Origin of the sequence: Sphaerisporangium dianthi (genome assembly GCF_042654065.1) — a bacterium.
Taxonomy (GTDB): Bacteria; Actinomycetota; Actinomycetes; order Streptosporangiales; family Streptosporangiaceae; genus Sphaerisporangium; species Sphaerisporangium dianthi.
In genome coordinates, this window is the sequence record NZ_JBHSFP010000021.1 from 56,643 (window position 1) to 113,358 (window position 56,716).

The window sequence follows — 56,716 nt, forward strand, 5'->3', positions numbered from 1 at the left end:
GCGCACCCGGCCGGCCCGGGCGCTGCTCTCGGCGCTGGGCATCGCGATCGGCATCGCCGCCATGGTCGCGGTGGTGGGCATCTCGTCCTCCTCGCGCGAACAGCTCGGACGTCAGCTCGCCGCGCTCGGCACGAACCTGCTCACGGTCGCCCCCGGGCAGACCCTCGACGGTCAGGAGGCGACGCTCCCGGCCGAGGCCGAGGCGATGATCGCGCGGATCGGCCCGGTCACCGCCGTCTCGGCCACCGGGGCGATCCGCAACGTCAAGGTGTACCGCTCGGACAAGATCCCCAAGGTGGAGACCGGCGGGCTGACCGTGTCAGCCGCCCGGACGAGCCTGCCGCGGACCGTCGGCGCGACCTTGCGCGGCGGCGCGTGGCTGAACGGCGCCACCGGCCGGTACCCCGCCGCGGTGCTCGGCGCCGGCGCGGCCGGGCGGCTCGGCGTCGGCCGGGCCGGACCGGAGATGGTGATCATGGTCGGTGGCGAACGGTTCACCGTGATCGGCGTGCTCGACGAGGTCACGCTCGCGCCCGAGCTCGACACGGCCGTCCTGATCGGCTGGGAGGCCGCCACCGGCCTGTTCCGCTTCGACGGGCGGGCGACCACCGTCTACACCCGGTCGCGGGACGATCAGGTCGAGGCGGTACGCGCCGTCCTGGCGGCCACCGCCGACCCGCGGACGCCCGGCGACGTCAGCGTGTCCCGGCCCTCGGACGCCCTGGCCGCGAGCCGGGCGGCCGACGTCACCCTGAACGGGCTGCTGCTCGGCCTGGGCGCGGTGGCACTGCTGGTGGGGGGCGTCGGGGTCGCCAACACGATGGTGATCTCGGTGCTGGAGCGCCGGGCCGAGATCGGCCTGCGTCGTTCGCTCGGCGCCACCCGAGGGCAGATCAGGGTGCAGTTCCTCACCGAATCGCTCCTGCTGTCCGCGCTCGGCGGCGTCGGCGGGGTACTGGCGGGCATCGCCGTCACCACCGGCTACGCCGCCTACCAGACCTGGCCGGCCGTCGTGCCGGCGTGGGCGACGATGGGCGCGCTCGCCGCCACCGTGCTCATCGGCGGCGTGGCCGGGCTCTACCCCGCGATCCGCGCGGCCCGGCTGTCTCCAACCGAAGCGCTGGTGATGATCTAGGTCTGGACGACCATGGCGAGTGAGCAGGTCGCCGGTGTCCGGTGCGGTCAGGCGCCGGGCTCGCGCCGGAGAAGGCCGGTGATCTCGTCGATGCGGGTGAGGTCCTGAGCGGTGAGGCCGGTGGGGGGACGGGTGGCGGCGGCGGCCGAGTCCATGGGGCGGTACGCGGTGTGCGAGAGGCCGGTCCAGGCGAACCCGCCCGTCCGGGAGGTGCTGCCACATGTCTGGATATTCGCCGAAGTGGCCGCAGTGGCCGGCGTCGACCGGTCACCGCCCTCGCCGGCGGGCATGGGCCCGGGGTGGGGCGGGGCGGTGCAGGCGCGCTCGACATGCCGGGCCGCGACCGCGGTCCAGGGCAGGCCGCACCAGGCGTACAGGTCGCGGTAGCCGGCGAGCGGGTCGGCGGCCAGGCGTTCGTACGACACCACGCGGATGGCGGGGTGAGCGGCGCACAGCTCTTCCGCGACCTCGCGCGCCACGGCCCACAGGGCGGCGATCTTGGCGATGTGGTCCCCCGAGCCCGCCAGCGGGCGTAGCCGTTCCACCACCGGGTGGTCACGCAGCAGAAGCGGCTGTTCCAGCAGCTCATGAGGGTGGATGGTCCAGCCGAGCCGCCGCCAGCTCGCCACCAGGGACGCCGGATCACGCACCAGCAGGACCACCCGGCAGCCGAGGCGCTCGGCGAACCAGCCCGCCGAGAAGAGCGCGAACGGGTCGTCCAGCAGGGCGCGGCGGCGGAGGAGCCTGCCGAGCGTGAAGGCGGAGGCGTTCTTCGCAAGGCGTGCCAGGTCGCCGGGGGATCGGTTGCGCCGCAGCTCGGCGGCGTATCGGTAGCGCAGGGCGACGGTGTCGGCGAAGGCACGCCGCCATGGGTCCTCGTTGGCGCGGCAGATGTACTGGAACCGGTGATCGACGGTGGCGTTCAGCACGCCGGGCGAGCGTCCGGGCGGGCGCTGGGGGTTGAGCGGCTCGTTGACGTACACCGCGCCGCCGCCGGCGGTGAGCATCTTGCCGGCCCAGCTCGTGCCGCTTCTCGGCAACCCGGTGACCAGAATCGGACCGGTGGCACCGGTCATGTCGCCTCCTCGGGACGCCAGACGCGGAGGGAGGGCAGGCTGTCCGCGCCGAAGGGACGTAGCCCGTACCTGCGGACGATCTTGAGCAGGGGAGCCAGGTTCTTGACGAGCATTCCGCCGGACCAGCCGAGGGCGGCGCCCAGCGCGCCGTGGGAGGGGACGAGCACGACGTCGAGCGCGACGGTGACCGCGATCGCGCTCAGGATGCCGGCCATGCTGGCGGCGGTGTGCCCGGCGGCGATCAGCACGACATCGGCCATGCCGCACGCCGTCGCCAGCATCATGGTGGCGGCCAGGACCACCGCGACGGCGGCCCCGTCCGGGTAGCCGTCGCCGAACGCCCGCAGCAGCCAGGGGGCCAGCACGGCATAGCCCAGCCATATCGGCCACGTCAGCAGGACCAGCCACATCGTGGTCATCTGGTACAGCCTGCGAGCGAGCGGAAGATCGCCCTCGGCCAGGGCGCGGACGAGCCGCGGCTGCACCGCCTGGGCGAACCCCTGGTTCACCAACTGGCCGATCACCTTGAACCGGGTGGCGGCGGTGTACACGGCCGCCTGCGCGGGCCCGGCCAGGACGGCCACGATGACGATGTCCAGCCGCTGGAACACCGCCTGCGCCGCGCCACCGAGAGCGCGCGGAGCCGTGTAACGCCAGAACGCGCGTGCCGTCCCGGGAACGTGCGGGCCCGAAGGCGACCGCCGGCGCAACCAGAGCGCGCTCAGCACCAGGACGGGCAGCGCCGGAGCCGCCCAGGCCGCGGCGAGGACCGAGCCGGTCCAGGAAGCGGAGACGAGCGGCCGGGCGATCGCGCCGGCGGTGGCGGCCGGGGCCCCGGTGGCGTTGATGAGGACGACGGGGTCTACGGCGGCCGGGGCCCCGGTGGCGTTGATGAGGACGACGGCGCCCACGCAGAGGAGTTGCAGGCCGGGCTGGAGCACCCCGCTCAGCAGGGCGGTCGGGCGCATGGCGCCGAAGCCCCGGGTCGCCGACACCAGGATGTCCGCGACGACGATCACGGGAAGGGCGAGAGCCAGCGTACGCAGCGCCGAGGCGAGCAGAGGGACGGTGGGATCGGCCCCGGTGCCGCCTGCGGCCGGGGCGGCGGCCCCGTAGAGGGTGGCAGCGCCAGGGCCGGCGGCCGGCGGGGTGGAGGCGATGGTAGCCGAGGCGCTGTGCGTCAGGACGGCGGCGAGCGGATCCGCGTAGAGCGTGACGAGGGCCGCTGTGACGAGGGACAGGACGACCACCGGCGGCAGGGCCACTTTGAGGTGACCGAACGGCGTGCCGCGCGTGGCGCGGATCCCGCCGGCGACCTCGATGTACCCGCTGGTCGTGTCGTGGTCGGTGTGTCGGCCGGTTGTGCCTGGTGCGGCGGGGATCGCGCCGACCTTGGTGTGCGGGCTGGTCGTGTGGTGGTCGGTGTGCCGGGCGGTTGTGTCGGGTTCGGTGGGGATTTCGCTGGTGACCTTGGTGTTCGGGGTGGGGGTGGTGGGCTGGTCGGGGGTCGGGTGGCGGTCGGGGGTGGTGGAGCCGGCGAGGAAGTAGATCAGTCCGTTGCCGCAGTCGAGCCGCAGTATCCCGGCCACCATCAGGCACAGCGTGGTCGCCGTGAAGAAGGCGCCCGCCGTGCGCGCGTCGAAGCCGCGGGTGACGGCCACCACGATCAGGAACTGCGAGCCCGCGCTGACCGCCGCTCCCGCCAGCCCTGCGGCGCCACCTTTGAGCAGCGAACGCCTGCCTCCGGCCGCGCCCGTGCACGTGGGGGACGGGAACGGCTCCGGGGTCAGCGGCGCCATGAGGGGCGGTCGCCGAGCCAGGGCTCGAGGCGGGCGTCCCAGGGGGCGAAATGCTCCGACAGCCGCTGCCGGAGGGCCGCCGGCATGCCGGACGGGCGAGGACGGGCGTTGTGCCGCTCGAACACGGGGTCGCCGAGGCGGGGGAGCCCGAGGAACTCCAAGATCCGGTCGTACACGCTCTCGGGCGTGGCGAAGAAGCATCCGCTGTCGATCACCAGAATGCGGTCACGGCCGACCAGCGGCGCGAGCCGCGCCAGTTGCTCGGTGTACTGCCCGCGCGCGACGTAGGCGTGGTGCCGGTGGGCGCGGCTGTGCGCGAACGGGTCGGCGCACAGCCGTTCGGCCTCGCCGTCGAGCCGGTAGGGCTCCAGCTCGATCGCCCGCTCGAACGACGACTCGGTCTCGAACCCGCGCGCGACCTCGTGCGCGTGCGCGGAACGCGCCCGCTCGACCGGGTCGCGCACCAAGGCGATGAGCTTCACCCCGGCCAGGTCGGCGGCGATGCGCGAGGCGGACAGCGGGTGGAACAGGTAGTACGGCGAGGACTCGAAGGTGAGCGGCCGGATGCCGAACCTGCGTTCCAGGCGGTGCGCGGTGACCTTCAGCGGGAAGTGCGCGCGGTACCACGAGGGGCCCTTGCCGTACGCCATGTCGAAGTAGTGCACACCCTTGCGCAGCACCGGCTTCAGCACCAGGGGATGCTGGGCCAGGGCGCGGTACAGCGAGGTGGTGCCGCAACGCTGCGCCCCGATGATCAGGAAGGACGGCAGCAGCCGTCCGCTCACGGTGAGCCGGCCCGCCGTATGCGAGAAGGCGTGCGCGGATCTTTTCACCGCGTGGTTCACTGCAGGGCCTCCTGATGGTCGAGGACGGGGTTGAGCCACTCGGCGGGCGCGCCGAGCGGCTGGTGGCCGTCGCGCTCGTACCGGTCGGCCAGGGTGATCAGGTAGTGGGCGGCCGTCCGCCGCGCCTCGCCCGCCGACGGGCCGAACGCCGCGAGCGTGCGCACGGCGCTCGCCAGGCACGCCTCGGCGGCGAGCCGGGGAGGCATGCGGCGGCGCAGTGCCCGCTGGAAGAAGTGGTGCAGCGCGTCGAAGCCCAGCGGCACGCCGGTCGCGAAACGCTCCCAGTCCCACACCGCCAGACGGCCGTCCGGGGCGGGGGCCATGTTCCACGGCGCGAAGTCTCCGTGCCAGGCGTGACCGCCCATCGCGCCGACCGGCAGGAGGAGGACATCGCCGGCCGCGCTGAAATCGGCCGCGCCGTCGCCGGGGGTGACCGGGCGGTGGACGCCGCCGAGGGCGCCGGGGCCTGTGTGCTCGCCGGCGTCGCCCGGGGTGAGCGGGGGGCGGTGGTCCTCGCTGGCGCGCTGGGAGGGGACGAACGGGGAACGGCGGCCTTCGCCCGGGGCGGAGCGGGGCGTGGCGAGTGCGGCGATCTCGTGGGCGGCGTCCTCGAGCAGGGACGAGCGGACGCGGCGCCGGCGGGTGGGAAGCGGAGACAGGGCGAGCACGTCCAGGCCGTTCCAGACCCCGTGGTGCAGGACGGTGGGCGCGGCGACGACCCGCAGCGGCCGGCCGGCCAGCGCTTCGAGCACGGCGCCCTCGTGCCTGACCAGCGCTCGGGAACGGTCGGTGTCGCCGATCTTGACGAACGCGAGGAGCTTCCCGGCGACGCCGCGGATCTCGAGGATGGGCTTGCGGTTGGCGCGCCTGGCCGGTCGCACGTGGACGGTGGCTCTGACGCGCTCGCCGAACACCTCGCTGAGGTAGGTCTCGATCGTGCCCGGCCCCTGCGGCAGGCGCCGCCGTCCGGGCAGCCAGCGCGAGCGCGGGACGAGCCGCCGGGGCAGATATCTGCTCGGCAGCAGGGCGTAGGTGGTGGAGGAGGCCGTTCCCGTGGGCGCGGACGTGGCTTCGGAGGGGGAGGTGGCGGGATACAGGAGCGTGGTCACTTCGTCGAGATAGCCCAGACGGGCGCGATAGTCCCTCACCGGAACGCCTCCATGGGTGCGGTGGTCGTCGTGCCGGTGGTCCGGGTCGGACTGCCGGCCAACGTACTGACTGCCCGGATACGCTCGTCGGTCACGCCGCCGGGCACTCGCGTCGAGGCGGTGATCGCCGCGGCGGTGCGGCCGTTGCGCCAGAGCAGGGCGAAAGAGATCATGTAGAGGATCAGCGCGGTGACCAGGCCGTCGTACACGATCATGTAAAGCAGGACGAGGATCATGACCAGCGTCCCCGCCTGGCCGATGGGAGTGCGGTCGCGCCAGAAGCGGCGGACGGCCCCGGCGAAGAACGCGATGTAGAGCGCGGCCCCGGTGAAGCCCTGTGTGATCAGCAGCAGCCAGAGCTGCCCGTCGCTGCCGAGCGGGGGATGGCCGCACTCGGCGCACCAGCCGGTCTTGCCCGTGGTGATCGTCTGGTAGTTGCCGAAGGCGTTGCGGGTGTTGCCGTATCCGATGATCGGCGAGTGCGTGGCGGCCGCGAGCGTGCTCGCGACGGTGAACGCCCTGATGCGGTTGCTGTGCGGGCTGTCCAGGCGCTGGGCGACGATGGACCCGAGCGGCCCGGCGCAGAACGCCAGCGCGGCCGCCGCGAGGGCCACGCCCACCATGGGCGCCGTGCGCGAGCGGGACCGCACGAGGACGTACGCGACGGCGACGGCGAGGCCGATCCACAGGCCGCGGTTGAGCGAGTAGACGATCGGGACGGTGGCCAGCGCCGCCACCGCCGCGCACAGCAGGCGGCGCGCCGGGCCGCCGTAGACCCACCAGCCGACGACGAACCAGACGAGCAGCACCGAGATGTTGCTTCCCCAGGCGTTGGCCCACTCGAAGGGCGCCTCGGGGCGCGGGGAGGCGTGCCCGAGGACGTGCTGCATCTGCGCCGCCGTCGGGTGGATCAGGTTGCGGACGTAGGAGTTCTCGCTGATCCACTGAGGCAGGATCATCTCGACCGGCGAGGTGAACTCGAAGCCGGGGGCGAGCACGCCGAGCAGCCCGCCGGCCACGGTGGTCACGCAGAGCGCGCCGAGCATGCGCACCAGCGTGCGCTGCGGCAGCTCGGCGAGGGTGAGATTCCCCAGGTAGAGCACCATGATCACGAGTGAGAGGTAGAGCACGAGCCGCATCGTGTACCCGAGGACGCGACCGGTGCCGAGGTCGCCGTAGGTGCCGGGCGGCATGTCGCCCAGTGTGAGGGCGCTGAGGAGGTATCCGGCGACGAGCAGCGCCCACAGGCCCATGCCCTTGGGCACCTCGATCGGCCGGCGGCGCCACAGCACGACGGCCATGGGAACGGCGAGCACGATCAGTGACAGGCCGCCGAAGCCGAGCGCCCACCACACGGGGTAGCCGACGAGCAGCGCGGTGATCGGCCAGCGTGCCGGGGGCGGCAGCCTCATGAGGCGCGGGAGGCGGAGGCGCCGGGGTGACGGTGGTGGCCGTTGGGCGAGGATTCGCCGCGGGGCAGCGGCACGGGCGTGGGCAGCAGGATCACGCCGAGAGCCGCGGTGTCGGTGCGCCTGAGCTGGCGGACGGCCTGGGCGAGCTGCTTGGACCGGGCGGCGCGGCTCTCGACGACCAGCAGCGCGGCGTCGGCGCGGGCCGCCTGGTCGGTGCGCACCCAGATGGGGGCGAGGCCGGTGAGCGCGACGCGCAGGTCGTCGGCGATCGGCTCGGGGTCGGTGTCGGGGGAGACGCTGCGGACCAGCAGCTCGCCGCCGTCGCGCAGGTGGCGGGCCACCGCCATGGCCAGCTCGCGCAGCTCGCGCGCGTTCTCGCCCTCGCAGAGGACGGGCAGGCCGGTGAGCCGTTCGACGTCGGCGGCCGTTCTGAGGCGCGTGTCGAAGCGGTCGCGGACCATGGCGGCGCCGACCCCGGCGAGCAGCCCGAGGAACAGGCCGCTGCCGAGGTAGAGCGGCGGGCTCGGCTCGGAGGGCGAGGTGGGCGGGCGGGCGTCGCTGATGACGGTGCCCGGGGTGATCGCCACGGTCTTGAGCGCGTCGTACTTCACGGTGAGGTTGTAGACCTGCCTGCTCAGGACGTTCTGCCGTTGACCGGCGATGGTGCGCGCCGCCGAGCCCGGCGCGACGCGGGGCAGGCCGGCGACGGTGGCGGCGAGCCGGGAGTCGACCTCGCGCAGCTTGGCGGCGAGCACCTTGAGCTGGGCGTCGAGCGCGTGCGTGGCCGTCGCCCCGCGGTTGGCGAGGTAGGCCTTGGCGAACGCTTGCGCTCCGGCGGCGGCGCTCACCGGGTCGCCCGCGGTGTAGGAGACGGCGAGGACGGCCGAGTTCGGGGGCACGGCCACCGAGACGCGCTCTCTGAGCGGGTCGGGGTCGTTGACCTTGAGCGTGCGCGCGGCGCGGGCGGCGACCACGGCCGAGCGGGCGACCTGCGCCTCGGTGTCGAGGTTCAAGGGCTCGCGCTGGCGCGGCGTGGTCGGGTTCGTCTGCTCTTGCACCCCGGTGGGGGCGACCAGCACCTCGGCGGTGGCCGTGTACGACGGCGGGGTGGTCGCGAGCACGACGCCGCCGCCGCACGCGCCGGCGAGCAGGAACACGGCCAGCGCGACGCGGCGCCGGACCAGCATCGAGCCGAAGTCGGCGAGCTCGCGCCCGGTGGCCGGGCCGGAAACTGAGGACGCCGGGTGGCTCATGGGATCGGCATGCCTCTCGGTGCGGGGTTTTCTCCTGCGATGTCTGCCCATCGCCTTTTCGTGTGGGCCGCCGAACGGAAGCGGCATTCGAAGAGGCGGATCCAGAGAACTATAGGCACAACGCGGGATGCGGCGATCGCATACAGGAGTTTTTGTCGACAGGGAATCATCCCAGCTCACCCCTATATTCGGATATTTCGGGGGTTGCGATCGGCGCCCGTCCGATGGGACGCCGAGTTACCGGCGGCCCGGCGTCGATTAGTGGGAAGGTGAATACCATCCTTCGGGGAAAACCGGTGAGAAGGGGGTTTGAGTGCCTTGAGAAAAGTGACGGGAATATGGTTTTTCGGCACAGGGCTCGCCGTCGGCTGCGGTCTGATCGTCTATGCCGTGGCCTCGGCGAAGCCCCCTCAGCGGGCCGTGGTGGAAGACCGCGTCCCCGGCTCGGTCGTCGACGGCGGCACCGACGGCGCCCCCGGCTGCGTGGCCACCGCGAAGCTGATCCCGAGCTGCGGCGCGTGGTGGGGGGTGGCCCCCGAGGTCTTCGCCGGCCGCCCGCCCGCGCAGGCCATCGCCGCCGCCGAGGAACGCATGGGCCGCAGGGCCGACATCCTGCACGTCTACCACCGGGGCGGCGAGCCGTTCCCCACGCCGGAGGAACGCCGGCTGGCCAGGAAGCGCATCCTGCTGATCAACTGGAAGCCTTCGCTCGACCACACCTGGGCCGAGATCGCCGACGGCGCGATCGACGACCGCATCGACCGCGTGGCCCGGCGGATCAAACGCACGCTGCCCGAGCGCTTCTTCCTCACCGTCCACCACGAACCCGAGAACGACGTGCGCCCGCGCCCGGGGTCGGGCATGACCGCCGAGGACTACGCCGCCATGTACCGCCACGTCATGCTGCGCCTGCGCGAACGCGGGGTCAGGAACGCCGTCACGGTCATGACCTACATGGGGGCGCCGAACTGGGCCTCGAAGCCGTGGTTCGAGCGGCTCTACCCCGGTGACGACGTGGTCGACTGGATCGGCCTGGACCCCTACGCCGACCGCCGGGTGAACGACTTCGCCAACCTGGTCGACAAGACCCGCGAGGACCACGCCGGCTGGCCGGGCTTCTACCGCTGGACGCAGGCGCGCTTCCCCGGCAAGCCGATCATGGTGGCCGAGTGGGGGGCCTTCGAGCGGCAGGACGAGCCGGCGTTCAAGGTGGCGTTCTTCAACTCGGTGCGCCGCCAGATCAAGGGATATCCGCAGATCAAGGCCCTGGTGTACTTCGACTCGCCGAAGGCGCCGCGCGGCGACACGCGCTTCGACTCCACGGTGGCCGCCCGGCGCGCCTTCACCGAGCTGGCCCGCGCGCCGTACTTCAGCTCCACCCCGGTCCCCGACCACTGAGCCGCGCGAAGCCTGCGGAGCCGGCCGCCTGAGCCGCCTGAGCCTGAGCCGCGCGAGCCGCCTGAGCCGCGCGAGCCGCCTGAGCCGCGCGAGCCGGCGTCAGCGGAGCCGGCCGCCGGCGATGAGCAGGTCGAGCACCCGCTCGACCCCGTGCTCGACCGTGATGCCGGTCGTGTCGAGCGTCAGGTCGGCGTCGTCCGGCTCTTCGTAGGGGGAGGAGATGCCGGTGAACTCGGGGATGAGCCCGGCGCGCGCCTTGGCGTAGAGCCCCTTGCGGTCGCGGCGCTCGCACTCGGCGAGAGGCGTGGCGACGTGCACCAGCAGGAAGTCGGCGCCGACCTCCTCGGCCATGTGGCGCACCTCGTCGCGCGTGGCCGCGAACGGGGCGATGGGCGCGCAGATGGCGAGGCCCCCGTGCCGGGCCACCTCGGCCGCGACGAAGCCGATGCGCCGGATGTTGAGGTCGCGGTCCTGCCGGGAGAAGGTGAGCCCCGCCGACAGCAGCCGCCGCACGACGTCGCCGTCCAGGTAGGTCACCGTGCGGGTGCCGCGTTCGAGCAGCGCGTCGTGCAGGCCGCGCGCGATCGTCGACTTGCCCGACCCGGACAGGCCGGTGAAGAACACCACCAGGCCGCGACGGTGCGGCGGCCCGGGGAGCGTGACCGGCTCGGGGCCGGCCAGGTGCTCGGCGGCCCCGTACGCCGCGGCGACGTGCTCGCGCAGCTCAAGGTCGATCTCGGGCTCGCGCGGGGCCAGCGGCGCCACGACGACGACGGTGCCCGAGGGGAGGCGGTCGCGTGCCTTGAGCGCGGCCCGGACGACGGCGGGACCGCCCTCGCCGAAGGCCAGGGGGAGCAGCAGGATCGCCGCGTCCAGCTCGCGGGCGGTGGCGGTGATCTCGTCCAGGTCGTCCAGCGGCCCGCGCATGGTGACGGCGAGGACGGGACGCTCGCCGAGCTCGGCCCGCACCTGCGCGGGAGGGCGCCGGAGGCGGGCGAAGGGGCCGTGCTCGGGCGCGCCGAGCGAGGTGACCGGGCCGGCGACCAGGCCGTCGGCCGTGCGCTCGGTCACGTTCATGACGGCGACCGCGGCGCCCTCGGGATCGCGCAGGGTGAGCTCGTCGCCGGGCGAGACGGGATGGTCGTGCGGCAGCATGAGCGTGACCGGGTCGGGCCAGGGCGTGCCGTCGGCCAGGCGCCCGTTCTCGATGACCGAGGCGGCGTCGGCCGAGCCGAGGAACCCCGTCAGCGGGGCGAACGCGCCCGAGAGCAGCAGCTCGAGGTCGGCCAGCTCGCGCGCGTCGGGCACCCATTCGAGGGCCGGTCCCGGGGTCGCCGTCGTCTGCTCCACATTTCCCACCGGGACAGGATAGTGACCGCCGGGCCGAGCAGGGGAGCCGGCGGCCGATACGGCAGGGCGCCGGGGCGGGACGAGCCGGGTATGGCCGAGCCGGGAAGGCGGGAACCGGGACGAGGGAGACATAGCAGGGGAGGGCGGGCCGCGTCGTAAGGGCTGACGACGACTTCTTGGAGGTGATCGTGGACGTTGCCGAGGAGCGACGTTTCCGCGAGTTCGTGTCGGCGCGGTCTCCCGCGCTGATGAGGCTGGGCTTCCTGCTGACCGGCGGCGACCAGCACGCCGCCGAGGACCTGCTGCAGACGGTCCTGACCAAGGCCGCCGCCCGATGGTCCCGCATCGAGGAGCCCGAGGCGTACGTGCGGCAGGCGATGTACCGCCAGCAGGTGAGCTGGTGGCGGCTCGCCTCCACGCGGCGCGAGACGGTGGTGGCCGACGCGCCCGACGTGCCCGCCCGCGACGACACGCACGCGGCCGATCTGAAGCTCGTGCTGCGTCACGCGCTGGCCCGTCTGACCTCGCGCCAGCGCGCCGTGCTCGTGCTCCGGTACTTCGAGGACCGGCCGGAGGCCGAGGTGGCCCAGATCATGGGCTGCTCGGTCGGGACGGTGCGCAGCACCGCGCACCGCTCGCTCGCCCGCCTGCGCGCCGTCGCGCCCGAGCTCGCCGACCTCCGTACACCGCACCGCTCCTTCGAGGAGGTCAACTCATGAACTCGCCTAGTCTGCTGCCGGAGACCCTCCGAGACTGGTCCGGAGAGGCCGTGGTGCCTCACGACCTCGCCGACCGGGCCATGCGGGGGCGTGCCCGGTACCGGTTTCGGGTGGCGGCGCTGGCGGCGGGGCTGACGGCGGCGGCCGTCGCCGCCGTCGTCGCGGTGCCGCAGCTCGTGCTTGACGACCGCGCCCCGGCGACCGCGGTGCCGGCCGGCCCGCCGGGCGATATCCGGATCAGCGTGGCCCCCGCCGAACCGGCGGACACCGACGTGCGGACGGACACCGGGAACTCTCCGCCCCTGAAGCTCATCGCGGCGGGACGGATGGCCGTGTCCGCGTACCACATCTACCGCCCGGAGAAGCTCCCCGACGGCGCGGTGCGCTACCGCTCGACCTGGTACCTGTACAACCCGTCCACCGAGAACTACGAGAAGACCCCGTGGGCGGCGCTGGACGTCGCGCCGGGACTGAAGTACGCCGCCGTGCTGGAGGACGAACTCCCCACCCGGCGGGTCGGCATACTCGACACGGCCACCCGCGAGGTCGTGAGGTGGATCGACCTGGACCACCCGGTCGCCGAGGTCGCCTGGTCCCCGGACGGCACCAGGCTCCTCACCACCGCCTATGACAAGGATCCCCGGGTCCGCATCGAGCGGTCGTCCACGCCGGTGCCCATCGCGGAGATGAGCAACAACCGCACCGGGTTCCACGTCGTGGACGTGAACGCCGGCACGGCGCGGTTCCACGCCATGGAGAACCCGTCCCCGATGAAGCGGACCGGTATTCAGTGCCTCATGGGTGGCGGTCCCTTCGGGTGGACCCATGACGGCGCGCTGATCTGGGAATCGACGTGCACGACCCCGTCGAAGGTGTTCTACGACCTCGAAGGCAGGCCGCACGACCCGCCCAACGGGTGGACCCATCCGTGGATGAGCTCGGAGGACGCGGGGATCTCCCCCGACGGCCGGCTGTACGCCGACAGCGGGAGACCGCCCGGTCCTCAGACGACGGTGCGGGAGGTCGAGACCGGCACGCTCTTCGGCACCCAGACGATGCTGCAGCTGCTCGCCTGGGCGGACGACGGGCACCTGATCGGCCTCGGATGCGCGGGCGGCTGCGAGAACGAGTTCCACAACGGGCTGGTGCTGGTCAGCGTCGACGGCAAGCAGGTCACCCAGCTCTCGGCCGACCGTAAGAACGCCGAGGCGCCGGGAACCTGGCGGCCGCTGTTCACCCGCCGCTGACGGTTCGCGCCCCCGGGGGCCGGGCGGTCCCCCGGGCGCTCAGATCAGGCGGGCGAAGTGGTTCTGCGGCTTGCGGATGACCAGGGTGATCTCGTCGCGCCCCGCGGGCAGGCGCTGGCCCGACAGGTGTTCGACCACGCGGAGCGCGGCCCGCGCCAGCCTGGGATGACGGCCGCGCAGCGCCGGGCCGGAGGACCCCGAGTAGTCCTCGGCGATCATCAGCCCGCGCATCAGGCAGTAGGAGTGGATGCCCTCGCGGGAGGCCACCTGCTCGTAGATCGCCGGGAGAGGACCGACGGCCTCGGGCGGGGCGAAGCGCTTCCACAGCAGGCGGCGCAGCCACCACGGCGTCACGCGGTCGCAGAACCCGTACGCCGAGGTGCGGTCGCGCATGCGGATCAGCAGCAGCCCGCCGGGGCGCAGGGCGTTGACCAGGCGGTCGAGGACGAGCTCGGCGTTGCGCAGCCGTTCGAGCAGGAAGGCGGCGTGCACGACGTCGAAGGTGCGCGGCAGCAGCGGGGCGTCGCGCAGGTCGCCGACGAACCGCGCGTCCAGGTCGACACGGCGGCCGACGGCGGCGCGCAGCACGGGGATGTCCTCGTCGATGCCGGTGACCCTGATGTCGACGCGCTCGATGGCGACCCGGTCGCCGCGGCCACAGCCGGCGATCAGGATGTCGAGCCGCCGGCCGAGCTGCTCGGTCCACAGCTCGCGGATGCGGTGGCCGAACACGTCGCCCTGGGTCTCCGGCCACCATCGAACCTCTGACATGTGACTCAGAGTAGTCATCCTGACTCCTTCTGTATTGGATTCACCTTACGAAAGCCCCGGTCACGATCGCCGGAGGCCCGCCGTGGCCGCCGTCCGTCCCGGTTCTGGCCTGCTGTGGACACCGCGTTTCCTGACAAGCAGGCTTGTATCGGGTGGACGGGCGGTTCCAGGCATGGCCGGGCCCGGGGGGAAGTAGCCTTGAGATAACCCCGGACTCCGACGAGCCGGGGTCGCGCGTGTCGCCGTGTACAGCCGTGTCCCGGCGCGTGCCGTCATGTAGCGATTTGTGGCCGTGCGGGGTGGTACGCGCGGCGGTGGGACGCCACGTGGGATGTTCAGCCGATCAGGCCGTCCCCGAGGCGCCGAAGAAGGCGGGGATGACCATGTGGGGGCACTTCTGATGAGTCTTTCCGGACTACTCGACCTTGTCGTCGCCGATCCGCAGCTCGCCGGTGCCCTGGAACGCGCGGGCGAGGACGTCGACCTCGTCGCGCCGCCCGCGCTGCGGCCGTTCGCCGTGGCCGCCCTCGCGCGCCGGCGTCCGGTCCTCGCCGTCACCGCGACCGCCCGCGAGGCCGAAGACCTGGCCGCCGCGCTCACCGGCCTGGTCGGCGAGCACGCCGTCGCCGTCTTCCCCGCCTGGGAGACCCTCCCGCACGAACGGCTGTCGCCGCGCAGCGACACGGTGGGCCAGCGCCTGGCCGTGCTGCGCAGGCTGGCCCACCCCGTCAAGGGCGACGCCGCGGCCGGGCCGCTGGAGGTCGTGGTCGCGCCGGTTCGCGCCGTGCTGCAGCCGCTCGTCGCCGGGCTCGGCGACCTCGAACCCGTACGGCTGCGCTCCGGGGACGACGCCGACCTCGAGGACATCGTCGGGCGCCTGGTCGGCAACGGCTACCACCGGGTCGACATGGTGGAGAAGCGCGGCGAGGTCGCCGTGCGCGGCGGGCTGCTGGACGTCTTCCCGCCCACCGAGGAGCACCCGCTGCGCCTGGAGTTCTGGGGCGACACCATCGAGGAGATCCGCTGGTTCAAGGTCGCCGACCAGCGCTCGCTGGAGGTGGCCGAGGGCGGGCTGTTCGCCGCGCCGTGCCGCGAGCTGCTCCTCACCGACGAGGTCAGGGGACGGGCCGCCGAGCTGGCCGACCTGCATCCGGCGCTGAAGGACATCCTCGACCAGCTCGCCGACGGCATCCCGGTCGAGGGCATGGAGGCGTTCGCGCCCGTGCTCGTCGACGGCATGGACCTGCTGCTGGACCACCTGCCGGCCCGCGCCTCGGTGTTCGTCTGCGACCCCGAGCGCATCCGCGGCCGCGCCGTCGAGCTGGTGCGCACCAGCCAGGAGTTCCTGGAGGCGTCCTGGATCAACGCCGCCGCCGGCGGCGAGGCGCCGATCGACCTGGGCGCCGCGGCCTTCCGCGACCTTCCCGAGGTGCGCCGGCACGCACGCGAGCTGGGCCAGTCGTGGTGGACCATCGCGCCGTTCGCCACCACCGGCGGGGCCGAGGACGGCCAGGCCCCCGCGGCGCGCCCGGCCGAGACCGACGACGTGTACGGCGAGAGCGAGATCGTCGAGCTGTCGGCCAGGGAGGCCGAGTCCTACCGCGGCGACACCCAGCGGGCGCTCGGCGACATCAAGGGCTGGCTCGGCGAGGGCCGCGCGGTCGTGCTGCTCAGCGAGGGCCACGGCCCGGCCGAGCGCATCGTCGAGCTGCTCAAGGGCGTCGACGTCGCCGCCCGGCTGGTGCCCGCGCTGGAGACCGCCCCCGGCAAGGACGTCGTGCACGTCACCACCGGCCGGGTCGAGCACGGCTTCGTCAGCGGCACGGTGGCCGTCCTGACCCATCTCGACCTCGTCGGGCAGAAGGCCTCCACCAAGGACATGCGCCGCCTGCCGTCCCGGCGCAGGAACATGGTCGACCCGCTCCAGCTCAAGGTCGGCGACTACGTGGTGCACGGCCAGCACGGCGTCGGGCGCTACGTCGAGATGGTCCAGCGGTCGGTGCAGGGCGCCACCCGCGAGTACCTGGTGATCGAGTACGCGAAGGGCGACCGGCTGTACGTGCCGACCGACCAGCTCGACGAGGTCACCCGCTATGTCGGCGGCGAGTCGCCCACGCTCAACCGCATGGGCGGCGCCGACTGGGCCAAGGCCAAGTCCCGCGCGAAGAAGGCCGTCAAGGAGATCGCCGGCGAGCTGATCCGCCTGTACAGCGCCCGCATGGCCTCGCCCGGGTACGCCTTCGCCGGCGACACCCCCTGGCAGCGCGAGATGGAGGACGCCTTCCCCTACGCCGAGACCGGCGACCAGCTCGAGGCGATCGACGAGGTCAAGCGCGACATGGAGCGCGCGGTGCCGATGGACCGCCTGATCTGCGGCGACGTCGGCTACGGCAAGACCGAGATCGCCGTGCGCGCCGCGTTCAAGGCCGTGCAGGACGGCAAGCAGGTGGCGGTCCTCGTGCCCACCACGCTGCTCGTCCAGCAGCACCTGTCGACCTTCGGCGAGCGGTTCGCGAGCTTCCCCGTGGTGGTCAAGCCGGTGTCGCGGTTCCAAAGCGACGGCGAGGTCAAGGCCACGCTGGACGGACTGAGGGAGGGCGGCGTCGACATCGTGATCGGCACCCACCGCCTGCTCAACCCCGACATCCGGTTCAAGGAGCTCGGCCTCATCATCGTCGACGAGGAGCAGCGGTTCGGCGTCGAGCACAAAGAGGCCATGAAGCACATGCGCACGCAGGTGGACGTGCTCGCCATGTCGGCGACGCCCATCCCGCGCACGCTGGAGATGGGCCTCACCGGCATCCGCGAGATGTCCACCATCCTCACCCCGCCCGAGGAGCGGCACCCGATCCTCACCTTCGTCGGCCCCTACGACGAGAAGCAGATCGCCGCCGCCGTCCGGCGCGAGCTGATGCGCGACGGCCAGGTCTTCTTCGTGCACAACCGGGTGTCCTCGATCAACAAGGTGGCGGCGCGGCTGCGCGAGCTGGTCCCCGAGGCGCGGGTCGCGGTCGCCCACGGCCAGATGAACGAGCAGCAGCTCGAAAAGATCATGGTGGGGTTCTGGGAGCGCGACTTCGACCTGCTGGTCAGCACGACGATCGTCGAGTCCGGCCTGGACATCCCGAACGCCAACACGCTGATCGTCGACCGCGCCGACAACTACGGCCTGTCGCAGCTCCACCAGCTGCGCGGCCGGGTCGGCCGGGGGCGCGAGCGCGGCTACGCCTACTTCCTGTACCCGCCGGAGGCCCCGCTCACCGAGACCGCCCACGAGCGCCTGGCCACCATCGCCCAGCACACCGAGATGGGCGCCGGCATGTACGTCGCGATGAAGGACCTGGAGATCCGCGGCGCGGGCAACATCCTCGGCGCCGAGCAGTCCGGCCACATCGCCGGCGTCGGGTTCGACCTGTACGTCCGGATGATGGCCGAGGCCGTTCAGGAGCAGAAGGCCAAGCTGTCGGGCGAGGACGTCGTCGAGGGGCGCGCGGACGTCAAGGTCGAACTGCCGGTCAACGCGCACATCCCCCACGACTACGTCACCTCCGAGCGGCTGCGCCTTGAGGCGTACAAGCGCATCGCCGCCGTGGGCGACGGGGCCGACATCGTGGCCGTCCGCGAAGAGCTCGTCGACCGGTACGGGCGCCCGCCCCAGCAGGTCGACAACCTGCTGGAGGTCGCCAGGTTCCGCGTCCACGCGCGCAAGGCCGGGCTGACCGACGTCGCCCTGCAGGGGCAGCACATCAGGTTCGCCCCGGTGACGCTCAAGGAGTCCCAGCAGGTCCGCCTGGACCGGCTGTACCCCAAGGCGATCCACAAGGTGGCCGCCGAGACGCTGCTGGTGCCGGTGCCCAAGACCCGGCCGCTCGGCGGGCAGCCCCTGCGCGATCTCGACCTGCTGAAATGGTGCACCGATCTGGTCGAGGCCATGTTCCTCGAGCCGGCGCGGGCGGCGGGCGCCCGATGAGCGAAGTCCCGGCCCCCACTTCGCCGGGCCGGCCGGCGTTCGCCGGCCGTGTGCTCGAACAGCACGTCGAACAGCACGTCGAGCAGCACGTCGAGCAGCGGAGACGGCCGGCCTGATCGCGGGGGGCGCCGGTCCGCCCGGCGGCGAATCGGCCGTTCATGCCCCGCTGGGCGGGACGGTCCGCTTCACCCCGCCCGAAGGCCGGAGCACTACGGACGAACCCGGTAGAGTAACCCGCGTCTGTTGAAGGGACCGCTAGTGAAGTCGAATCGTGTGCGCGTGCTCCTGGCCGCCGCGGCCGCCGGCGTCGCGCTGACCGCCTGTTCCTCGCCCGTGCAGGTCGGCTCGGTGGCCACCGTCGGCGGCGAGCGCATCAGCTCGGGCCGGCTGGACTCCGAGGTCCGCGAGTTCCAGGCGGCGCTGAAGCAGGCCAAGATCACCGAGGCGCAGCTGCAGCTGCCGTCGATCCCGCGCGCCGTGCTGCTCCAGCTGATCTACTTCCGCCAGTTCGAGCAGTTCGCCCAGCGCAACGGCGTCACCGTCTCCGAGGGCGACATCGACAAGTTCATCACCGAGCAGGGCGGCATCGAGAAGATCGGCCCCGCCTCGCTCAGCAAGGGCGTGCCGCCGTCGGAGACCCGCCAGTGGATCCGCACCGCGCTGATCTACCAGAAGAGCCTCGAGCGGTTCGGCGCCAACCTCACCGACCAGAACTCCGTCCAGGTCGCCCAGCAGAAGCTCTTCGCGCAGCTCGACGCCATCCCGGTCAAGGTCTCCCACCGCTACGGCGCCTGGGACACCCAGCAGGGCCTCGTCGACGAGGCGCGCTTCGGCAAGCCCGCGGAGAAGCCGGCCGGCGCCGACCAGCTCGGCGACCCGGCGGCCGACCCGGCGGCCGATCCGGCCGCCGGCCAGTGACGTGCCCCTCCTCGTCGTCACGTCCTCGCCCAGGGTGGCCCCCGGCCTGCTGAGCGGGCGCGCGTGGGCGGCCCTCGGGTCGGGGCGGGTGCTCACCGGCTCCGGCGAGCACCCGCTGCTGCCGTACCTGGCGCAGGAGGACATCCCGGTCGAGGTGGTGACGCCCGACCCCGCGGCCCTGGCCCGCGAAGGCCGCGAGGGCACCGTGGTCTGGCTCGCCGCCCAGGACGGCGACGAGGCGCTCATGCGCGCAGTCGGGCACGCCGCGCTCGACATGGACGACCCGCCGGTCATCGAGCTCGTCCCCGGCTCCTACGACCTGCCGGGGGCGCGGCTGCTCGACCTGGTCGCCGTCATGGACCGGCTCCGGCGCGAGTGCCCGTGGGACGCCAAGCAGACCCACGAGTCGCTCGTCCCCTACCTCCTGGAAGAGTCCTACGAGGTGCTCGAGACCATTGAGGACGGCGACCACGCCGCCCTGCGCGAGGAGCTCGGCGACCTGCTGCTCCAGGTGGTCTTCCACGCCCGGCTGGCGCAGGAGCGCGCGGCCGAGGACGGTGGCTTCGACGTGGACGACGTCGCGGGCGGCATCCTCGACAAGCTGGTCCGGCGCCATCCCCACGTGTTCGCGGGCACGGTGGTGAGCGGCGCCGACGAGGTCAACGCCAACTGGGACACGATCAAGGCCGCCGAGCGGGCCGCCAAGGGCCGGCGGTCGGTGCTGGACGGCGTGCCGATGGGCCAGCCCGCGCTGTCGCTCGCGAGCGGGCTGCAGAGCCGCGCCGAACGCGCCGGGGCCCCAGATTCGCTGTCGCGCGCCATCGGCCAGGGCATCGGCCGCGAGCTGTTCGACCTCGTACGACGTGCCCGCGCCGCCGGCCTCGACCCCGAGGCCGAGCTTCGCGCCGCCGCCCGCGACTACCGCGACCGGGTCCACACCTGGGAACGCGCGCACGAACGCGCCGAAGGCCCCTCCGACGGCTGACGCGCCGATCCGCCTCGCGGGCGGTTTCGGGGAGGGCGCGTCCGAGCGGGCGGACCCGGGTGCGCGAGGTCGCGGCCCGCTGGACGGCCGGGGTTCACGAGAGTGTGGTCAACCAGACAGCCGGCCGGCGACCGCGGCATCCGTACCGACCGGTAGACCCCGATAGGCTCGTGAGGCAAACCGTCCGCAACCGCATCGCGTACGACGGTGCGGTGATGGGTTCCGGGGGCCCTTCCCCGGGCTACTGACTCATAGGAGCGCTTCGTGGCTGCCATCGAGGCCGTTACCGCACGCGAGATTCTCGACTCCCGGGGCAACCCCACGGTCGAGGTGGAGATCTTGCTCGACGACTACAGCACCGGCCGCGCGGCCGTCCCGAGCGGTGCGTCCACCGGCCAGTTCGAGGCCGTGGAGCTGCGTGACGGCGACGAGCGTTACCTGGGCAAGGGCGTGCAGAAGGCCGTCCTCAACGTCACCGACGAGATCGCCGACGAGATCATCGGCTTCGACGCCGAAGAGCAGCGGCTCGTCGACCAGACCATGATCGACCTTGACGGCACGCCCAACAAGGGCCGGCTCGGCGCCAACGCCATCCTCGGCATCTCCCTGGCCCTGGCCAAGGCGGCCGCCGACAGCGCCGACCTGCCGCTGTTCCGCTACGTGGGCGGGCCGAACGCGCACATCCTGCCCGTTCCGATGATGAACATCCTGAACGGCGGCGCGCACGCCGACAGCAACGTCGACATCCAGGAGTTCATGATCGCGCCGATCGGCGCCGAGACGTTCTCCGACGCCGTCCGCATGGGCGCCGAGACCTACCACGTGCTCAAGAAGGTCCTCAAAGAGAAGGGCTACGCCACCGGCCTCGGCGACGAGGGCGGGTTCGCGCCCAACCTGCCGAGCAACCGCGACGCGCTCGACCTGATCCTCGTCGCCATCGAGAAGGCCGGCTACACCCCCGGCGAGGACATCGCGCTGGCCCTGGACGTGGCCGCGACCGAGTTCCACTCCAAGGGCGTCTACACCCTCGACGGCAAGGGTCACGGCTCCGACGAGCTGATCTCCTTCTACGAGGACCTGGTCCGCTCCTACCCGCTGGTCTCCATCGAGGACCCGCTGGACGAGGAGGACTGGGAGGGCTGGAAGGCCATCACCGGCGCGCTCGGCTCCAAGGTGCAGATCGTCGGCGACGACCTGTTCGTCACCAACCCCGAGCGTCTCGAGCGTGGCATCGCCACGAGCACGGCCAACGCCCTGCTGGTCAAGGTGAACCAGATCGGCACCCTGTCGGAGACCCTCGACGCCGTCGACCTCGCCCACCGCAACGGCTACCGCTGCATGATGAGCCACCGCTCCGGCGAGACCGAGGACACCACGATCGCCGACCTCGCCGTGGCCACCAACTGCGGCCAGATCAAGACCGGCGCCCCGGCGCGGTCCGACCGCGTCGCCAAGTACAACCAGCTCCTCCGCATCGAGGAACTGCTCGACGATGTCGCCCGTTACGCGGGTCGCGGAGCTTTTCCGCGCTTCCAGGGCTAGTTTTTCCCGTACGGCTTGCGCGGTTATGGGCGCAAGCCGTACGGACCCGGGAGGATCATGAAGAAGCGACCGCAATTGACGGGGCGGGCCGCGATCCTGGCGGTCGTCGTCTGCGCGATCGCCATGAGCCTTGCCTATCCCGTGCGCGAGTACGTCGCGCAGCGACGCCAGATCGCCCAGCTGGAGAGGCAGCAGGCCCAGGCGCTCAAGGACCTCCAGGAGCTGGCAGAGCGCAGCAGGCGCCTGGACGACCCCGCCTACATCAAGCAACTCGCCAGGGGCCGGCTGCACTACTGCGGCGACGGCCACCAGACCTGCTACGTGCTGCTCGACAAGACCAAGAAGACCGGCCGGCCCGCGGCGGGGGCCACGTCCCAGGCCAAGCCCCCGTGGTACCAGACCCTGTGGGAGTCCATCGAGGCCGCCGACCGCGGCACCGGCCAACGAGTAGAACTGGGCGCCCGCACCCCCGCTCCCTGACGCCCCCGGCCGCCCGCCCCGCGGGCCGACGTGGTGCGGGGCCGGCCGTCGCGGACCGCGCGGTGCTGGATACTTACGTGTCCGAATTTTCGGTCCGGGGCGCCGGTCAGGCGGCCCGGTCCTTGGTCAGGGGAGTGCACGATGGTCGATCCGGCCGACACGGCCGCGGCGGGCCGAGGCGAGGACGCGGCGATGAGTCCCGCGGACGCGGCCGTGGTCGAACGCCAGCTCGGCCGGCCGCCCCGGGGCCTGCGGGCGGTGGCCCACAGGTGCCCGTGCGGGCTGCCGGACGTCGTCGAGACCGCCCCGCGGCTGCCCGACGGCTCGCCGTTCCCCACGCTGTTCTACCTGACCTGCCCCAAGGCCGCCTCGGCCATCGGCACCCTCGAGTCCTCGGGGCTGATGAAGCGCATGCAGGCCAGGCTGGCGGACGACCCCGCCCTGGCCGAGGCGTACGCGCGGGCGCACGCCGCGTACGTCGAGCGGCGCGACCGCGCGGCGGCCGAGGCCGGTCTTGAGCCGCTGCCCCGCGACATGCAGAGCGCCGGCGGCATGCCCGACCGCGTGAAGTGCCTGCACGCCCTGGTGGGCCACGAGCTGGCCACGCCGGGCGTCAACCCCTTCGGCCGCGAGGCCCTCGACGCCCTGCCCCAGTGGTGGAGCGACGGCCCCTGCGTCCCCACCGGCGCCGACGATCCCGAGGAGGACGCATGACCCGCGTGGCGGCCATCGACTGCGGCACCAACTCCGTCCGCCTGCTCATCGCCGACCTCGCCGACGGCACCCCGTCCGGCCGGGGGGCGGCGGGCGCGCTGTCCGACGTCGAGAGGCGCATGGAGATCGTCCGCCTCGGCGAGGGGGTCGACCGCACCGGGCGGCTCGCCCCGGAGGCGCTTGAGCGCACCTTCACGGCGATGCGCGGCTACGCCAAGCTGATCAGGGAGCACGGCGCCGAACGCGTGCGTGTCGTCGCCACGAGCGCCACCCGGGACGCCGCCAACCGCGCCGACTTCGTCGCCGGCGTACGCGAGATCTTCGGCGTCGACCCTGAGGTGGTCACCGGCTCGGAGGAGGCGCACCTGTCGTTCCTGGGCGCCACCGCCGGGCTCAGCGGGGTGGAGTCCCCGGTCCTGGTGGTGGACATCGGCGGCGGGTCCACCGAGTTCGTCCTCGGCTCCACCGACGTGGAAAGCGCGATCTCCGTCGACATCGGCTGCGTCCGCCTCACCGAACGCCACCTCGCGGCGCCCACACGGGCGCAGACGCGGGCCGAGACGCCGCAGAGCGAGACGCCGCAGAGCGAGACGCCGCAGGCCGGGAAGCCGGAGACCGGGACACCACAGGCCGGGGCGGCGCAGACCGGGGCGGCGCGGGCCGAGATGGCTGATGCGGAGGCTGTGGAGGCGGCGACGGCCGATATCGAGGCGGCCCTCGACCGGGTGGCCGAGGCCGTGTCCGTGACCAGGGCGCGCACTCTGATCGGCCTGGCCGGGTCGGTGACGACCGTCGCGGGCATCGCCCTCGATCTGCCGGCCTACGACCCGGCGCGCATCCACGGTTCCCGCGTCCCGGCGGCCACGGTGCACGAGATCTCCCGGCGCCTGCTCGTGATGTCCCACGACGAGCGGGCGGCGATCCCGGTCATGCACCCCGGCAGGGTGGACGTGATCGGCGCCGGCGCGCTCATCCTCGACCGCATCGTCGCCCGGTTCGGCTTCGGCGAGGTCGTCGTCAGCGAGCACGACATCCTCGACGGCATCGCCCGCGGCCTGGCCTCCTGACGTGCCGGTGCGTCGTTCGACGCCGTCCACCGCACGCGGCGGGCCGGCGACCGGGCGACGATTCCGGTGACTCCCGGCGGACGCGATCGGCCGTCGTGGCCGAAGCCGCGATCGGCGCCGCGGTCGGTGCCGTGATCGCGCCGCGGTCGGCGGAAGACCCGTGGCAGGGCGGAGGCCGGGGTCAGCGGGCGGTGTCCAGTGCGGACACCAGCCGGTCGGTCAGCGCCACGAAGGTGGCCAGTTCGTCGTCGGACAGCGCGGCGAACCAGCCCGCGACCGCGGCGTGGTCGCCGTCGTCGCGGCCCGCCCAGTAGGCCCGGCTGGCGTCGGTGACCGACAGCAGCCTGCGCCGGCCGTCGGCGGGGTCGTCGTGCACGTCGAGCATGCCTTTGCGCCGCAGCGCCTGGACGAGCTGGGCGATGTTCTGGTGCGTGGTGCCAAGGGCGGCGGCGGCCTGCTTGAGCGACGGTGTGCCGAGCGCGGAGACGACCGTCAGCAGCGCGGCCTGCTGGGTGGTCAGGCCGTCGGCGCGCAGCCGCTCGTCCATCAGGTAGCGCAGGCGCTGAGCCAGATAGAGGGTGGCACGGAAGGCCTGGACCGGGGGAGTGAGACCCTCGCCGAACAGGGCGGTATTGTCACGTGGAGACATAGTCAATATATTACCTATCTATGGGCGTAGAACACCGGATCGTGGTGATGCCGCACTGCGGCTACCTGTCCGAGACCTCCCGCATGGTGGAGATCTACCGAGCGCTCGCGCAGCGGGGCGCGAGCGTGCGAATGGCCACCCATGGAGGCACCTACGAGTCACTGCTGAGCGCCGCCGGGGTCGAGTACGACATCGTCGGGCCGCACATGAGCCCGCGGCGTTCGGCCGAGGTCGTCGCCAACGCCACCGGTCTCGGCGACGTGCGGCAGAGCATCTACCCCGACGACGAGATGGAGACCTACGTCCGCGCCGAGGCGGAGTACTTCCGCGCCCACGGCACGCGCACCGTCGTCACCGGATACACGCTGACCACCATGCTCTCGACCCGTCTGGCCGGCGCGGCGCTGGTCACCGAGCACGCCTGCTGCTGGGTGCCGGCCGCGTTCGAACGCGGCCTGGTGCCGGCGCCCACCTTCCGCGCGGCCCGGTTCCTGCCCGGGCCGGTCGGGCGGTCGCTGGCCAACCGGGTGCTGCCGCGGACGCGGTTCTACTGCTCCGGGTTCAACCGCGTCGCCGCGAAGCTGGGCGCGGAGGGCGTGCCGAGCCTGGGCGCGCTGGTGCTCGGCGACCTGGCGCTGGTGCCCGAGATCCCCGAGGTGTTCGGCGTGCCCGCCGCCGAGCTGGCGGCCTGGCGCCCGTCCGGACGGCACTACCGGCCCACGACCCGGCTTCGGTACAGCGGGCCGCTCTACGCCCACCTCGACGTGCCCATGCCCGAGCACGTGCGGGCGTTCCTCGACCGGCCGGGCCCGATCGCGTACGTCGCCGTCACCTCGACCTCGCCGCGCTTCGTCCGCCGGCTCGTGGCCGCCCTGCGGCCGCTGGGCGTGCGCATCCTGATCGCGGGCACCGTGCACGATCTCGGCGACCTCGCCGACGAGCGCGTGTGCGTCGGCGGGGTGCTGCCCAGTCATCTGGTCATGCCGCGAGTGGACCTCGCCGTCACCGCGGGCGGGCAGGGCAGCGTGCAGAGCGCCCTGGCCGCGGGCACACCGCTGGTGGGCCTGCCGCTGCACGCCGAGCAAGATCTCAACGTGGCGCTCGCGCAGCGGTGCGGCGCCGCACTGCTGGTCGAGCCGTGGCGCGCGGGAACCGATCGGCTCACCCGGGCGGCCGGCCGGGTGCTGGCCGAACCGTCGTTCCGCGCCGCGGCCGAGCACGTCCGCGACCTGTACGCCGCCGTGGACGGCCCCGGCAACGCCGCCGACGCCGTACTGGAGCTGACCGCGCACCACTCGCCGGCCCGGGCCCCGGGAACCTGAGCCTGCGCCCTGACCGGCAGGCCCTCGAAGGCGGAGGTGGTTCCGCGCGCCTCGGACGCCGTACCGGTCGATCGTCAGGGACGGAGTGACGGTCAGGCCCCCGTGCGAACGGACCGGCCCGGGCGCCGCGGCCACCGTGTCGAGCGCGTACCCGGCTGTGACGCGCGCGACCTGGGCGAACACCTCGTAGGGCCCGGTCAGGTCGAGGATCTGGAAGCCGGGGAAGACGACGAACACGGTGCGCGGACTGTCACTCCTTCATGTTCACCGAACCGCCGGCATGGCGGCGATGACGGGAACACGACGGATCCTGCCATCCGAGCAGACCCCCTCTCGGCAGAAGGCGTGCGGTCCCGGAGGTGGGCGGGCGCTCGGTCCGTGCGGTCCGAGAGGTGGGCGGGCGCTCGCTCGGGGCGCGTGCACTCTGGCGCTGCTGGCACGATCGGGGGATGAGCTTCGTTCCGCCTGGCAGCGGCTGGCCGGGGGATCCGGCCGGGCCGGACACTCCTGTCGCGGGCACGCCCGAGGAGGTCGCCGCGCTCGCCGCGCGGAGCGGCACGCTCGCCGAGCTGACCGCCCGGCAGTCGGTGTGCCGGGCGTGCCCCCGTCTGGTCGAGTGGCGGGAGGAGGTCGCGGACGTCAAGCGGCGGGCGTTTGTGGGCGAGACCTATTGGGGCAGGCCCATCGCCGGCTGGGGGGAGGACGAGCCGCGCGTCCTGCTCGTCGGGCTCGCCCCGGCGGCGCACGGCGGCAACCGCACGGGACGGATCTTCACGGGCGACCGCAGCGGCGACTGGCTGTTCGCCTCGCTGTACCGCACCGGCCTGGCGGCCCAGCCCACGAGCACGCACGCGGGGGACGGGCAGCGGCTGATCGGCGCGCGCATGGTCGCGGCCGTCCGCTGCGCCCCGCCGGCCAACAAGCCCACAGTCGAAGAGCGGGCGACGTGCTTCCCGTGGCTGGCCAAGGAGCTTGAGCTGGTCGCCGGCTCCGCGCGCGTCGTCGTGGCCCTCGGCGGGTTCGCCTGGCAGGCCGTCTGGCCGGCGCTGCGGCAGAGCGGGTACACGCTGCCGCGCAGCAGGCCGCCGTTCGGCCACGGCGCCGAGGTCGAGATCTTCCACGGCGCCGCGCCGGTGCGCCTTCTCGGCTGCTACCACCCGAGCCAGCAGAACACCTTCACCGGCCGGGTCACCGAGGAGATGCTCGACGCCGTCTTCGCCCGCGCGGTGACGCTGGCGGGCTGAACGCGTACGAGCAGGGGGCGGCCGAGGGACGGGGGCGGCGGCGAAAGCCCTGCTCCTGGAACGGCCTGAGAGTGAAGTTCGTCACTAGAGGAAAGTTTTACTGATCTTCACTGGAGAAACCGCTGCTCAAACGGCTATTTTCGGAAAAAACGTCAAAGTTTGATGCCTGGGAGGATTGGCGTCGATAGCCGGTCGTGACGTAACCTTGTGAATGGTTTCACAAGCGACCATGCCGCGAAGGGGCACTCACGTGGACCAGAAGGCGAAGCACATCCTGATCGTCGGCGGAGGTTACGTCGGCCTCTACACGGGCCTGCGGCTGCAGCGCCTGCTCCGCAACGAGCTGCGATCCGGCCGCGTCCGCATCACGATCGTCAGCCCCCAGTCCTACATGACCTACCAGCCGTTCCTGCCGGAGGCCGCGGCCGGCAACCTGTCGCCGCGCCACGTCGTCGCGCCTCTGCGGCGGGTGCTGTCCAAGGTCCGCATCCTCAACGGCAAGGTCACCAAGGTCCACCACGCCAACAAGTCGGTGACGTTCGAGCCCGGCACCGGCCCGAGCAAGGAGATCGATTACGACATCCTTGTCATGGCGGCCGGCTCCATCTCCCGCACCCTCCCCATCCCGGGCCTCACGGACGCCGCGATCGGCTTCAAGTCGGTCGGGGAGGCCGTCGCGCTGCGCAACCGGGTGCTCGCCCTGTTCGACCGCGCCGACTCCACCGATGACGAGCAGGTGCGGCGCAGGGCGCTGACGTTCGTCGTGGTCGGCGCCGGCTTCGCGGGCGTCGAGGCACTGGCCGAGCTGGAGGACATGGCCCGCGACGCCGTGCGCTACTACGACACCCTCAGCGAGGACGACCTGCGCTGGGTGCTCGTCGAGGCCAGCGACCGCATCCTGCCGGAGGTGGGGCCCGAGATGGGCAAGTGGACGCTCGAGGAACTGCGCGCGCGGGGCATCGACATCAAGATGCGCACGCTGCTCGAGTCCTGCGAGGGCGGCCACGTGGCGCTCTCCGACGGCGACCGCTTCGAGTCGGCGACGATCGTGTGGACCGCGGGCGTCAAGGCGAGCCCGGTCGTCAACGCCGGTGACCTGCCGCTGGACGAGCGGGGGCGCGTCAAGACCACGACCAGGCTCACGGTCGCCGGCACCCGGGACGCCTTCGCCGCCGGCGACGTCGCGGGCGTGCCCGACGTGACCAACCCCGGGCAGTACTGCGCGCCCAACGCCCAGCACGCCGTGCGGCAGGCCAAGGTGCTCGCCGGCAACATCGTCCGCCACCTCCAGGGCCGCCCGCTGGTGGAATACCGGCACAAGTACGTGGGCTCGGTGGCCGGACTGGGGCTGCACAAGGGCGTCGCGAACGTCTATGGCGTCAAGCTTCACGGATTCCCTGCGTGGTTCATGCACCGCACCTACCATCTGTCCCGGGTGCCTACGTTGAACCGCAAGGTCCGCGTGGTGGCCGACTGGACGCTCGCCCTCTTCTTCAAGCGGGAGACCCTCTCACTCGGTGAGATCGAGTCGCCGCGGGAGGAGTTCAAGGCGGCCGCCGCCACTGGCTGACGGGTTCAGGTACGGCTCGCACCCGAAGACCTCGGGTGCGAGCCGTACCGTTGTCTGTAGGCATAACAAGGACGCGTGGTGGAATTGGGCGACTTGAGCGGTCTGTTGTTCATTGCCCGAGTCACGGGGGCATGCGACGTATACGGTTATCTTGCGGACTACGGAAGGAAGAGCAGAGACGTGGGCTCTGACCCGTTACGCAAGTGTGGTCCGTTACGTATGATTACGGCGCCCCCGTAGCCCAATGGCAGAGGCAAACCCCTTAAAAGGGTTCCAGTGTGGGTTCGAGTCCCACCGGGGGCACTCTGCCGGGTATATGAAACGCCCCCGTGTCGGCGACAACGGCCCTCTGGCCATATCCTTGTCCGTTTGCCGCACGAGGCCGGGTGTTTATCGCCGCCCCGCCAAGCGGGCGCGAGGCGGCCGAACCCTCCATCGAGGGCAATCGTTACCATTTTGTGTCATTCGGCCGCCACGCCTGGTCGGCATCCCCGGCGAGCCGGGTCATTCGACGTCCGGGCGGGCGATGATCTACGCACTGTAATTGCTTATAAGCACTAAAGGCACCCATAAACGGGTTACGACGAACAATGACGGAAAAATCCCTCCGCGCCAGAGGTTAAGGGGGGGCCTGAAACTTTCATTCAGCGGCGGCCTGTCCGTATCGTGGACACCCGACGGCGATCGGCGCACCGGCCCGCGCCGCCGGAAGTCGGAAGGACGGCGCGGCCGGGCGCGCCCGGCACGGTGATCCAATCGCAACATGCGGGGACGGAACTCCAGTGCCGGGCCCCTCGTTGTACTCGTTGCCGCCGGAGGCCCGCATGCGGGCTCCCGGCGGCGCAATACGGCAGGGTCATCCTGACCGCCATGACCGATGACAGTTATTGCTACAGGCGGCAGTTCCCTGTGAGGCTCGACGAGCAGGGTGAGCGCAGGTCGCAGTGGAGGCAGTGATGCAGAGCAGGAACCCGGTTCTCAGCAGACTGGGGAAGAACAACCGTCAGTCGTGGGCCGGCCCCACCGCCAGCCCCCAGTACCTGCAGGACATGTACAACGCCCCGGCGTACGCCCCGCCGACGGCGGCGCGGCCCATGACGGTCGACGATGTCGTGGTCCGGGGTTTCATCACGCTCGGCACCCTCGTGGCGTCCGCGGCGGTCGCCTGGTACTTCGACTTCCCCCCTGCGGTGATCGCTCCGGCGGTGATCGTGGGTCTGGTGCTCGGGCTGATCGTCTCGTTCAAGCAGAGCACGAACCCGGCGCTGATCCTCGGCTACTCGGTGTCCTACGGCATCGCCATCGGCGTGATCAGCAACGCCTTCAACTATCTCTACGAGGGCATCGTCTTCCAGGCCGTGCTCGGCACGATGGTCGCCTTCGGCGGCGTGCTGGCGGTGTACGCGCTCAAGATCTTCCGGCCGACGCCCAAGTTCACCAAGTTCGTCGTGGCGGCCGGCTTCGCGGCCGTCGGCCTGATGCTGGTCAACTGGATCGCGAGCATCTTCACCCAGGGCGGCCTCGGGCTGCGCACCGACAGCCCGATCGGCTGGATCTTCAGCGTCGCGATGATCCTGCTCGGCTGCTTCTTCCTGCTGCTCGACTTCGCCGCCGTCGAAGAGGGCGTGCGTGCGGGCGTCCCCGAGAAGTACTCCTGGCTGATGGCCTTCGGTCTCACGGTGAGCCTGGTGTGGCTCTACCTGGAGATCCTGCGCTTCATCAGCTACTTCTTCAACAACGACTAGATCCTCGCGCCAGACGCCCCGTCCGCTTGTGGGCGGGGCGTCCGCCTTTGTGGGTTCATGACCGAAAACCGGCATGGCAAGCGGAGGTCTGGGTACCTCAACGCACGGCGACTAATGATCTACCTCGTGTGAGGGAAGACTGGCCTTTGGGCCCTTGCCATCACGGGGCTGGTGATGCAGTGTCAAGCAAAAGAGGCTTCACTCATGGAGGTGCCCATGTCGTTGAACCACTCACCGGAGACGCAGAACAAGCTGATCGCGAGAGTTCCGGACATCACCGGACGCGCACTCCCAGAGTGGTTCCAAGCCATCGACAACGGCCCGTCGTTCCTGCGCTGTGATGAGCGGGCCAACTGGCTCGCCGACGAGCACGGGCTGACCCACGGCTACGCCGCCGCGATCGTCATCGAGCACGAGCGGCAACGTCGTTCCCGCATGGGCTTCATGTAAGCCCCTGCAGTTCAACGCGCCCACGTCATCGCCTGGCGTGGGCGCAGTCCTGTGCCGGGCACCTCCCGCCGTGACGTTTCCCGGCGGACATGGATCATCATGGAGACATGGATCTCGACAAGGCCCGTGAATTCCTCAGGAACAACCACCGCGCGGTGATGCTGACCTTCCATCCCGACGGCCGCCCGCAGATGTCCCCGGTGACGGTCGGCGTGGACGCCGCCGGTCACGCGGTCGTCAGCACCAGAGAGACCGCAGCCAAGATCCGCAACCTCCGCCGTGACCCGAAGGTCACCTTGTGCGTGATGACCGACGGCTTCTACGGCGACTGGATCCAGATCGAGGGCACCGCCGAGATCGTGTCCCTGCCCGAGGCGATGGAGCACCTGGTCGACTACTACCGCGACATCTCCGGCGAGCACCCCGACTGGGACGACTACCGCGCGGCCATGACGCGGGAGCGGCGGGTGATCGTCCGCATCGACCTCACCCGCGCGGGCCCCGACGTCCACGGCTGAGCCCACGACCGGGCGCCCGCGGACGGCTAACGGACACAAGCCCGGGGACGCGCTCATGGACACATCCGGGGACGCACTGGGCCCGGGGACGCGCTCACGGCCCGCCGTGGGCGCGTCCGGTCGCGGCGGCTAGTTGAGGCGCTCCAGCAGCATGGCCATGCCCTGGCCGCCGCCGACGCACATCGTCTCCAGGCCGATCGACTTGTCGTGGAAGCGCAGGCCGTTGAGCAGCGTGGAGGTGATGCGGGCGCCCGTCATGCCGAACGGGTGCCCGACGGCGATGGCGCCGCCGTTGACGTTCAGCCGGTCGATGTCGATGCCGAGCTCGGTGTAGGACGGGATCACCTGCGCGGCGAACGCCTCGTTGATCTCCACGAGGTCGACGTCGGAGATCGACATGCCCGCCCGGCGCAGTGCCTGCCGGGACGCCTCCACCGGCCCGAGGCCCATGATCTCGGGGGACAGGCCGGTGACGCCGGTCGAGACGATGCGGGCCAGCGGCGTGATGCCCAGCTCGGCGGCCTTCACGTCGCTCATCACGACCACCGCGGCGGCACCGTCGTTCAGCGGGCAGCAGTTGCCGGCCGTGACCGTGCCGTCGGGCCGGAACACCGGCTTGAGCTGGGAGACCGCCTCGTAGGTGGTGCCGGGCCTCGGGCCGTCGTCCTTGCTGACGACGGTGCCGTCGGGCAGCGTGACGGGGGTGATGTCCTGCTCCCAGAACCCGTTGGCGAGGGCCTTCTCGGCGAGGTTCTGCGAGCGGACGCCGAACTCGTCCTGCTCCTTTCGGCTCACGCCCCGCAGGCCCGCGACGTTCTCGGCGGTCTGGCCCATGGCGACGTAGACGTCGGGCATCCGCGCGTCCTGGCGAGGGTCGTGCCACGTGGGCGCGCCGCCCTCGGCGCGGGCGTCGGTGCGCTCCTTCGCGTCCAGGAAAAGCGGGTTGGTGGTGTCGGGCAGCGAGTCGGAGCTGCCCTTGACGAACCGGGAGACGCACTCGACGCCGGCCGAGATGAACACGTCCCCCTCGCCCGCCTTGATGGCGTGGAAGGCCATGCGCGTCGTCTGGAGCGAGGAGGAGCAGTAGCGGGTGACCGTGGTGCCGGGAACGCCGTCCAGGCCGAGCAGAACGGACACCACCCGGGCCATGTTGAAGCCCTGCTCGCCGCCCGGCAGGCCACAGCCCAGCATCAGGTCGTCGACCTCGTTGGGATCGAGCTGCGGGACCTTGTCCAGCGCGGCCTTGATCATCTGGACGGTGAGGTCGTCGGGACGGATGTCCTTGAGCGACCCCTTGAAGGCGCGGCCGATCGGCGAACGCGCCGTCGCGACGATGACTGCCTCGGGCATATGGCTCTCCTGGGTTCGTGGCAGGGCTCCCTCCAGCGGAGGTTACCGCGCGGTAGGGCCGTTGCCACCCGCCGGGGCGCCAAGAAACAGAACTATGTACGGCGAACACGTACCCGGTTCCGCCGGCCTGTGCTCCGGCCCACGTGTCAGCCGTACATGCCCGGAGCCGAGCCGGTGGCGTCCTGGACGGCGTGCACGGCGCCCTTCTCGTCGCGCCACAGGCGCCAGCCGTTCTGGCTGCCGGTGAACCACGGCGGCGGGGCAGACGTCCCCGGCAGGCGCTTGCCGGTGGCCAGGTCGAACTCGCACAGGGCGGCCGTGGAGTAGAAACCCCGCCCCGCCCCGCGCAGCGGCAGCGGCTTGGGGTCGGTGACGCAGAACGACCATCCGCGCTGCCCCTGGACCGGCGCCGGCCGTCCGGAGACGAGGTCGAACGCCGAGCCGGCGCCGCCGGGCTTGAGGAAGCCGAGCCTCGCCATGTCGCCGGGGAAGGCGAGCCACCAGCCGGTGCCGGGGACCTGCTCGGCGGTGATCTGCCCGGTCACCCGGCCGGTGCCGGGGTCGAGCCGGGCGAAGCCGCCGTACTGCCCCTGCTGGTCGATCGGGCGCACGACGGGGGCCAGCCCCGGGCTGCCGCTGGGGTAGACGCGGACGACCGACGGGCGCAGCCAGTTGACCCGGCCGTCCGACAGCCGCACCGAGAACACGCCGAAGGAGGAGACGCGGTTCTTGCCGGGGTTGGTGTACGGGGCGACGTAACCGACGAGGTCGGCCCCTGAGGCGCCGAAGGCCCAGCCGCCCGACAGGTCGACGCCGGGGCTGAGCGCCTGCTCCACCGGCAGTTGCCACACCGGCTTGCCGGTCGTGACGTCGTGGGAGGACAGGACGGGGTGCTTGGCCATGCGGAGCATCACGACCCGGGCCGCGTCGGACCACTCGACCTCGGCGATGCCGGGGAGTTTCCACAGGGTCCGGCCGGTGCGCGGGTCGAGCACCACCATGCGCGCCGATGCCAGGGCGGTGTTCTCCGACACGCAGATGTAGGGCCCGCACCGCTGGGGGCCGAAGGTGGAGTGGACGGGACGGGACCACTTCCGCTGCCCGGTGCGCGCGTCCACGGCGGTCAGGGCGGCGCTCCACCGGCCCCGCTCGACCGGCTCGACGGCCGCTATGACGCCCTGGCCGGCGCCGGTCTCGACGGCGGCCGGGGGTTGCACGCCCATGCCCGGCAGGCGCCCCGCGATCGTGGCCGGGCGGGCCCACAGCTTCTTGCCGCCGGACAGGTCCAGGGCGGTGGTCTCCAGCGTGCCGTCCGCGCTCATCGAGGTCACCGTGGCCACGCCGGCGGCCACGGTGGCGCGGCTGACGGCGTTGACCGCGTCGTTGCGCCAGGTCGGGTGCGTCTCGTCGCCGGCCGCCTTGCTGCCGGAGCAGCCGGCCATGGCCAGGATCCCGGCGAGCGTCAGGGCCGGTTTCGCGAGAGGCCGGATCACGGGCATTCCACTCCAATGCGGGCACGGGTGACGGCCTCGTCGCGGAGGGTGACCGGGTCTAGGCGCTGCGAGGCATCGCCCCCGGCCGCCGGCGCAGAATCATGGCCCATCTGCCGTGGGGGCCGGTCGCGCGGCCGGCGACGTGGGTCGCGGTGACCTCGGTGCCGGACTCCTCCGCGGCCTTGGCCGCCGCGAGGTAAATCGATTGCGATCCTTCGCCACGCTCGGGTTCGGCTTCGGGCCCGATTCCCAACGCGGCGCATACAGAAGGTAGCACTACGTAAGCGGACCGTTGGTAACCTCGGGCAGATGGGTGGTATCGGTCGGGTCCGAACATCTCGCCGGGATATGTCGCGAATTCCGGGCCGAGGACGTCGGCGAAGGCCACCGTGCGCCCGCCCTCCTCGATCACCGCGACGGTCTGCGCCGCCGCGAGCTGCCGGCTCCACCGCTGCGTCACCCAGCGCAGCGGCTGGGCGATCGGGCGGATCGTGCCGAGGTCGGGGCAGGTGCCGACGACGACCTCCGCGCCCGCCTCGCGCAGCCGCGCCACGGCCTCGCGCAGGTGGCCGACCGCGTCGGCGGGCTTGACCTTGGCGGTGACGTCGTTGGCGCCGACGAAGATCACCGCGATCTCGGGCCGCGTCTTGAGCGCGCGGTCCACCTGGTGGGAGAGGTCGGCCGAGATCGCGCCCGACCGGCCGAAGACGTCGAGCCGCACGGGCCGCCCGGCGGCGGCGGCGAGGCCGTTGGCGATGATCACGGCGGGGGTGTCGGCGGGGTCGGTCACGCCGAGCCCGACGGAGGTGGAGTCGCCGAGCATGACCATGGTGATCGGCCGGGCCGGCTCGCCGCCGGCGTGGGCCGGCCACTCGCCGTAGAGGCCGTCGGAGGCGGGGCCGTCCATGCCGTGGGGGCGGCCGACGAGTTTGCGGGCGACCATCGCCTCTGCGTTGAGGAGCACGTACATGGCGGCCCCGAGCGCCGTCACGCCACCGCCGCCCAACGCGGCCGCTGTGGCGATCCGGCGAGCCGCCCGTGCGGTCGCGGGCGTCCAGATCACTTCCAGTGTCCCTTCCTGGATCCTCTTACCTTCGTGATGATTCCCGTCAGGGTTGCGGTGCTCACCAGAACGACCGGCGATCGGTGAGGTCGGCGCGGCCGGGACGGCCCTTCGAGGGAGGCGGCCCCTTTGGTCCTTAGGGGTCCCCGGACTCGTGGCGGCCTGTCCCCTGTGGCACTGGTCGTGACGGTACGGTGAGGAATTGGAACCCAGCCGGACCCCGGATCTCGCACCGGAACCCGGCATCGACAAGCTGACAAAGCTTCGGCAAATGAGGTGTTATTCCCGGTGCGCGTACACGATTCGCTCATCGAGCTCATGGGCGATACTCCGCTCGTACGGCTGCGTAAGGTCACGGCCGGCATATCGGCTCAGGTGATCGCCAAGGTCGAGTACTTCAACCCCGGCGGCTCGGTCAAGGACCGCATCGCGCTGCGCATGGTCGAGGCCGCCGAGCGCTCGGGCGCGCTGCGGCCAGGCGGCACCATCGTGGAGCCCACCTCGGGCAACACCGGCATCGGCCTGGCCATCGTGGCCCAAGACCGAGGTTACCGCTGCCTGTTCGTGGTCCCCGACAAGGTGGCCCAGGACAAGATCTCCGTCCTGCGCGCGTACGGCGCCGAGGTCGTCGTCTGCCCGACGGCGGTCTCGCCCGACCACCCCGACTCCTACTACTCGGTCTCCGACCGGCTGGTGCGCGAGGTGCCGAACGCCTGGAAGCCCGACCAGTACTCCAACCCGGAGAACCCCGAGAGCCACTACCACTCGACCGGCCCCGAGATCTGGGAGCAGACCGAGGGGCGCATCACCCACTTCGTGACCGGCGTCGGCACGGGCGGCACGATCAGCGGCACCGGCCGTTACCTCAAGGAGGTCTCCGGCGGCCGGGTGCAGATCATCGGCGCCGACCCCGAGGGGTCGGTCTACTCGGGCGGCTCCGGGCGGCCCTACCTGGTCGAGGGCGTCGGCGAGGACTTCTGGCCCGCCACCTACGACACGAAGATCGCCGACCGCATCGTCGCGGTCTCCGACAAGGACTCCTTCTCGATGACGCGCCGCCTGGCGCGCGAGGAGGCCCTGCTGGTCGGCGGCTCCTGCGGCATGGCGGTCGTGGCGGCGCTGCGGGTGGCGGCCGAGGCCGGGCCGGACGCCGTCGTGGTCGTCCTGCTGCCCGACGGCGGGCGCGGCTACCTGTCCAAGATCTTCAACGACGACTGGATGGCCGACTACGGCTTCCTGACCTCCTCCAGCGACGAAGGGCTGGTCAGGGACGTGCTCGGCCGCAAGTCCCCCGGCCTGCCGGAGTTCGTGCACACCCACCCGCACGAGTCGGTCAGCACCGCCATCGCGATTATGCGCGAGTACAGCGTCTCGCAGCTGCCCGTCATGAAGGAGGAGCCGCCCGTCATGGCGGCCGAGGTGGTCGGCTCGATCGTCGAGCGCGACCTGCTGGAGGCCCTCTACCGGGGCAAGGTGCGCGGCGACGACCCCATCGAGGATCACATGTCCGCGCCGCTCCCCATGGTCGGCGCCGGAGAGCCGGTCGCGGTGGCCATCGAGGCGCTGGAGAAGGCCGACGCCGCGGTGGTCCTCGACGACGGCAAGCCCATCGGCCTGATCACCCGGCAGGACCTGCTGGCCTTCCTCGCGGGCACGCTGAACTCCTGACCCTCAGGACGCGGTGATCTCGCGGCCGGGACGGCCGGGGCGGTCGGGCGGGTCGAGCGGGAACCACGCCCGCACCTCCCAGGTGCCGTCCCCGGCCGGGCCGGCCAGCAGGTCGCCGCCGAGGGCCTTGACCCGCTCGGCCATGCCCACCAGGCCGTACCCGCCGCCCATCTTGGACAGACGCGGGTCCGCGGACGTGCGCTGGTTGCGCACGCGCAGCAGCACGCCGCGCTCGGCGTGCCGCAGGTCGGCCATCACCCAGGAGGCGTGCGGGGCGTGCCGCCGCACGTTCGTCAGGGCCTCCTGCAGCACCCGGTGCAGGGTGGTGAGCACCTCGGGCGCGAGCGACGGCTCGGCGAGCCCCTGCCCCACGTCGAACGCCACCGGCGGCCCGGACGCGGAGAAGCGCTCGACGAGCAGGCGCAGGTCGGCGAGGGTGGCGCCCGTGTGACGCGAGGCGTCGTCCTGCGCCCGCAGGACGCCGACCAGTCGGCGCATGGAGGCCAGCGCCTCGGCCCCCGCGCCGGCGATGGCCTCCAGCGCGGGCTCGACGGCCTGCGGCCGCAGGGCGGCCACCGTCCTCGCCGCCTGCGCCTGGACCACGATGCCGGTGATGTGGTGGGCGACCAGGTCGTGCAGCTCGCGGGCGAGTTCGAGGCGTTCGGCCCTGCGCACGGCGCTCACGGTCGCCTGGCGGCGTTCGAGCTGGTAACGCAGGTAGCCGCCGGCGCCCACCGCGACGGCCCAGGCGACGAACATCATGAACCCGAAGGCGAGGGAGGCGTTGGACATCGGGCGCAGGCTCGCCAGCTGCGACGTGACGGCCGACAGCACCGCCAGGATCACGGCCGTGCGCAGCGGCCGCACCCAGCGCACGACGCCCACCGTGATCAGCAGCAGCGCGCCGGCCTCGGCAGCGCCGGGAGCGCCCTCGGCGTGGAACACGAGCCCCGTGAGCGAGACGGCGGCGGACAGCGCCATGAGCAGCACCGCGCCCTGCACGCGGTAGCGGTGCCGCAGGAGGTAGGCGCCGATGCCGAGGAGACCGCACGGCGGGACCGCGAACTGCGCCTGGCGAAGCCCGAAGGCCAGAGCCACATCGGCCAGCAGCAGCAGGCACAGGAACCCGACCAGCGCGATCTCGCTGAGCCGCTGGACCATGGTGACCAGCCGCGGGCCATTCCTCACAGCCACCGAGGTTAGCCGCCCCCCGGCCCGGCCGTATCAGCCGTTCGGCCGAGGCCGCGAAGGCCGCGAAGGCGTGGCCCGCCGCGGTCGGGGAGCCCCGCCCGGGAACTCGGGGGCCCTATTACCGGAGGCCGGGGGGCCCACATGTGAAGGCGGGGGTTCACACGGGCGCTCAACTGTGGTCGTGCTCGCGCCGTCGTACGGCCCGTGCCGCGCGGCCGTCGCGTGGTGCGGCGAAACCGGAGCCGCCGGCGCGGGCGGCCGGCGGTTCCCCGGCCGGGGCTAGGGGTGCCGGACGCCGCCGCCGCCCTGTGACCGGCCGATTCCGGCGCGCCTCGCGGGCCGCGGTCCCCTGCCGCCGATTCGTCCTCCGGAAGGGCGATACCGTGAAGTCATGATTGAAGGCTTTGAGACACTGGCCGTTCACGCTGGCCAGGAGGCCGACCCGCACACCGGTGCGGTCGTGACCCCCATATACGCCGTGTCGACCTACAAGCAGGACGGCGTCGGGGGGCTGCGGTCGGGGTACGAGTACAGCCGCTCGGCGAACCCGACCAGGACCGCGCTCGAAGAGTGCCTGGCGGCGATCGAGGGCGGCACGCGCGGCATGGCGTTCGCCTCCGGCCTGGCGGCCGAGGACGCGCTGCTGCGCACGATCTGCCGGCCGGGCGACCACGTCATCATCCCCGACGACGCCTACGGCGGCACCTACCGGCTGTTCGCGAAGGTCCTCGAGCGCTGGGGCCTGCACTTCGACCCGGTGCCGCTGGGCGACCTGGACGCGGTTCGCGCCGCGGTGCGTCCCGCGAGCACCAAGGCCATCTGGGTGGAGACCCCGACCAACCCGCTGCTGAACATCGCCGACATCGAGGCGCTGGCCTCCATCGCGCACCAGGCGGACGCGAGGCTGGTGGTGGACAACACCTTCGCCTCGCCGTACCTGCAGCAGCCGCTCGCGCTGGGCGCCGACGTGGTGATCCACTCGACCACCAAGTACGTCGGCGGGCACTCCGACGTGATCGGCGGCGCGCTCGTCGCCCGCGACCGCGACCTCGGCGACGAGCTGGCCTACCACCAGAACGCCATGGGCGCCATCGCGGGCCCGTTCGACGCCTGGCTGACGCTGCGCGGCATCAAGACCCTCGCGCTGCGCATGGAGCGCCACTGCGACAACGCCGAGCGGGTCGTCGACCTGCTGCTGTCGCACCCCCGGGTGATCGAGGTGCTCTACCCGGGGCTCGCGAGCCACGCCGGGCACGAGGTGGCGGCCAAGCAGATGCGGCGGTTCGGCGGCATGGTGTCCTTCCGCGTCGCCGGCGGCGAGCAGGAGGCCGTCGAGGTCTGCAACCGCGCTCGGCTGTTCACGCTGGGCGAGTCGCTCGGTGGCGTCGAGTCGCTGATCGAGCACCCCGGGCGCATGACGCACGCCTCGGCGGCGGGCTCGCCGCTGGAGGTGCCCTCAGACCTGGTGCGGCTGTCGGTCGGCATCGAGACCGCCGGCGACCTCCTGGCGGACCTGACGCAGGCCCTGGGCTCCTGACGATCTCGGGAGGAACCCCTGGCGCCCGCGGCGTCAGGGGTTGAACCACACCATCAGCACCAGGATCACGAGCCAGATGAGGGCCATGATCGACGACAGGGTGGCGATGCGGCCGGTCTGCACCTTGGCGTCGTCTTCGGGCGCCTCGGTGGAGAGCGCCCGGACGGCGCCGCGCTGGTCGCGTTCGATGATGACCAGGAGCACCGCCGACACGATGAACAGCGTCATCGAGATCGACAGGTAGGGCCGCCCCAGGGCGCTGCCGCCCAGCGCGATGCCGAACAGGAACACGCCGAGGGTGAGGACGCCGAAGATGCGCGTCGTGCGGTGCAGATGACGCAGCACCCCGACGTCCCTGGCCCGGATGTATCGCGGTGTGAAACTGGTGGCGACCGTCACCGGCCCGATGGCGAAGATCGAGAAGCCGATGTGCAGCCACAGCAGGAGTTTGTCGAGGAACGACATGCCGCTGAGGCTATCGCCTCATTGATCAGAGTGGGAACGGTCTTGCGAACGGTCGGACGAAATCATGGGACACGGCTCATGCGTTCGGGACGTTCGGGACGTCCTCCGCCGTCTCCTCGGGGAGGACGGTCGGGACGGCCGCCGGCGGCCTGGCCCGCAGACGGCGGTTGTTCACGGTGAGCTCGAACATCGCCACCGTGATGATCATGGTCGCCAGGAGAGCGACTGCCGCGAACATTGCACTCTCCTTTCGTGACGGGCCGCACCGGCCGGTCGCTTTGCGATTGCGGTGGGAACACCTACCAATCAATATCCTCCGAGATTGCATATCAATCAGCAAGCGATTAATGGTGTGCATCGGAATTATCTCCGGAAGCCGCCCAACGAAATGGGCATACCCCCGCGAACCGGTTGATCGGCCCGTTCGCGGAGGCATGCCCATCAGCGCGAGCGGCGGGCCCGCAGGAAGTCGCTGACCACGTACTCGCCCAGACGGTCGGCGCTGGGGGAGAACACCCGGCCGCCGTTGCGCCGCGCCACCTCGTCCACGAACTCCTTGAGCCGCTCATCGGTGGCCAGCATGAAGATGTTGATCGTCGCCCGGCGCCGGGTCATCTTGTCGACCTCGGCCAAGGTCAGCTCCAGCGTCTCGCGCGAGGGCGGCCACTCGAACCACGAGCGGCCGTTGCGCATGAGATGGGCCGTCGGCTCGCCGTCGGTGACGACCAGCACCACAGGCTCGAAGTCCGGATGCCGGTCGAGGTGGCGGCCGGCGATCAGAAGCGCGTGGTGGAGGTTGGTCCCCTGCACCATGTCCCATTCGAGCCCGGCGAGCTCTTCGGGCTGGAGCACGCGGGCGTAGTTGGAGAAGCCGACGATCTGCACGGCGTCCCCGGGGAACTTCGAGGCGACCAGCGACTGCAGGGCGAGCGCCGTCTGCTTGGCGGGCGCCCAGGTGCCGCGCAGGGCCATCGAGTACGACAGGTCGACCAGCAGGCACACCGCGGCGGCGGTGCGCCGCTCGGTCTCGGCCACCTCGAAGTCGTCCACGGTCAGCGACACGCGGCCGTCCCCGTCCCCGCCCCCGAGCCCGCCGCGCCGCACGCCGTTGACCAGCGTGCGCACCACGTCGATGGGCTGCTCGTCGCCGAAGCGCCACGGGCGGGTGGTGCCGGTCAGCTCGCCCGCCGCCCCCGCGTCGTGCTGTTCGTGGTCGCCGCGGCGCCCGGCGTCCAGCGAGTCGAACACGCGGCGCAGCGCGGTCTCGCCGAGCCGGCGCACGGCCTTCGGGGTCAGCTCCAGCTTGCCGCGCTGCCGGCGGAGGTACCCCTGCTCCTCCAGTTCGCGCTCGATGCGCCTCAGCGCGTCCAGGTCGTCGACCGCCGAACGGCCGAGGGCGCGGCGGACCGCGGCCTCGTCGACGTCGTCGAGCCGCGCGCCCGGGTAGTCCTGGCCGAGCGACTGCTCCAGCCGGTCGAGGTCGGCCAGCTCCTCCAGCGCGCTGACGGCGTCGCCCATGCCGAGGGGCTGGTCGCCCTCCATGCGCTCGGAGCCGTCCCAGGCGAGGTCGGGACGCCGGGCGTACAGGGCCTCGCCGAGGCGGGCCATCTGCTCGGCGAGCCCGGCCTGCTGGAGCGTCTGGTCGATCAGCGCCTGCAGCTCGGCGCGCTGTTCGGGGGTCATGGAGGCGAGCATGCGCTGGGCCGCGGCGGCCCGGCGCGCCAAGATATCGACCAGTTCTTCCAGATTGCGGGGATTCTCCGGAAAGAGATCCCCGTATTTTTCCATGAATTGCTGGAAATCTTGCTGGGTGTGCTGGCCTCTGGAGTCCCGGTCCAGCATGTCGTTCAAATCCGACATCATCTGCCGGACCCGCTCCATCGCCTCCGGGTCCGGATTGGCCAGGGCATCCCGCATGCCGCGGAACCGGCTGTCCAGGACCTCCCTGCGCAGCAGGTCGCGCAGCTCCTCGAACGTCTGGCGCGCGGCGGGCGAGCGCCACTCGTAGGACCCGAGCTGCTGGACGGCGCTCGCGGTGTCGCCCGGCACCGAGTCCAGCTCGGCCTCGCGCAGCCGCGCGTCGTCGGAGGGGTCGGGGAACAGCTCGGCGCGCTCCTGCCCGATCGCCTTGTCCAGCAGGGCGCGCGCGCGTTCGAGGGTGCCGTTCAGGTTGCCGCGCTCGCGAAGCTCGCGCCGGCGGCGGCGCACCTCGCGCAGCAGCTCGTCGAGGCCGCGCCGGTCGGTGGCGCCGGGCAGGCCCCGCCTCAGCAGGTCACGAAGGGAGTCCAGCGGGGTGGAGCCGGACAGGATCGCGTCGCCCATCTCGTCGAGCGCGGCGCGGACGTCGTACGGGGGCGCCAGCGGGTCGGGCCCGTCGTGGTACTCGCCGTATCGGTAGCCACTCATCGCATGTGAGCCTAATCGTCGTGTGTCCGGTGTGAGAAGGATGTCGGTCAGGGCGTACAGGGGGCAGGGCCCGCGAGGAGGTTCGGCAGGGCCTACGAGGACGTCCGGTGGGGCGCGCGGGTCCGGTGGGGCGCGCGGGGACGTCCGGCCTCCCGGGACGGGGGAGGCCGGAGATCGGCCCGACCGGAGATCAGCCCGGCCGGAGGGAGCCGCTCGGGCGCGGACGCTCAGGTGCGGTAGACAGCGCCTCCGTCGACCTCGTCCTTGGACAGGCGGCGCAGGAGGTAGAGCCCTTCGAGGGCGAACTCGAGCGCGGCGGCGGCGTGCCCGGGCGACTCGTCGCCCTCGCCCATCCCGACGCCCGCCATGATCTTGGACAGGCCGTTGACCGGGCCGATCTGCTGCAGCAGCTCGGTGGCCGGCGTCAGCTCGCCCGATTCGACCCGGGCGCCTTCGGAGAACTTGTCGAGCAGCGCGGACAGGTCCATGCCGCCCAGGGTGCCGCGGAAGGTCTCGGCGACGGCCCGGCGCAGCAGGTGCGACAGCACCTCGACCTCGCGGCCCTCCTCGCTGACCTCGAACTCGACCTTGCCGCGCAGCGTGGGCACCACGCCCGGCAGGTCGCAGACCCGGGCCACCGGGCGTTCCTCCCCGGTGAGCGCCGCGCGGCGCACCGCGGAGGCGGCGGCCGTCTCGGCCGCGGCGATGGCGAAGCGCGCCGACACGCCCGACCGGGAGTCCACCGCCGTGGACTCGCGTACCAGGCGGGTGAACCGGGCGATCGTCTCGACCAGGTGCTCGGGCAGCTCGGCGCTCAGGCCGGCCTCGGCCGCGCCGTCCTCGCCCTGCTCGCGCCAGTTGAGCGCCGACTCCTGGCGGATGAGCGCCAGCTCGTACTCAAGGGTGAGCGGGTAGTGGGTGCGGATCTCCGCGCCGAAGCGGTCCTTCAGCGGGGTGATGATGCGGCCGCGGTTGGTGTAGTCCTCGGGGTTGGCGCTGGCGATGAGCAGGATGTCCAGGGGCAGCCGCAGGTTGTACCCGCGTACCTGGATGTCGCGCTCCTCCAGCACGTTGAGCAGCGACACCTGGATGCGCTCGGCCAGGTCGGGCAGCTCGTTGACCGAGAACACGCCCCGGTTGGTGCGGGGCACCAGGCCGTAGTGCACGGTCTCGGGGTCGCCGAGGGTGCGCCCTTCGGCGATCTTGATGGGGTCGACGTCGCCGATCAGGTCGCCCACGGAGGTGTCGGGCGTGGCGAGCTTCTCGCCGTACCGCTCGTCGCGGTGCTTCCAGGCGACCGGGAGGTCCTCGCCCTGCTCGGCGGCCAGCTTCAGGCAGCGCACGCACGCGGGGGCGTACGGATGGTCGTTGATCTCGCAGCCGTCGATGACGGGGGTCCACTCGTCGAGCAGGCCGGTGACGGTGCGGATCAGCCGGGTCTTGCCCTGACCGCGCTCACCCAGGAGTACCAGGTCGTGGCCCGCGAGCAGGGCTCGTTCGAGGTGGGGCAGCACGGTTTCGTCGAATCCGACGATGCCCGGGAATCTCGGCTCCCGTGCGCGTAACCTGGCCAGCAGATTTTCGCGGATCTCCGCCTTGACCGTGCGATAGGTGTGTCCACTTTCGCGCAGCTCGCGGAGAGTGCGAGCTTGCGGCGTTTCACTTCGCTGTGTGGGCGATTCATGCACGAAGACGAGACTACGTCGCGAGGCAGGGTGTCGGCAGCATTCCACATTTCGGATCTTGACCATTGCGGGACGCTCCGTATGCGTTGTTAGTCCCGTAGTGGGGAGAATCCGGCTAAGGGGGGCGAACGTACGACACACTACGACTCGCGACAGTGGAGGAGGGCGAGGCGTGTGGCAGTGCTGACGAGCCGGTTCGCGGATGGTCTCGCCGTGGGCCCCGACCTGATCGTCGCCGCGGAGTCCGCGGTACGCCAAGCGCTCTCCGGCCTGTCGGGACCGCCCGACCTCGTGTGCTTCTTCATCTGTGGCGAAGATCCCGAGGAGGTCGCCCAAGCCGGGCTGCGCGTCATGCGCATGGCGCCCGGCGCCGAGGTCATCGGCTGCAGCGCCACCGGCGTCATCGGCGACGGCCAGGGCGTCGAGCTGACCTCGGCGGTCAGCGCCTGGGCGGCCAGCTTCGAAGGCGGCCGCGCGTCCTCCTTCGCGCTGGAGACCCTCCGCATGGAAGACCGGTTCGTGATCATCGGCCTTCCCGACCGCGACCCCGACGACCGCGTGGCCATCCTGCTGGCCGACCCGTACAGCTTCCCCACCGACGCCTTCGTCGAGCACTCCGCCGATGTCCTCGGCGACCTGCCCATCGTCGGAGGCCTGGCCAACGGCACGGGCGGCCAGGGCTCGGTCCGCCTGTTCGCCGGCGGCGAGATGTACACCGAAGGGGCGATCGGCGTCATGCTGAACGGCCCGATCAACGTCAGCACCGTCGTCAGCCAGGGCTGCCGCCCGATCGGCCCCACCATGGTCGTCACCCGCTCCGAGGACAACCTGCTGCTCGAACTCGCCGGGCAGCCCGCGCTCGCGCGCCTGGAGGACATCGTCAGCGGCCTCGACGAGGAAGACCGGGAACTGGTCGCCTCCGGGCTGCAGATCGGCGTCGCGATGGACGAATACGCCGAAAGCCACGAACGCGGCGACTTCCTGATCCGCGGCATCCTCGGCATCGACCCCGAGCGCGAGGCCGTGGCCGTCGGCGACGTCCTCGACATCGGGCAAAGCGTGCGCTTCCAGGTCCGCGACGCCGCCGCGGCGGACGAGGACCTGTACGAGCTGCTCGACGCCCACGTGGAACAGCGCGGGCGCATCGACGGCGCGCTGCTGTTCTCCTGCAACGGCAGGGGCTCGGCCATGTTCGGCAGCTCCGACCACGACGTGCTCGCCCTGCACGACACCCTCGGCCCCATCGGCATGGCCGGGTTCTTCGCCGCCGGAGAGGTCGGCCCGGTAGGCGGCCACAACCACGTACACGGCTTCTCGGCCGCGATCCTCGTCTTCTCCTCCTCAAGCCCTCCCGGCGGCGAAAAAGCCGCCCAAACCACCTGATTTGTGTTTGCTTTTGCCTCGCTCCGCTCGGCGGGTTGTGTTTGCTTTCGCCTCGCTTCGCTCGGCGGGCTCGGGGCGCCTTTGAGGCGGCGCCCTTCGTCGTCGTACGGGCTCGTTCCTCACCCTCCCTCCTCCTCACGACACCGCCGCGCCCCGAGCTGTGTTTGCTTTGCCTCGCTCCGCTCGGCGGGTTGGGGGCTCCTCAGGACACCGCCGAGCCCCAGGAATCCCTCCTTGATGGGTGCGACCCCGGGATGGGGTCGGAGGGGTGGGACGTGTGATCCTTGGAGGCGCGCGGGTTCGGTCTCGGGGTCCGCGGTGGTCGTTTGCGAGATCTTGGAGCGTGGCCGATGACGCATGACCTGACGCGGGACGTGGTGCCCGGCCTCGATTCCGTGCTGGCGGTCGACATCGGCGGCACCAAGTTCGCCGTCGGGCTGGTCGACGCCCAGGGGCAGGTCATCGTCGCCGATCGGGTGGCCACCCCGCCCGGGGGCGACGCCTCCACACTGCGGAAGGCTCTGGACGGGTTGATCGACTCCGTCCTCGCGCGGCGGCCGGACGCGAACCTGGTCGGCGTGGGCGTCGGCTGCGGCGGTCCGATGACCTGGCCAGAGGGGGCCGTCTCCCCGCTGAATATCCCCGGCTGGCGAGGGTTTCCACTGCGCGCGCGGCTGGCGGAGCGGTTCCCCGGCATGCCCGTGCGCGTCCACAACGACGCCATCTGCGTCGCGGCCGCCGAACACTGGCAGGGCGCCGGTCAGGGGAGCGACAACATGCTCGGCATGGTCGTCTCGACCGGCGTCGGCGGCGGCCTCATCCTCGGCGGCCGGCTGATCGACGGCGGCACCGGCAACGCCGGGCACATCGGGCACGTCGTGGTCGACCCGGACGGCCCGGCGTGCCGGTGCGGCGGACGAGGATGCCTGGAGGCCATCAGCCGCGGCCCCGGCCTGGCCGCCTGGGCTCTCGAACAGGGGTGGGCGCCCGGCGCCACCGGCGCCCGGCCCGAGGGGCTGTACGTGGAGGCCGCGCAGGCGAATGGGCGGCAGCTCTCGGCGGACGCCGCCGCGGGAGACCCGATCGCGCTCGGCGCCCTCGCCCGCGCCGGCCGGGCCCTCGGCATCGGCATCGCCTCGGCGACCCACCTGTGCGACCTGGACGTCGTGACCATCGGCGGCGGCCTGTCGCAGGCCGGCCCGCTGCTGTTCGAGCCTTTGGAGGAGGCACTGCGGGCGCACGCCCGCCTGGACTTCGCCCGCCGCGTCCGCGTCGTCCCCGCTCACCTCGGCCAGGACGCCGGTCTCATCGGCGCCGCCGCCCTGATCCTCCTTCCGGCCCGTTACTGGACCGGCCCGGCCTGACATGTAACGGTTCGCCGCCCTTCGTCCAAGCACGGGTGTCAGCAAGCGGACGATGAAGGGAGCCCGACCGGTGCGCCACAGACAACCGGGGTTGGCGCGGATCGCGGACGACCCCGAGGCCTTCGAAGCCTTCTACCGGCGCCATTTCGACGAGGTGACGCGCTTCCTCGCCCGCCGGGTCGCAGACCCTCACCTGGTCGCGGACCTGGTGGCGGAGGTGTTCCTCGCCGTACTGGACTCGGCGCACACCTATCGGCCAGGCAAGGGGAGCGAGACGGGCTGGCTGTACGGCGTGGCGCGCAACACCATGCTCGCCGAACGGCGACGCGCCGCGCGGGAACTGCGTGCGGGAGGGCGTCTCGCGGGCCGCCGGCTCCTCCAACCCGACGACGTGGTCCTCCTGGAGGAACGGATCGACGCGGAGGACAGTGCCCGCCGGGCCATGGCAGCCATGGCCGGGTTGCCCGAGAGCGAGCGCGCGCTGCTGGAGCTGGTCGTCGTGGATCAGCTCACCGTGCCGGAAGCCGCCGCGGCCCTTGGCATCCGGCAGGGCACCGCCCGGGTCAGGCTCCACCGGGCCAGGCGCTCGCTCCAGCACGTTCCCGGCATCGTCCTGCCCCTCGTGATGGAAGGAACGAAATGAACGACACCTTCGAGAACAGACTGCTCGCCGAGCTCAAGGCCGAGATGGCCGCGAGTGCCCCGCGCGAGATCACTCCCGCACCGCGTCGGATCACCGGTCGCCGGATCCTGGCCGGGGCCGGGGCTGTCGGGGCCGTGGCCGCGGCGACGATCACGGTGCCCATGCTCATCGCGCCGGCGTCCCCCGCCTACGCGCTCACGAAGAACGCCGACGGTTCGCTCACCTTGACGATCCACGAGTTCAGCGACCCGGAAGCCATCGAGAACGACCTCGCGAGCCGGGGCGTCAAGGCCGACGTCACGTACATGCCGCTGGGTAAGCGCTGTGACCGGTCGAGCCGGCGGTCCTTGGTCGGGGGTCAGGCGGGCACGGCGACGAAGGGAGAGTTCAACGGCAAGGACCCGGCGGCACCGGGCGGCGCAGGCGAGGCGGCCAACAGTTCGCTCGGCTCGCTGCTCGGCAAGGCGTTCCGGGTGAATGACGGGATTACGATCTATCCGAAGTACATCAAGCCGGGCCAGACCGCGGTCATCGAGGTCGCGGAGAATGCCGAGAAGCCCACCGCGGAGCATCCGGGCGTCGCCTGGCGGTTCACCGGCGGTCTGGTGGACGGCCCCGTCCAGCCGTGCCGCCTCGTCGACGACCCGGGGGCCTTCGACATCGGAAACGCCACGCCCCCACCCGGAAGCTGACCGGGCGGCACGCGCCGAGCCGGCGTCCGGGGCCGTCGGCTCGCTCAGGCCCTGGGCGCCCGGCATCCGCCACGGCGGGCCGGTGGGACCTGAAGGGCGCACCAATGGGAGACTTCGGGCATGGCGCGCTCTGAGGTGACCTACGACGATGTGGTCGCCGCCCGTGATCTGCTCCAGGACGTCGTGATCCGGACTCCGCTGCTGCACTCGCGCGTGCTGTCGGAGATGATCGGCGGCCCGGTGTACCTCAAGTGCGAGAACCTCCAGCGGGCCGGCTCGTTCAAGGTCAGAGGCGCCTACGTCCGCATCGCCCGCCTGACCGGCGACGAACGCGCCCGCGGCGTGGTCGCGGCGAGCGCGGGCAACCACGCACAGGGAGTGGCGCTCGCGTCGGGGCTGCTGGGCTGCAAGGCCACGGTGTTCATGCCCGAGGGCGCCCCGCTGCCCAAGGTGGAGGCCACCCGCGCCTACGGGGCCGATGTCATCTTCGCGGGGACGACCGTCGACCAGTCGCTGGCGGCGGCCAAGGAGCACGCCGAAGAGACCGGGGCGGTGTTCATCCACCCCTTCGACCATGCCGACGTCGTGGCGGGCCAGGGCACGGTCGGGCTGGAGATCCTGGAGCAGCTCCCCGACGTCGGCACGATCACGGTCGCGGTCGGCGGAGGCGGGCTGGCCGCGGGCGTGGCGCTCGCGGTCAAGTCCATGCGCCCGGGTGTGCGGGTCGTCGGGGTGCAGGCCGAGCGGGCCGCCGCCTACCCGGCGTCGCTCGCGGCCGGGCACCCGGTCATGGTCGACCCGGCGTCCACGATGGCGGACGGCATCGCCGTCGGCCGGCCCGGCGACATCACCTTCGAGATGATCCACTACCTGGTCGACAGCGTGGTGACGGTTCCGGAGGAGACGCTCTCGCGCGCGCTGCTGCTCTGCCTCGAACGCACCAAGCTCGTCGTCGAACCGGCGGGCGTGGCGGGCGTCGCGGCACTGCTCGACTGGCCGCACGCGTTCGAGCCGCCGGTGGTCGCGGTGCTGTCCGGCGGCAACATCGACCCGCTGCTGCTGTCCAGGGTGCTGCGGCACGGCCTGTCGGCGGCGGGCCGCTACCTCGCCTTCCGGCTGCGGCTCCCCGACCGCCCGGGGGCGCTGGCGACGCTGCTCGCCCGGCTGGCCGACCTCGGCACCAACGTGATCGACGTCGGCCACGAGCGGGTCGACTCCCGCCTCCAACTGGACGAGGCCGAGGTCCTCCTCCACCTGGAGACCAAGGGCCCCCTCCACTGCGACGAAGTTTTGGCAGGCCTCCGCCGCTACGGCTACAAACTCATCTTCGGCTGACACACCGACGGCCCCGCCGCGTTCCGCTCACTGCGCTCGCGAGAAGTTTCGGTCCGCACTCAGCGAGCGGGTTGACGGGCGCTCCATTTGCGGCGCCGAGGTGGCGTAGAGGGTCATAGGGCCAGCCCGGCCGTCGACAGCTCTGGCCGCGACCAACTGAGCACCGACCGGTCCGTGACTGCGGGACGTGCCGGGGTTGACGAGATCACGAGCAGGCGGACGCTTCCAGACGAGACGGCGTGGTGGCCCCCATGCGGGCAGACTATTTCTTGCGTTTTGACGGGCGGCGATTGGCCGGCTTGCTTCCGCCGAAAAGGAATCGCTTTATGCGCTCTCTGATGCTCTTCTGCTCCCCGCTCAGTCGGCTGAGCGGTTCCTTCGACAGCCAGGAGAGGTTCTCAATGACGACTGATCTCTTCCTGTTCGCCTCATGAGGCGCGTCAAGGAGAGACGCCAGTTGCCAAGCAATATGGGACGTGACCGTGTTCTTCTTGCCGTAGGCCCGCTGGCTGGCAGTGAGAGCGTCGGAAAGTAACGAGTGCGCTTTCGCCGTTTCGCCTTGTGCGTGGAGGGTGGTGGCGAGGTTGGCGGTTGCGTTGAGAGTGTGCGGGTGTTCGTCGCCGAGGAGTCGGCGGCGGGCGTCGAGCACCTGTTCTTTGAGGGTGCGGGCGTGGTCGTACTCGCCTTGTGCGTGGAGCGTGGCGGCGAGGCCGGCGGTCGCGGTGAGGGTGAGCGGGTGTTCGTCGCCGAGGAGTCGGCGGCGGGCGTCGAGCACCTGTTCCGCCAGAGTGCGGGCGTGTTCGTGTTCGCCTTGTGCGTGGAGCGTGGCGGCGAGGCCGGCGGTCGCGTTGAGGGTGTCGGGGTGTTCGTCGCCGAGGAGTCGGCGGCAGGCGTCGAGCACCTGTTCCGCCAGAGTGCGGGCGTCGTCGTGTTCGCCCTGTGCGTGGAGCGTGGCGGCGAGGCCGGCGGTCGCGTTGAGGGTGTCGGGGTGTTCGTCGCCGAGGAGTCGGCGGCAGGCGTCGAGCACCTGTTCCGCCAGAGTGCGGGCGTCGTCGTGTTCGCCCTGTGCGTGGAGGATGGCGGCGAGGTTGACGATCGCGTTGAGGGTGTGCGGGTGTTCGTCGCCGAGAAGTCGGTGGCGGGCGTCGAGCACCTGTTCTTGGAGGGTTCGGGCGTGTTCGTATTCGCCTTGTGCGTGGAGGGTGGTGGCGAGGCCGGCGATCGCGTTGAGGGTGTGCGGGTGTTCGTCGCCGAGAAGTCGGCGACGTGCTTTCAGTACCCGCTCCTCCAGGATGCGAGCTCGTCGGTACTGTCCGGCGCTACGGAGGAGGGTTGCCTGGTAGGCCGAGGCAGTAACGGTTTCGAGATCCTCCGCGCCAAGGACCGCGGTGAATGCCTCGACGAGCCGATTCTGCAATTGAGTGGCCTGCGCCCAATGACCTTGGACGTAAAGGGCCTCGACGAAATCTCGGCCGGCGCGCAGGGTGTCGACATTGTTCTCCCCGAGCTTCCGGATTCTGGCCTGGTAGACCTCCTCCTGCGCCTGGCGTGCCCTGTGATGGTCGCCCTGACTCAGCAGGATCAGTCCCTGGGTGTTGCGGCAGCGGAGATACTCGAGGGCGTCAGGGGGAAGCTGCTTGGCCGACGTCAGCGCGTCCCCGACGACTGCGGCCGCCCGGTCCAACCTTCCCCGGGCCAGAAGATATCGCGCGACCCGGTCCAGCAGGTCCATCGTTCCCGTGATGTCGGCGTGGAGCCGCTGGGCGTGCTGTGCGCTTGAGAGAGCGTGGGCGAGCATCGTTTCGCAGGTAGGCCAAGACGCGGGATCACTGACCTCATCGGGAAACGCCGTGCTCATCGTCGAGAGTGCGAACCCTGCCCAGCGGGACTCGTCCGCGGCGAGTTCGGTGCGAGTGACGGCTTGCACCATGCGATGGATCGACATGAGGCCGTCACCGGTCTTGGCCAGGGAGTACTCGCGGAGGGACTGCGTGGCCTTGTTGAGGCGGAACGGGTCCGTCAGCGCCTCGACCAGTTCGGCGGGCATGCCTGGTACTGGAACGAGCTGGGCCGGCGGAATCGCCTCGGCCCCGAGGAAGGCGGCGAGGCGGAACAGGGCCACGGCGGCTGGGGACCGGTCGGCCAGGCGGTCGAAGGACACCCGCCACGTGGACGCGATCGTCGCCTGGTGGCTTCCAGCTCGTCCCTGCGTGAACAGTTCCGGCGACTGCTTGTGGAGTTGGTCGAGGTAGTCGGTGGCGGACATTCCGTCCGCGATGACGCTCGCCGCCTGTGCCAGCGCCAGAGGCAGACATCCCAGGGCTTCGGCCAGGTTCCGTGCCGTGTCAGCGCTGGAGACCCGTCCCCACTGCTGCAGATATTCCACCGCGGCGGGGACGGGAAGAACATCCAGGTGCCGCAGTTCCGCATGAGGCCATTCCGGCCGTCTGGTGGTGATGAGCACATGCCCCGTGTGCCGCTCAGGAAGCAGCGGTAAGAGCTCGTCGGGGTCCTCGGCGTTGTCGAAGATCAAAAGCCAGCTTTTACGGCGGTGCAGTGCCTGGCGAAGCGCCGCTATCGCCTGGTCGTCCTTATCAAACGGCAGACCCAACTCGGTGGCGAGCTCGGCATAGTCTCCCCGCAATGTGGTCGGATCCTCGGCCCGCACCCACCACACCAAGTCGTACGCGACGCCGTGTCGAAAAGCGTATTCGACGGCGACCTGGGTCTTACCCAGCCCGCCCAGACCACTGATCGCCTGGACGGCGGAGGTCGGACGGTTCGCCCGCAGGGCCCGATACAGATCCGCCAACGTGTCGTCGCGTCCGATGAACCGCGGGTCCGGGCGGTGCCCGCGAAGCTGGCACACCTCCTGCTCGGCACCAGGGAATCGAACCCGCCTCGCAGACCTGTTGGGGAAGCCGGCTCGTGCGACCCGCTCAGCGCGTTCGGCCACCCCGGCCAGCAGCCGGCGCTGAGCCTCATCCTCGTCGTGCACGCCGCAGAGGTCGATCGGCACGAGAGCCCCTATCGACGGCGGAATATCGCCATCGCCCCCGTCCACCCGGACGGGAATCAGGGCTCGTTCTTTGCCCTGAAGTCTTTGGTACTGGGCGGCGGTACGAACGGCCACCTCCGCGTCATGCTCGGCAGACAGAACGTGAAGGGTGTGACGGCAGGTGGACAGCGCCTCATCGATCTTGTCGAGACGGTTATCGCCAGGCCGGATGTCCCACGCCTTGAGGATCACCCCATATCCGGCGCTTTCCAGCTCGGACGCGATCCACTCCGCCCACTGCAGGTCGGCGTCCGCATGACTGACGAAGAAGTCTGCGGTGTATTCGGTATCCGACACAGAATCTCCTGGGCTCCGCCGCCTGCCTGCTTCTCTCAGCGAATCAACGGCGCGTAGCGCCTGGGAATCGGGGGTCACGTGGCGCTCGGCTCACCGAGTCGGCAACGCCGGCCAGCAGCCGATCTCGCGCCTCGTTCTCCTCTACGTCTACCAGGTCGATGTAGACCAACGGCCCGAGCAGCGGGGCAACATCACATTCGGCGACCCGCACCGGAATGAACCGCCGCGTCTCACCGAGCAACGTCTGACGATAGGCCGCCGTCCACTCCGCTCGGGTGAAGAGAGAGGCGAGATAGTTGGGCGACAGCACGCCTAGAGTGCGTCGGCAAGTCGCCAAGGCATGGTCCATCGCTGCCATGAAGTTGTCTCCAGGGCGGAAATCCCATGCCTGAATGGTGGTGGTGTATCCGGCGTTCTCAAGTGCTCTAGCGATCCACGTCGCCCAGCCTCCATCCTTCCCGTTGTAGGTGATGAAGAAATCTTTCGACTGGCTCACAACCGGACCGTTCTCCGCCATGGTGCCTTCCGCTGACGCCGGGATGGTCCGCACAACTCTACGCAACCTGTCGGCACGCGACGCACCGATGTCGTTGACGCGAACGAGACATGTCCCCAAAACTCATCCGAATATCGAATTAAGTGAGCACCAAAACCTCTGTCTCGGCCCTACTGCGTGTCGATGGCTGGCAGACCTGGCGCAGGGCAAGATCCGACGGCGACTGACTAGCGCGGGGCTGTGACCCATCCCTGGACGCTATGGGTTGGCGAACCGGCCGATCCTCGTGTCGCTGATGAAAGCTCGCCACTCGCCGGCGCTGAATCGCAGCACCGGTCCGCCAGGGTTCTTGCTGTCCCGGACGGCTGTTCCGCCTTCGAGGAGAAGCGCCACTTCCACGCAGTTGTCGTTCGAGGTGCTTCGAGCACTCTTGCGCCAGGCGAGTGGGGCGCTGTAGTCCGCTATGTCGCCCTTGTTCTTGTTATGGTTGTTCGCGAAGTTAGACATATGCGTCCTACTGATCAGATGAGAACGCTCATGCCCAGGGCCGGTTGAGTGAACCGGTCGCCCTTCATGTCGGTGATGAACGCGTGCCACTCGCCGGCGGTCAAGAGCAGCACTGGTCCATTCGGGTTCTTGCTGTCTCGGATGGCTAGGTCTCCTAAGGGAAGATGTGCCACCTCGACGCAGTTGTCGTCGGTGCCGCTGTAGCTGCTCTTCTGCCAGGTGAGCATGCCTTGATCCACGTTTCGCCTACCTCGTCTTTTGATCCATGAGCGCGGCTATGAGCTGCGTCGACTCCTCTGCGCAGAGCGCCGATGTCGACACATAGGTAAATATGAGGCTATACCGCTGGTACTCCTCAGGTCTCTCCAGCCAGAGACTGTCGGTCGCCGTTGCCATGTAGACCAGGCTCGGATCGCTCGGAAAGTCGAGAATGACGAAGGGGCCTCCAGTCAGTGCCGGGTGTGCTCCGACGGCGTTGGGGATGACCTGGATGGTGATGTTCGGTCGGGATGCCATCTCGATGAGATGGCGAAGCTGGGCGTGCATCACTTCTCGTCCGCCTATCGCCTTCAGTAATGCCGCCTCATCGATGATCGCTAGCAGGGATGGCGGCTCCTCACGGCTGAGGATCTTCTGGCGGGCGATCCTGGCTTCGACATGGCGATTGACGACGGTCTCGTCGAGCACCTGGCCGCCCCGGAAGACCGCTGCGGTGTACGCCGGCGTTTGGAGCAGTCCGGGGATGAGGGCGACCTCATACGTTCGGATCACGGAAGCGCCAGCCTCGAAGGCCGGCAGATTGCTGCGAAAGACATCCTTGTAGTCCGCCCACCAGCCCCGTTGGCGTGACTCACGCGCGAGGGTGAGGAATGCCTCTCGTTGATGCTGATCGTTTACGCCGTAGAGGTCGAGCAGGAGACGGATGTCGTGGACGTTGGGCAGCTTCCACTCGTTGCGTTCGATCCTCGTCAGCTTGCTGGGAGTCCATTCGAGACGTTTGGCGGCTTCGGTGGATGTAAGTCCGCTTGCTTCTCTCAACTGGCGGAGAGCGGCGGACAGTTGACGTCGTTTAACTGTCGGGCTCTGTATCGTCATCGCTTCACTCCTCTGCGCAAATCGCCCTATCTCCTTCAAAAGCCGCACGGCGGAAATTTATAGATGTTCCGATTTGGGTATTGCACAAAAATGGCGGCCGCATCAGTATGACGTGAGAAGAGGAGTCCTGCCAGGCGTTGCCCCGCCTGGCAGGACCTTGATCGCACGTCGGAGGTGCGACCCCAGTGCAAAACCCTAATGGAAAAACGCACGTAATTTATGCGCGTTGGCGGGCTGATCAGCCGTTGAACGGCCTATACCGGCATGGCTCTGAACCCTTGGACGCCGATGGCATGCCTTATCGGTGCATTTCGCCACCATGCGGCTGTACCAGAGAGCCGTACCGGCAAGAGGTGGTTGTGTGACCGGGTACGGGCATCAGGCGCGGTTGAAGGGGCGTCATCGGCAGAGGGCGGGGTCCGAGCACGTCGTTCGGCGGCAGTGGGATCTGGCGGAACGAGCCGCCGCCCGCCAGTTGGACCTGCTGGAGCCCGGATGGACGGTCATGTAAGGCGTGGGCACGCGCCGCTTCTACGCCATCGCCACCTGGCCCGCCCCTGGGCCGTTGATCGTTCAGGCACGGGGCGCGGACGAGCTGCGCCGCCTCATGCGCGAGGCCGAACGGACCACGTGGCCGGGCGGCGAAGCCGGCGTTTCCTCGCCCGCGGCCGGCCGGTCCGGCCGGACATCTCACTCACCCCTGCGTACCTCACGATCACGGCAAGGAGCCTTGATGCCAGAGACACCGGACGGTCTTCGTACCGTCTGCTGGGACCTGCCGCACGACCTGTCGATGGTCGGCAAGGCCCGCCGTATCGTCGTTGACACCCTGAACGCCTGGGACCTTCGCGATCTCGTGGATGACGTGGTTCTGGCCGTCGATGAGTTGCTGGCGAACGCGGTCACCCACGGGGAACCCCCGATCCGGCTCTCCTTGTGGGCCGTGCCGGGAGAGTTCTGCGTCCGCGTGACCGATCACGGCCCCGGCCGGCCGCGCCACCTCGACCTTGGCCTCGATGCTCTCCACGGACGGGGTCTCGCCATCGTGGCCGCCCTCGCGCACGATCACGGGATCACTCCGCTCGCCGATCGTCACGGCAAGACCGTCTGGGCCCGCTGGAGACACGAAATCCAGAACGCCGGGGACACCTCCGGTGACTCGTCACCCGGTCACAAGGACCCCCGGCGCCGCTGAAGGGACTCAGGTGATCGGGCGGTTTCTTCAGGTCACGAAGGTCGATGGAGGGTGGGGTGAAGGCCTGCTCCACGCCTTGAGACCGGCTGAAGACTGCGGAAAGGGAGCCGCTCCGCCTACACTTGGCATATGAGCGTCATGCGCGAGGAGCTCCACGATCTTGTGGACCGGTTGCCCGAGGAGAAGGTGGCTCCTCTGCTTCGTCTCGTTCGTGGGCAGCTCGAAAAGCGGTCGATCGTCCGGGACCTGCCGTTCGTCGGGTTGCTGGAGGCAGAGCCTGACTTCGCGGAACGCTCGGAAGAAATCCTCTCCGTGGAGGACAATCACTCTTTGTGATTGTGATCGACTCTGGGCCCCTCGTTGCCGCGTTGAACAGCCGAGACAACCACCACGAAGCCTGTACTCGTCTCTTGCGCACTCATCCCGGGCCCTTGCTCGTTCCCGCCACTGTGGTGACCGAGGTGTG

49 protein-coding genes and 1 tRNA gene (2 of these 50 only partly in view) are annotated in these 56,716 nt (G+C 71.0%); 28 read left to right on the forward strand and 22 right to left on the reverse strand.

Features of this window, described 5'->3' with window-relative positions:
• Positions 1-1,135, forward strand: partial view of an ABC transporter permease gene (locus tag ACFO60_RS26090; RefSeq protein WP_380844510.1) — the 3' portion only. 83 nt of this gene lie to the left of the window's left edge; the window shows 1,135 of its 1,218 coding nt (coding positions 84-1,218); its start codon lies off the left edge, out of view; the stop codon is at positions 1,133-1,135.
• 47 nt (positions 1,136-1,182) lie between these two features.
• Here the strand turns inward: ACFO60_RS26090 and ACFO60_RS26095 are convergent, their stop codons facing one another.
• The 6 genes from ACFO60_RS26095 to ACFO60_RS26120 are packed head-to-tail and all read right to left on the reverse strand — an operon-like array spanning position 1,183 to position 8,668.
• Positions 1,183-2,211, reverse strand: a complete 1,029-nt coding sequence (locus ACFO60_RS26095; protein WP_380844513.1) for a sulfotransferase family protein — start codon at positions 2,209-2,211, stop codon at positions 1,183-1,185.
• Positions 2,208-4,010: a lipopolysaccharide biosynthesis protein gene (locus tag ACFO60_RS26100; protein WP_380844516.1), complete on the reverse strand. Its 1,803-nt coding sequence runs from the start codon at positions 4,008-4,010 to the stop codon at positions 2,208-2,210. Before ACFO60_RS26100 ends, ACFO60_RS26095 begins: the two co-directional genes overlap by 4 nt.
• The gene (locus ACFO60_RS26105) at positions 3,998-4,843 is read right to left on the reverse strand and encodes a sulfotransferase domain-containing protein (RefSeq protein ID WP_380844519.1); all 846 of its coding nucleotides are present in this window, start codon (positions 4,841-4,843) and stop codon (positions 3,998-4,000) included. The genes ACFO60_RS26100 and ACFO60_RS26105 overlap by 13 nt, the downstream gene beginning before the upstream one ends.
• An 8-nt stretch (positions 4,844-4,851) precedes the next feature.
• Positions 4,852-6,003 carry a hypothetical protein gene (locus ACFO60_RS26110; RefSeq protein WP_380844522.1) on the reverse strand — a complete coding sequence of 384 codons (1,152 nt, stop codon included), beginning with the start codon at positions 6,001-6,003 and terminating at the stop codon, positions 4,852-4,854.
• Positions 6,000-7,415 (reverse strand): hypothetical protein, encoded by a 1,416-nt coding sequence (locus ACFO60_RS26115; protein WP_380844525.1) that lies wholly within the window; start codon positions 7,413-7,415, stop codon positions 6,000-6,002. The genes ACFO60_RS26110 and ACFO60_RS26115 overlap by 4 nt, the downstream gene beginning before the upstream one ends.
• Positions 7,412-8,668, reverse strand: a complete 1,257-nt coding sequence (locus ACFO60_RS26120; RefSeq protein WP_380844528.1) for a Wzz/FepE/Etk N-terminal domain-containing protein — start codon at positions 8,666-8,668, stop codon at positions 7,412-7,414. The genes ACFO60_RS26115 and ACFO60_RS26120 overlap by 4 nt, the downstream gene beginning before the upstream one ends.
• A gap of 390 nt (positions 8,669-9,058) precedes the next feature.
• Between ACFO60_RS26120 and ACFO60_RS26125 the strand changes: the two genes are divergently transcribed.
• The gene (locus tag ACFO60_RS26125; RefSeq protein WP_380844531.1) at positions 9,059-10,066 is read left to right on the forward strand and encodes a glycoside hydrolase family 26 protein; all 1,008 of its coding nucleotides are present in this window, start codon (positions 9,059-9,061) and stop codon (positions 10,064-10,066) included.
• A 99-nt stretch (positions 10,067-10,165) separates the two neighbouring features.
• Here ACFO60_RS26125 and cysC read toward each other — a convergent pair whose 3' ends face one another.
• A complete protein-coding gene (gene cysC, locus ACFO60_RS26130) occupies positions 10,166-11,425 on the reverse strand; it encodes an adenylyl-sulfate kinase (protein ID WP_380844534.1) in 1,260 nt (419 codons plus the stop codon).
• Positions 11,426-11,604: 179 nt separating this feature from the next.
• Between cysC and ACFO60_RS26135 the strand changes: the two genes are divergently transcribed.
• Positions 11,605-12,135 carry a SigE family RNA polymerase sigma factor gene (locus ACFO60_RS26135; RefSeq protein WP_380844537.1) on the forward strand — a complete coding sequence of 177 codons (531 nt, stop codon included), beginning with the start codon at positions 11,605-11,607 and terminating at the stop codon, positions 12,133-12,135.
• The gene (locus ACFO60_RS26140; RefSeq protein WP_380844540.1) at positions 12,132-13,382 is read left to right on the forward strand and encodes a hypothetical protein; all 1,251 of its coding nucleotides are present in this window, start codon (positions 12,132-12,134) and stop codon (positions 13,380-13,382) included. Before ACFO60_RS26135 ends, ACFO60_RS26140 begins: the two co-directional genes overlap by 4 nt.
• Positions 13,383-13,421: 39 nt before the next feature.
• Here ACFO60_RS26140 and ACFO60_RS26145 read toward each other — a convergent pair whose 3' ends face one another.
• A complete protein-coding gene (locus tag ACFO60_RS26145) occupies positions 13,422-14,153 on the reverse strand; it encodes a class I SAM-dependent methyltransferase (protein WP_380844543.1) in 732 nt (243 codons plus the stop codon).
• Between the two features lie 400 nt (positions 14,154-14,553).
• Between ACFO60_RS26145 and mfd the strand changes: the two genes are divergently transcribed.
• The 7 genes from mfd to ACFO60_RS26180 all read left to right on the forward strand — a co-directional run bounded on the left by mfd (position 14,554) and on the right by ACFO60_RS26180 (position 23,829).
• Complete coding sequence (gene mfd / locus ACFO60_RS26150) at positions 14,554-18,123, forward strand: transcription-repair coupling factor (RefSeq protein WP_380844546.1); 3,570 nt, start codon at positions 14,554-14,556, stop codon at positions 18,121-18,123.
• A 258-nt stretch (positions 18,124-18,381) separates the two neighbouring features.
• The gene (locus ACFO60_RS26155; RefSeq protein WP_380844549.1) at positions 18,382-19,041 is read left to right on the forward strand and encodes a SurA N-terminal domain-containing protein; all 660 of its coding nucleotides are present in this window, start codon (positions 18,382-18,384) and stop codon (positions 19,039-19,041) included.
• A 1-nt stretch (position 19,042) separates the two neighbouring features.
• Entirely contained in the window at positions 19,043-20,026 is a 984-nt protein-coding gene (locus ACFO60_RS26160; protein WP_380844552.1) for a nucleoside triphosphate pyrophosphohydrolase, read from the forward strand.
• Positions 20,027-20,290: 264 nt separating this feature from the next.
• Positions 20,291-21,568 carry a phosphopyruvate hydratase gene (eno, locus tag ACFO60_RS26165; protein WP_380844555.1) on the forward strand — a complete coding sequence of 426 codons (1,278 nt, stop codon included), beginning with the start codon at positions 20,291-20,293 and terminating at the stop codon, positions 21,566-21,568.
• Positions 21,569-21,625: 57 nt separating this feature from the next.
• The gene (locus tag ACFO60_RS26170) at positions 21,626-22,048 is read left to right on the forward strand and encodes an FtsB family cell division protein (RefSeq protein ID WP_380844558.1); all 423 of its coding nucleotides are present in this window, start codon (positions 21,626-21,628) and stop codon (positions 22,046-22,048) included.
• Between the two features lie 192 nt (positions 22,049-22,240).
• Positions 22,241-22,762 (forward strand): DUF501 domain-containing protein, encoded by a 522-nt coding sequence (locus ACFO60_RS26175; RefSeq protein ID WP_380844773.1) that lies wholly within the window; start codon positions 22,241-22,243, stop codon positions 22,760-22,762.
• On the forward strand, positions 22,759-23,829 hold the full coding sequence (locus tag ACFO60_RS26180; RefSeq protein ID WP_380844561.1) for a Ppx/GppA phosphatase family protein: 1,071 nt from the start codon (positions 22,759-22,761) through the stop codon (positions 23,827-23,829). Before ACFO60_RS26175 ends, ACFO60_RS26180 begins: the two co-directional genes overlap by 4 nt.
• Positions 23,830-24,010: 181 nt before the next feature.
• Here the strand turns inward: ACFO60_RS26180 and ACFO60_RS26185 are convergent, their stop codons facing one another.
• Entirely contained in the window at positions 24,011-24,478 is a 468-nt protein-coding gene (locus ACFO60_RS26185) for a MarR family winged helix-turn-helix transcriptional regulator (protein ID WP_380844564.1), read from the reverse strand.
• A 20-nt stretch (positions 24,479-24,498) separates the two neighbouring features.
• On the opposite strand from ACFO60_RS26185, the gene ACFO60_RS26190 reads away from it, so the two are divergent.
• The 7 genes from ACFO60_RS26190 (at position 24,499) to ACFO60_RS26220 (ending at position 31,327) form a co-directional block, all read left to right on the forward strand.
• On the forward strand, positions 24,499-25,800 hold the full coding sequence (locus ACFO60_RS26190; protein WP_380844567.1) for a glycosyltransferase: 1,302 nt from the start codon (positions 24,499-24,501) through the stop codon (positions 25,798-25,800).
• 449 nt (positions 25,801-26,249) lie between these two features.
• Entirely contained in the window at positions 26,250-27,044 is a 795-nt protein-coding gene (locus ACFO60_RS26195; protein ID WP_380844570.1) for a uracil-DNA glycosylase, read from the forward strand.
• Positions 27,045-27,255: 211 nt separating this feature from the next.
• Entirely contained in the window at positions 27,256-28,614 is a 1,359-nt protein-coding gene (locus tag ACFO60_RS26200) for an NAD(P)/FAD-dependent oxidoreductase (protein ID WP_380844573.1), read from the forward strand.
• A 230-nt stretch (positions 28,615-28,844) separates the two neighbouring features.
• A tRNA-Leu gene (locus ACFO60_RS26205) sits at positions 28,845-28,917 on the forward strand.
• Positions 28,918-29,570: 653 nt separating this feature from the next.
• Positions 29,571-30,359, forward strand: coding sequence for a Bax inhibitor-1/YccA family protein (locus ACFO60_RS26210; protein WP_380844576.1), 789 nt, complete (start codon positions 29,571-29,573; stop codon positions 30,357-30,359).
• Between the two features lie 216 nt (positions 30,360-30,575).
• Positions 30,576-30,809: a DUF4287 domain-containing protein gene (locus ACFO60_RS26215; RefSeq protein ID WP_248961667.1), complete on the forward strand. Its 234-nt coding sequence runs from the start codon at positions 30,576-30,578 to the stop codon at positions 30,807-30,809.
• A gap of 107 nt (positions 30,810-30,916) precedes the next feature.
• Entirely contained in the window at positions 30,917-31,327 is a 411-nt protein-coding gene (locus ACFO60_RS26220) for a PPOX class F420-dependent oxidoreductase (RefSeq protein WP_380844579.1), read from the forward strand.
• A gap of 129 nt (positions 31,328-31,456) precedes the next feature.
• Here ACFO60_RS26220 and ACFO60_RS26225 read toward each other — a convergent pair whose 3' ends face one another.
• The 3 genes from ACFO60_RS26225 to ACFO60_RS26235 all read right to left on the reverse strand — a co-directional run bounded on the left by ACFO60_RS26225 (position 31,457) and on the right by ACFO60_RS26235 (position 35,233).
• A complete protein-coding gene (locus ACFO60_RS26225) occupies positions 31,457-32,677 on the reverse strand; it encodes an acetyl-CoA C-acetyltransferase (protein ID WP_380844582.1) in 1,221 nt (406 codons plus the stop codon).
• Between the two features lie 146 nt (positions 32,678-32,823).
• Positions 32,824-34,176, reverse strand: coding sequence for an outer membrane protein assembly factor BamB family protein (locus tag ACFO60_RS26230; protein ID WP_380844585.1), 1,353 nt, complete (start codon positions 34,174-34,176; stop codon positions 32,824-32,826).
• Between the two features lie 52 nt (positions 34,177-34,228).
• Positions 34,229-35,233, reverse strand: a complete 1,005-nt coding sequence (locus ACFO60_RS26235) for an SGNH/GDSL hydrolase family protein (protein WP_380844588.1) — start codon at positions 35,231-35,233, stop codon at positions 34,229-34,231.
• Positions 35,234-35,521: 288 nt separating this feature from the next.
• Between ACFO60_RS26235 and ACFO60_RS26240 the strand changes: the two genes are divergently transcribed.
• Positions 35,522-36,901 (forward strand): cystathionine beta-synthase, encoded by a 1,380-nt coding sequence (locus ACFO60_RS26240; RefSeq protein WP_380844591.1) that lies wholly within the window; start codon positions 35,522-35,524, stop codon positions 36,899-36,901.
• A gap of 3 nt (positions 36,902-36,904) precedes the next feature.
• Here ACFO60_RS26240 and ACFO60_RS26245 read toward each other — a convergent pair whose 3' ends face one another.
• On the reverse strand, positions 36,905-38,089 hold the full coding sequence (locus ACFO60_RS26245; protein WP_380844594.1) for a sensor histidine kinase: 1,185 nt from the start codon (positions 38,087-38,089) through the stop codon (positions 36,905-36,907).
• 394 nt (positions 38,090-38,483) lie between these two features.
• On the opposite strand from ACFO60_RS26245, the gene ACFO60_RS26250 reads away from it, so the two are divergent.
• Positions 38,484-39,629, forward strand: coding sequence for a cystathionine gamma-synthase (locus ACFO60_RS26250; protein WP_380844597.1), 1,146 nt, complete (start codon positions 38,484-38,486; stop codon positions 39,627-39,629).
• Positions 39,630-39,662: 33 nt separating this feature from the next.
• Here the strand turns inward: ACFO60_RS26250 and ACFO60_RS26255 are convergent, their stop codons facing one another.
• From ACFO60_RS26255 to ACFO60_RS26270, 4 genes are all read right to left on the reverse strand, one after another.
• Positions 39,663-40,094 carry a hypothetical protein gene (locus tag ACFO60_RS26255; RefSeq protein ID WP_380844600.1) on the reverse strand — a complete coding sequence of 144 codons (432 nt, stop codon included), beginning with the start codon at positions 40,092-40,094 and terminating at the stop codon, positions 39,663-39,665.
• A 76-nt stretch (positions 40,095-40,170) separates the two neighbouring features.
• A complete protein-coding gene (locus ACFO60_RS26260; RefSeq protein ID WP_380844603.1) occupies positions 40,171-40,332 on the reverse strand; it encodes a hypothetical protein in 162 nt (53 codons plus the stop codon).
• A 203-nt stretch (positions 40,333-40,535) separates the two neighbouring features.
• The gene (locus tag ACFO60_RS26265; RefSeq protein WP_380844606.1) at positions 40,536-42,500 is read right to left on the reverse strand and encodes a vWA domain-containing protein; all 1,965 of its coding nucleotides are present in this window, start codon (positions 42,498-42,500) and stop codon (positions 40,536-40,538) included.
• 227 nt (positions 42,501-42,727) lie between these two features.
• Positions 42,728-44,188 carry a sigma 54-interacting transcriptional regulator gene (locus ACFO60_RS26270; RefSeq protein ID WP_380844609.1) on the reverse strand — a complete coding sequence of 487 codons (1,461 nt, stop codon included), beginning with the start codon at positions 44,186-44,188 and terminating at the stop codon, positions 42,728-42,730.
• 171 nt (positions 44,189-44,359) lie between these two features.
• Between ACFO60_RS26270 and ACFO60_RS26275 the strand changes: the two genes are divergently transcribed.
• From ACFO60_RS26275 to ilvA, 5 genes are all read left to right on the forward strand, one after another.
• Complete coding sequence (locus ACFO60_RS26275; protein WP_380844611.1) at positions 44,360-45,568, forward strand: FIST signal transduction protein; 1,209 nt, start codon at positions 44,360-44,362, stop codon at positions 45,566-45,568.
• Positions 45,569-45,918: 350 nt separating this feature from the next.
• Positions 45,919-46,932 (forward strand): ROK family protein, encoded by a 1,014-nt coding sequence (locus tag ACFO60_RS26280; RefSeq protein WP_380844614.1) that lies wholly within the window; start codon positions 45,919-45,921, stop codon positions 46,930-46,932.
• Between the two features lie 70 nt (positions 46,933-47,002).
• On the forward strand, positions 47,003-47,575 hold the full coding sequence (locus tag ACFO60_RS26285; RefSeq protein ID WP_380844617.1) for an RNA polymerase sigma factor: 573 nt from the start codon (positions 47,003-47,005) through the stop codon (positions 47,573-47,575).
• Positions 47,572-48,267, forward strand: a complete 696-nt coding sequence (locus ACFO60_RS26290) for a hypothetical protein (protein ID WP_380844620.1) — start codon at positions 47,572-47,574, stop codon at positions 48,265-48,267. The genes ACFO60_RS26285 and ACFO60_RS26290 overlap by 4 nt, the downstream gene beginning before the upstream one ends.
• Before the next feature lie 120 nt (positions 48,268-48,387).
• Positions 48,388-49,602, forward strand: coding sequence for a threonine ammonia-lyase (ilvA, locus tag ACFO60_RS26295; protein WP_380844623.1), 1,215 nt, complete (start codon positions 48,388-48,390; stop codon positions 49,600-49,602).
• 262 nt (positions 49,603-49,864) lie between these two features.
• Here the strand turns inward: ilvA and fxsT are convergent, their stop codons facing one another.
• The 5 genes from fxsT to ACFO60_RS26320 all read right to left on the reverse strand — a co-directional run bounded on the left by fxsT (position 49,865) and on the right by ACFO60_RS26320 (position 55,055).
• Positions 49,865-52,957, reverse strand: coding sequence for an FxSxx-COOH system tetratricopeptide repeat protein (fxsT, locus tag ACFO60_RS26300; protein ID WP_380844626.1), 3,093 nt, complete (start codon positions 52,955-52,957; stop codon positions 49,865-49,867).
• Positions 52,958-53,000: 43 nt separating this feature from the next.
• Positions 53,001-53,474 carry a toll/interleukin-1 receptor domain-containing protein gene (locus ACFO60_RS26305; protein WP_380844629.1) on the reverse strand — a complete coding sequence of 158 codons (474 nt, stop codon included), beginning with the start codon at positions 53,472-53,474 and terminating at the stop codon, positions 53,001-53,003.
• Between the two features lie 237 nt (positions 53,475-53,711).
• Complete coding sequence (locus ACFO60_RS26310) at positions 53,712-53,960, reverse strand: DUF397 domain-containing protein (protein WP_380844632.1); 249 nt, start codon at positions 53,958-53,960, stop codon at positions 53,712-53,714.
• A gap of 14 nt (positions 53,961-53,974) precedes the next feature.
• Positions 53,975-54,187: a DUF397 domain-containing protein gene (locus ACFO60_RS26315; protein ID WP_380844635.1), complete on the reverse strand. Its 213-nt coding sequence runs from the start codon at positions 54,185-54,187 to the stop codon at positions 53,975-53,977.
• Between the two features lie 19 nt (positions 54,188-54,206).
• The gene (locus ACFO60_RS26320; RefSeq protein ID WP_380844638.1) at positions 54,207-55,055 is read right to left on the reverse strand and encodes a helix-turn-helix domain-containing protein; all 849 of its coding nucleotides are present in this window, start codon (positions 55,053-55,055) and stop codon (positions 54,207-54,209) included.
• Between the two features lie 733 nt (positions 55,056-55,788).
• Here ACFO60_RS26320 and ACFO60_RS26325 point away from each other — a divergent pair.
• From ACFO60_RS26325 to ACFO60_RS26335, 3 genes are all read left to right on the forward strand, one after another.
• Positions 55,789-56,250, forward strand: coding sequence for an ATP-binding protein (locus tag ACFO60_RS26325; RefSeq protein ID WP_380844641.1), 462 nt, complete (start codon positions 55,789-55,791; stop codon positions 56,248-56,250).
• Positions 56,251-56,379: 129 nt separating this feature from the next.
• A complete protein-coding gene (locus tag ACFO60_RS26330) occupies positions 56,380-56,586 on the forward strand; it encodes a hypothetical protein (RefSeq protein WP_380844644.1) in 207 nt (68 codons plus the stop codon).
• 2 nt (positions 56,587-56,588) lie between these two features.
• Positions 56,589-56,716, forward strand: the start of a protein-coding gene (locus tag ACFO60_RS26335) for a type II toxin-antitoxin system VapC family toxin (protein ID WP_380844776.1). Its footprint extends 283 nt past the window's final position; 128 of the gene's 411 nt are visible here — the first part of the coding sequence; its start codon is at positions 56,589-56,591; the stop codon falls past the right edge of the window.

What these genes read in the sequence shown, in the direction of transcription:
- ACFO60_RS26140 (WP_380844540.1), top strand. Translation starts at nt 12,132, where the DNA reads ATGAACTCGCCTAGTCTGCTGCCGGAGACCCTCCGAGACTGGTCCGGA.
- ACFO60_RS26250 (WP_380844597.1), top strand. Translation starts at nt 38,484, where the DNA reads ATGATTGAAGGCTTTGAGACACTGGCCGTTCACGCTGGCCAGGAGGCC.
- ACFO60_RS26170 (WP_380844558.1), top strand. Translation starts at nt 21,626, where the DNA reads ATGAAGAAGCGACCGCAATTGACGGGGCGGGCCGCGATCCTGGCGGTC.
- ACFO60_RS26310 (WP_380844632.1), bottom strand. Translation starts at nt 53,960, where the DNA reads ATGTCTAACTTCGCGAACAACCATAACAAGAACAAGGGCGACATAGCG.
- ACFO60_RS26260 (WP_380844603.1), bottom strand. Translation starts at nt 40,332, where the DNA reads ATGTTCGCGGCAGTCGCTCTCCTGGCGACCATGATCATCACGGTGGCG.
- ACFO60_RS26200 (WP_380844573.1), top strand. Translation starts at nt 27,256, where the DNA reads ATGGTTTCACAAGCGACCATGCCGCGAAGGGGCACTCACGTGGACCAG.
- ACFO60_RS26215 (WP_248961667.1), top strand. Translation starts at nt 30,576, where the DNA reads ATGTCGTTGAACCACTCACCGGAGACGCAGAACAAGCTGATCGCGAGA.
- ACFO60_RS26145 (WP_380844543.1), bottom strand. Translation starts at nt 14,153, where the DNA reads ATGTCAGAGGTTCGATGGTGGCCGGAGACCCAGGGCGACGTGTTCGGC.
- ACFO60_RS26325 (WP_380844641.1), top strand. Translation starts at nt 55,789, where the DNA reads ATGCCAGAGACACCGGACGGTCTTCGTACCGTCTGCTGGGACCTGCCG.
- ACFO60_RS26290 (WP_380844620.1), top strand. Translation starts at nt 47,572, where the DNA reads ATGAACGACACCTTCGAGAACAGACTGCTCGCCGAGCTCAAGGCCGAG.
- ACFO60_RS26265 (WP_380844606.1), bottom strand. Translation starts at nt 42,500, where the DNA reads ATGAGTGGCTACCGATACGGCGAGTACCACGACGGGCCCGACCCGCTG.
- ACFO60_RS26225 (WP_380844582.1), bottom strand. Translation starts at nt 32,677, where the DNA reads ATGCCCGAGGCAGTCATCGTCGCGACGGCGCGTTCGCCGATCGGCCGC.
- ACFO60_RS26120 (WP_380844528.1), bottom strand. Translation starts at nt 8,668, where the DNA reads ATGAGCCACCCGGCGTCCTCAGTTTCCGGCCCGGCCACCGGGCGCGAG.
- ACFO60_RS26195 (WP_380844570.1), top strand. Translation starts at nt 26,250, where the DNA reads ATGAGCTTCGTTCCGCCTGGCAGCGGCTGGCCGGGGGATCCGGCCGGG.
- ACFO60_RS26330 (WP_380844644.1), top strand. Translation starts at nt 56,380, where the DNA reads ATGAGCGTCATGCGCGAGGAGCTCCACGATCTTGTGGACCGGTTGCCC.
- ACFO60_RS26190 (WP_380844567.1), top strand. Translation starts at nt 24,499, where the DNA reads ATGGGCGTAGAACACCGGATCGTGGTGATGCCGCACTGCGGCTACCTG.
- ACFO60_RS26180 (WP_380844561.1), top strand. Translation starts at nt 22,759, where the DNA reads ATGACCCGCGTGGCGGCCATCGACTGCGGCACCAACTCCGTCCGCCTG.
- mfd (WP_380844546.1), top strand. Translation starts at nt 14,554, where the DNA reads ATGAGTCTTTCCGGACTACTCGACCTTGTCGTCGCCGATCCGCAGCTC.
- ilvA (WP_380844623.1), top strand. Translation starts at nt 48,388, where the DNA reads ATGGCGCGCTCTGAGGTGACCTACGACGATGTGGTCGCCGCCCGTGAT.
- ACFO60_RS26100 (WP_380844516.1), bottom strand. Translation starts at nt 4,010, where the DNA reads ATGGCGCCGCTGACCCCGGAGCCGTTCCCGTCCCCCACGTGCACGGGC.
- ACFO60_RS26220 (WP_380844579.1), top strand. Translation starts at nt 30,917, where the DNA reads ATGGATCTCGACAAGGCCCGTGAATTCCTCAGGAACAACCACCGCGCG.
- ACFO60_RS26305 (WP_380844629.1), bottom strand. Translation starts at nt 53,474, where the DNA reads ATGGCGGAGAACGGTCCGGTTGTGAGCCAGTCGAAAGATTTCTTCATC.
- ACFO60_RS26230 (WP_380844585.1), bottom strand. Translation starts at nt 34,176, where the DNA reads ATGCCCGTGATCCGGCCTCTCGCGAAACCGGCCCTGACGCTCGCCGGG.
- ACFO60_RS26320 (WP_380844638.1), bottom strand. Translation starts at nt 55,055, where the DNA reads ATGACGATACAGAGCCCGACAGTTAAACGACGTCAACTGTCCGCCGCT.
- ACFO60_RS26175 (WP_380844773.1), top strand. Translation starts at nt 22,241, where the DNA reads ATGAGTCCCGCGGACGCGGCCGTGGTCGAACGCCAGCTCGGCCGGCCG.
- ACFO60_RS26255 (WP_380844600.1), bottom strand. Translation starts at nt 40,094, where the DNA reads ATGTCGTTCCTCGACAAACTCCTGCTGTGGCTGCACATCGGCTTCTCG.
- ACFO60_RS26280 (WP_380844614.1), top strand. Translation starts at nt 45,919, where the DNA reads ATGACGCATGACCTGACGCGGGACGTGGTGCCCGGCCTCGATTCCGTG.
- ACFO60_RS26115 (WP_380844525.1), bottom strand. Translation starts at nt 7,415, where the DNA reads ATGAGGCTGCCGCCCCCGGCACGCTGGCCGATCACCGCGCTGCTCGTC.
- ACFO60_RS26315 (WP_380844635.1), bottom strand. Translation starts at nt 54,187, where the DNA reads ATGCTCACCTGGCAGAAGAGCAGCTACAGCGGCACCGACGACAACTGC.
- ACFO60_RS26185 (WP_380844564.1), bottom strand. Translation starts at nt 24,478, where the DNA reads ATGTCTCCACGTGACAATACCGCCCTGTTCGGCGAGGGTCTCACTCCC.
- ACFO60_RS26095 (WP_380844513.1), bottom strand. Translation starts at nt 2,211, where the DNA reads ATGACCGGTGCCACCGGTCCGATTCTGGTCACCGGGTTGCCGAGAAGC.
- ACFO60_RS26210 (WP_380844576.1), top strand. Translation starts at nt 29,571, where the DNA reads ATGCAGAGCAGGAACCCGGTTCTCAGCAGACTGGGGAAGAACAACCGT.